The sequence below is a fragment of the Chitinophaga sp. YR573 genome (genome assembly GCF_900110995.1).
In the GTDB taxonomy this organism is placed as follows: Bacteria; Bacteroidota; Bacteroidia; order Chitinophagales; family Chitinophagaceae; genus Chitinophaga.
The window spans coordinates 1,441,785-1,499,455 of record NZ_FOJF01000003.1; the positions used below are offsets into that span (position 1 = coordinate 1,441,785).

General features: G+C 41.7%; 49 protein-coding genes and 2 tRNA genes (2 of these 51 cut by a window edge). 23 read left to right on the plus strand and 28 right to left on the minus strand.

Annotation, left to right across the window (positions count from 1 at the left end; translation table 11 throughout):
- Both BMW86_RS32090 and BMW86_RS32105 read left to right on the plus strand, forming a co-directional pair.
- Positions 1-3,583 carry the 3' portion of a hybrid sensor histidine kinase/response regulator transcription factor gene (locus BMW86_RS32090; protein ID WP_089788042.1) on the plus strand. It extends 494 nt beyond the left edge of the window, so the window shows 3,583 of its 4,077 coding nt (coding positions 495-4,077); the start codon falls outside the window, past its left edge; its stop codon occupies positions 3,581-3,583.
- Positions 3,584-4,315: 732 nt separating this feature from the next.
- Complete coding sequence (locus BMW86_RS32105) at positions 4,316-4,972, plus strand: DUF6266 family protein (RefSeq protein WP_089788049.1); 657 nt, start codon at positions 4,316-4,318, stop codon at positions 4,970-4,972.
- A 30-nt stretch (positions 4,973-5,002) separates the two neighbouring features.
- On the opposite strand, the gene BMW86_RS32110 is transcribed toward BMW86_RS32105, so the two are convergent.
- From BMW86_RS32110 to BMW86_RS32130, 5 genes are all read right to left on the minus strand, one after another.
- Positions 5,003-5,980: a lipase family protein gene (locus BMW86_RS32110; protein WP_089788051.1), complete on the minus strand. Its 978-nt coding sequence runs from the start codon at positions 5,978-5,980 to the stop codon at positions 5,003-5,005.
- Positions 5,981-6,202: 222 nt separating this feature from the next.
- Positions 6,203-7,213: an RNA ligase (ATP) gene (locus BMW86_RS32115; protein WP_089788053.1), complete on the minus strand. Its 1,011-nt coding sequence runs from the start codon at positions 7,211-7,213 to the stop codon at positions 6,203-6,205.
- Positions 7,214-7,518: 305 nt separating this feature from the next.
- Positions 7,519-7,800 (minus strand): hypothetical protein, encoded by a 282-nt coding sequence (locus BMW86_RS32120; RefSeq protein ID WP_089788055.1) that lies wholly within the window; start codon positions 7,798-7,800, stop codon positions 7,519-7,521.
- A gap of 38 nt (positions 7,801-7,838) precedes the next feature.
- Positions 7,839-8,105 carry a SymE family type I addiction module toxin gene (locus BMW86_RS32125; protein ID WP_089788057.1) on the minus strand — a complete coding sequence of 89 codons (267 nt, stop codon included), beginning with the start codon at positions 8,103-8,105 and terminating at the stop codon, positions 7,839-7,841.
- Positions 8,092-8,457, minus strand: a complete 366-nt coding sequence (locus BMW86_RS32130; RefSeq protein ID WP_143056757.1) for a hypothetical protein — start codon at positions 8,455-8,457, stop codon at positions 8,092-8,094. The genes BMW86_RS32125 and BMW86_RS32130 overlap by 14 nt, the downstream gene beginning before the upstream one ends.
- 174 nt (positions 8,458-8,631) lie before the next feature.
- On the opposite strand from BMW86_RS32130, the gene BMW86_RS32135 reads away from it, so the two are divergent.
- Complete coding sequence (locus BMW86_RS32135; protein ID WP_089788328.1) at positions 8,632-9,021, plus strand: helix-turn-helix domain-containing protein; 390 nt, start codon at positions 8,632-8,634, stop codon at positions 9,019-9,021.
- Positions 9,022-9,481: 460 nt separating this feature from the next.
- Here BMW86_RS32135 and BMW86_RS32140 read toward each other — a convergent pair whose 3' ends face one another.
- On the minus strand, positions 9,482-10,600 hold the full coding sequence (locus BMW86_RS32140) for an NUMOD1 domain-containing DNA-binding protein (protein WP_177189464.1): 1,119 nt from the start codon (positions 10,598-10,600) through the stop codon (positions 9,482-9,484).
- Positions 10,601-10,816: 216 nt separating this feature from the next.
- On the opposite strand from BMW86_RS32140, the gene BMW86_RS32145 reads away from it, so the two are divergent.
- A complete protein-coding gene (locus tag BMW86_RS32145; RefSeq protein ID WP_089788064.1) occupies positions 10,817-11,035 on the plus strand; it encodes a hypothetical protein in 219 nt (72 codons plus the stop codon).
- A 31-nt stretch (positions 11,036-11,066) separates the two neighbouring features.
- Here BMW86_RS32145 and BMW86_RS32150 read toward each other — a convergent pair whose 3' ends face one another.
- A complete protein-coding gene (locus BMW86_RS32150; protein ID WP_089788066.1) occupies positions 11,067-11,654 on the minus strand; it encodes a hypothetical protein in 588 nt (195 codons plus the stop codon).
- Positions 11,655-11,954: 300 nt separating this feature from the next.
- Between BMW86_RS32150 and BMW86_RS32155 the strand changes: the two genes are divergently transcribed.
- Complete coding sequence (locus tag BMW86_RS32155; RefSeq protein WP_089788068.1) at positions 11,955-12,749, plus strand: polysaccharide deacetylase family protein; 795 nt, start codon at positions 11,955-11,957, stop codon at positions 12,747-12,749.
- Positions 12,750-12,797: 48 nt separating this feature from the next.
- On the opposite strand, the gene BMW86_RS32160 is transcribed toward BMW86_RS32155, so the two are convergent.
- The 5 genes from BMW86_RS32160 to BMW86_RS32180 all read right to left on the minus strand — a co-directional run bounded on the left by BMW86_RS32160 (position 12,798) and on the right by BMW86_RS32180 (position 18,185).
- On the minus strand, positions 12,798-13,271 hold the full coding sequence (locus tag BMW86_RS32160; protein WP_089788070.1) for a hypothetical protein: 474 nt from the start codon (positions 13,269-13,271) through the stop codon (positions 12,798-12,800).
- Positions 13,272-13,282: 11 nt separating this feature from the next.
- Positions 13,283-13,708 (minus strand): hypothetical protein, encoded by a 426-nt coding sequence (locus BMW86_RS32165; RefSeq protein WP_089788073.1) that lies wholly within the window; start codon positions 13,706-13,708, stop codon positions 13,283-13,285.
- Positions 13,709-14,076: 368 nt separating this feature from the next.
- On the minus strand, positions 14,077-14,622 hold the full coding sequence (locus BMW86_RS32170; RefSeq protein WP_089788330.1) for an alpha/beta hydrolase: 546 nt from the start codon (positions 14,620-14,622) through the stop codon (positions 14,077-14,079).
- Positions 14,623-14,632: 10 nt separating this feature from the next.
- Positions 14,633-17,083, minus strand: coding sequence for a family 43 glycosylhydrolase (locus tag BMW86_RS32175; RefSeq protein ID WP_089788075.1), 2,451 nt, complete (start codon positions 17,081-17,083; stop codon positions 14,633-14,635).
- A 283-nt stretch (positions 17,084-17,366) separates the two neighbouring features.
- Positions 17,367-18,185 carry an AraC family transcriptional regulator gene (locus tag BMW86_RS32180; protein ID WP_089788077.1) on the minus strand — a complete coding sequence of 273 codons (819 nt, stop codon included), beginning with the start codon at positions 18,183-18,185 and terminating at the stop codon, positions 17,367-17,369.
- Between the two features lie 149 nt (positions 18,186-18,334).
- Here BMW86_RS32180 and BMW86_RS32185 point away from each other — a divergent pair, with 149 nt between their 5' ends.
- Positions 18,335-20,386: a GH36-type glycosyl hydrolase domain-containing protein gene (locus BMW86_RS32185; protein ID WP_143056758.1), complete on the plus strand. Its 2,052-nt coding sequence runs from the start codon at positions 18,335-18,337 to the stop codon at positions 20,384-20,386.
- On the opposite strand, the gene BMW86_RS32190 is transcribed toward BMW86_RS32185, so the two are convergent.
- From BMW86_RS32190 to BMW86_RS32220, 7 genes are all read right to left on the minus strand, one after another.
- Positions 20,387-21,724 carry an alpha-L-fucosidase gene (locus BMW86_RS32190; RefSeq protein WP_089788081.1) on the minus strand — a complete coding sequence of 446 codons (1,338 nt, stop codon included), beginning with the start codon at positions 21,722-21,724 and terminating at the stop codon, positions 20,387-20,389.
- A gap of 155 nt (positions 21,725-21,879) precedes the next feature.
- Positions 21,880-22,794 (minus strand): DUF3472 domain-containing protein, encoded by a 915-nt coding sequence (locus BMW86_RS32195; protein ID WP_177189465.1) that lies wholly within the window; start codon positions 22,792-22,794, stop codon positions 21,880-21,882.
- 248 nt (positions 22,795-23,042) lie between these two features.
- Positions 23,043-23,963, minus strand: a complete 921-nt coding sequence (locus BMW86_RS32200) for an alpha/beta fold hydrolase (protein ID WP_089788085.1) — start codon at positions 23,961-23,963, stop codon at positions 23,043-23,045.
- A 62-nt stretch (positions 23,964-24,025) separates the two neighbouring features.
- The gene (locus BMW86_RS32205) at positions 24,026-24,841 is read right to left on the minus strand and encodes an oxidoreductase (RefSeq protein WP_089788087.1); all 816 of its coding nucleotides are present in this window, start codon (positions 24,839-24,841) and stop codon (positions 24,026-24,028) included.
- A 26-nt stretch (positions 24,842-24,867) separates the two neighbouring features.
- The gene (locus tag BMW86_RS32210; RefSeq protein ID WP_089788090.1) at positions 24,868-25,668 is read right to left on the minus strand and encodes a type 1 glutamine amidotransferase domain-containing protein; all 801 of its coding nucleotides are present in this window, start codon (positions 25,666-25,668) and stop codon (positions 24,868-24,870) included.
- Between the two features lie 83 nt (positions 25,669-25,751).
- A complete protein-coding gene (locus BMW86_RS32215; RefSeq protein WP_089788092.1) occupies positions 25,752-26,696 on the minus strand; it encodes a helix-turn-helix domain-containing protein in 945 nt (314 codons plus the stop codon).
- Between the two features lie 69 nt (positions 26,697-26,765).
- A complete protein-coding gene (locus BMW86_RS32220; RefSeq protein WP_089788094.1) occupies positions 26,766-32,204 on the minus strand; it encodes an IPT/TIG domain-containing protein in 5,439 nt (1,812 codons plus the stop codon).
- A 334-nt stretch (positions 32,205-32,538) separates the two neighbouring features.
- Between BMW86_RS32220 and BMW86_RS32225 the strand changes: the two genes are divergently transcribed.
- Entirely contained in the window at positions 32,539-33,255 is a 717-nt protein-coding gene (locus tag BMW86_RS32225) for an ion channel (RefSeq protein WP_177189466.1), read from the plus strand.
- 121 nt (positions 33,256-33,376) lie between these two features.
- Here BMW86_RS32225 and BMW86_RS32230 read toward each other — a convergent pair whose 3' ends face one another.
- Entirely contained in the window at positions 33,377-34,081 is a 705-nt protein-coding gene (locus BMW86_RS32230) for a LytR/AlgR family response regulator transcription factor (RefSeq protein ID WP_089788098.1), read from the minus strand.
- A 32-nt stretch (positions 34,082-34,113) separates the two neighbouring features.
- Complete coding sequence (locus BMW86_RS32235; RefSeq protein WP_089788100.1) at positions 34,114-35,259, minus strand: sensor histidine kinase; 1,146 nt, start codon at positions 35,257-35,259, stop codon at positions 34,114-34,116.
- 301 nt (positions 35,260-35,560) lie between these two features.
- On the opposite strand from BMW86_RS32235, the gene BMW86_RS32240 reads away from it, so the two are divergent.
- The 3 genes from BMW86_RS32240 to BMW86_RS32250 all read left to right on the plus strand — a co-directional run bounded on the left by BMW86_RS32240 (position 35,561) and on the right by BMW86_RS32250 (position 41,408).
- Positions 35,561-37,528, plus strand: a complete 1,968-nt coding sequence (locus BMW86_RS32240; RefSeq protein WP_089788102.1) for a gliding motility-associated C-terminal domain-containing protein — start codon at positions 35,561-35,563, stop codon at positions 37,526-37,528.
- Positions 37,529-37,737: 209 nt separating this feature from the next.
- On the plus strand, positions 37,738-39,555 hold the full coding sequence (locus BMW86_RS32245; RefSeq protein ID WP_177189467.1) for a T9SS type A sorting domain-containing protein: 1,818 nt from the start codon (positions 37,738-37,740) through the stop codon (positions 39,553-39,555).
- Between the two features lie 164 nt (positions 39,556-39,719).
- A complete protein-coding gene (locus BMW86_RS32250; protein WP_089788106.1) occupies positions 39,720-41,408 on the plus strand; it encodes an RluA family pseudouridine synthase in 1,689 nt (562 codons plus the stop codon).
- 257 nt (positions 41,409-41,665) lie between these two features.
- Here BMW86_RS32250 and BMW86_RS32255 read toward each other — a convergent pair.
- Both BMW86_RS32255 and BMW86_RS32260 read right to left on the minus strand, forming a co-directional pair.
- A tRNA-Arg gene (locus BMW86_RS32255) sits at positions 41,666-41,739 on the minus strand.
- Between the two features lie 134 nt (positions 41,740-41,873).
- Positions 41,874-41,947 (minus strand) — tRNA-Arg (locus BMW86_RS32260).
- 103 nt (positions 41,948-42,050) lie between these two features.
- On the opposite strand from BMW86_RS32260, the gene BMW86_RS32265 reads away from it, so the two are divergent.
- The 8 genes from BMW86_RS32265 (at position 42,051) to BMW86_RS32300 (ending at position 48,006) form a co-directional block, all read left to right on the plus strand.
- Complete coding sequence (locus BMW86_RS32265; RefSeq protein WP_089788332.1) at positions 42,051-42,524, plus strand: 23S rRNA (pseudouridine(1915)-N(3))-methyltransferase RlmH; 474 nt, start codon at positions 42,051-42,053, stop codon at positions 42,522-42,524.
- Positions 42,525-42,570: 46 nt separating this feature from the next.
- Entirely contained in the window at positions 42,571-43,182 is a 612-nt protein-coding gene (locus BMW86_RS32270) for a rhomboid family intramembrane serine protease (protein WP_089788107.1), read from the plus strand.
- 64 nt (positions 43,183-43,246) lie between these two features.
- Entirely contained in the window at positions 43,247-44,107 is an 861-nt protein-coding gene (locus tag BMW86_RS32275; RefSeq protein ID WP_089788109.1) for an STAS domain-containing protein, read from the plus strand.
- A gap of 9 nt (positions 44,108-44,116) precedes the next feature.
- The gene (locus tag BMW86_RS32280) at positions 44,117-44,509 is read left to right on the plus strand and encodes an STAS domain-containing protein (protein WP_089788111.1); all 393 of its coding nucleotides are present in this window, start codon (positions 44,117-44,119) and stop codon (positions 44,507-44,509) included.
- Positions 44,493-44,903: an anti-sigma regulatory factor gene (locus BMW86_RS32285; RefSeq protein ID WP_089788113.1), complete on the plus strand. Its 411-nt coding sequence runs from the start codon at positions 44,493-44,495 to the stop codon at positions 44,901-44,903. The genes BMW86_RS32280 and BMW86_RS32285 overlap by 17 nt, the downstream gene beginning before the upstream one ends.
- The gene (locus BMW86_RS32290; protein ID WP_089788115.1) at positions 44,888-45,907 is read left to right on the plus strand and encodes an ATP-binding protein; all 1,020 of its coding nucleotides are present in this window, start codon (positions 44,888-44,890) and stop codon (positions 45,905-45,907) included. The genes BMW86_RS32285 and BMW86_RS32290 overlap by 16 nt, the downstream gene beginning before the upstream one ends.
- A gap of 5 nt (positions 45,908-45,912) precedes the next feature.
- The gene (locus BMW86_RS32295) at positions 45,913-47,535 is read left to right on the plus strand and encodes an ATP-binding protein (RefSeq protein WP_089788117.1); all 1,623 of its coding nucleotides are present in this window, start codon (positions 45,913-45,915) and stop codon (positions 47,533-47,535) included.
- Between the two features lie 18 nt (positions 47,536-47,553).
- Positions 47,554-48,006, plus strand: coding sequence for a response regulator (locus BMW86_RS32300; protein ID WP_089788119.1), 453 nt, complete (start codon positions 47,554-47,556; stop codon positions 48,004-48,006).
- On the opposite strand, the gene tilS is transcribed toward BMW86_RS32300, so the two are convergent.
- Both tilS and BMW86_RS32310 read right to left on the minus strand, forming a co-directional pair.
- Positions 47,999-49,327: a tRNA lysidine(34) synthetase TilS gene (gene tilS / locus BMW86_RS32305; RefSeq protein WP_089788121.1), complete on the minus strand. Its 1,329-nt coding sequence runs from the start codon at positions 49,325-49,327 to the stop codon at positions 47,999-48,001. The two genes, BMW86_RS32300 and tilS, sit on opposite strands and share 8 nt — an antisense overlap.
- 9 nt (positions 49,328-49,336) lie before the next feature.
- Entirely contained in the window at positions 49,337-49,645 is a 309-nt protein-coding gene (locus BMW86_RS32310) for a tetratricopeptide repeat protein (RefSeq protein WP_089788122.1), read from the minus strand.
- A 52-nt stretch (positions 49,646-49,697) separates the two neighbouring features.
- On the opposite strand from BMW86_RS32310, the gene BMW86_RS32315 reads away from it, so the two are divergent.
- From BMW86_RS32315 to ispE, 4 genes are all read left to right on the plus strand, one after another.
- Positions 49,698-50,438 carry an electron transfer flavoprotein subunit beta/FixA family protein gene (locus BMW86_RS32315; RefSeq protein WP_089788124.1) on the plus strand — a complete coding sequence of 247 codons (741 nt, stop codon included), beginning with the start codon at positions 49,698-49,700 and terminating at the stop codon, positions 50,436-50,438.
- 30 nt (positions 50,439-50,468) lie between these two features.
- Positions 50,469-51,437: an electron transfer flavoprotein subunit alpha/FixB family protein gene (locus BMW86_RS32320; RefSeq protein ID WP_089788126.1), complete on the plus strand. Its 969-nt coding sequence runs from the start codon at positions 50,469-50,471 to the stop codon at positions 51,435-51,437.
- A gap of 110 nt (positions 51,438-51,547) precedes the next feature.
- Entirely contained in the window at positions 51,548-52,150 is a 603-nt protein-coding gene (locus BMW86_RS32325; protein ID WP_089788128.1) for a bifunctional nuclease family protein, read from the plus strand.
- A gap of 5 nt (positions 52,151-52,155) precedes the next feature.
- Positions 52,156-52,962 (plus strand): 4-(cytidine 5'-diphospho)-2-C-methyl-D-erythritol kinase, encoded by an 807-nt coding sequence (gene ispE / locus BMW86_RS32330; RefSeq protein WP_089788131.1) that lies wholly within the window; start codon positions 52,156-52,158, stop codon positions 52,960-52,962.
- Positions 52,963-52,964: 2 nt separating this feature from the next.
- Here ispE and BMW86_RS32335 read toward each other — a convergent pair whose 3' ends face one another.
- The 3 genes from BMW86_RS32335 to rpmI form a co-directional block, all read right to left on the minus strand.
- Entirely contained in the window at positions 52,965-55,928 is a 2,964-nt protein-coding gene (locus BMW86_RS32335; RefSeq protein ID WP_255373057.1) for a glycosyl hydrolase, read from the minus strand.
- A 443-nt stretch (positions 55,929-56,371) separates the two neighbouring features.
- Entirely contained in the window at positions 56,372-56,716 is a 345-nt protein-coding gene (gene rplT, locus BMW86_RS32340; protein WP_089788135.1) for a 50S ribosomal protein L20, read from the minus strand.
- 49 nt (positions 56,717-56,765) lie between these two features.
- Positions 56,766-56,963 (minus strand): 50S ribosomal protein L35, encoded by a 198-nt coding sequence (gene rpmI, locus BMW86_RS32345; RefSeq protein ID WP_089788140.1) that lies wholly within the window; start codon positions 56,961-56,963, stop codon positions 56,766-56,768.
- Between the two features lie 444 nt (positions 56,964-57,407).
- On the opposite strand from rpmI, the gene BMW86_RS32350 reads away from it, so the two are divergent.
- On the plus strand, positions 57,408-57,671 hold part of the coding region annotated (locus tag BMW86_RS32350) for a beta strand repeat-containing protein (protein WP_143056759.1) (this coding region is incomplete at its 3' end). Its footprint extends 8,156 nt past the window's final position; 264 of 8,420 annotated nt are visible.

Sequence of the window (57,671 nt, forward strand, 5' to 3'; positions counted from 1 at the left end):
CCAACAGCAGACATTGTATCCTTCGGAAAAAATAACCTCCATTAAAGAAACAAAAGATGGAAAGATATGGCTGGTATATCAAAATGGATTTTTGCAGGAATATGATATAAAAAAGGATAAAGCTGTTTTTTCCAGCACTGCTTTACAGGAACGGTATAAGGGAAATGCTTTTGAGAATTTTTTTATAGACGCAGATGGTGATATCTGGATTTGGTGTTATACCTGTGGCGTTTTTCTTTTTCATCCGCAGGATAATACAATCAGGCAGTTTAATAAAAATTCGTTTCCGTCGAGATTGAATTCAGATGTAGTAAGTCAGATTGTTCAGGATAATAATGGCTTGATCTGGATAGGGACAGACCAGGGAGGGGTAACATTGATCGACAAAAATAAGAATTTCAGTACCAGTTATCTTCTGAACAATCCCGATGAGCCGAAGAGTATCAGCCAAAACAGTATCAATAATATCTATAAAGATGATCAGGGGATTATCTGGCTGGGAACTTACAAGCAGGGAATAAATTATCTGAATAACAACATAGTACAATTTCCGTATTACCATCACCAGGAACTGAATGCAAAGAGTCTTCAATACGATGATATAAACCGTTTTGTTGAAGACAGGTCAGGTAATATCTGGATTGGGACCAATGGCGGAGGACTAATTTATTTTGATAGAAAAAATAATACTTTCACACAATACCTGCACGATCCAAACAATAACAACAGCCTGAGTAATGACGTAATTGTAAGCTTGTGTATCAGCCGGGATGGTATACTTTGGATTGGTACTTACTTAGGAGGCCTCAATAGTTTCGACGGCAAGAAGTTCACTCACTACAGGCATGATGACCATGACACTTCAAGTTTGGCAGATGATAATGTATGGGAAATATTTGAAGACAAGGATCAACATTTATGGATAGGTACTTTGAGCGGTGGATTGGACCGTTTTAACAGAGAAACAAAACAGTTTGACCATTATAAAAACAAGCCGGGGGCTTTACCCTTCTATTCTGTATCTGCTATCTTACAAGACAGAAAGGGCAATTTATGGATTGGAACTGATGCCGGAATCGTTATTTTCGAAAAGGATAAAAGTACTCCTGTTTTTTATCAGCATACAAACGATAAAAACAGTTTGAGCAACAATAGTATAACCTGTCTCTTAGAAGATAGTAAGGGCAGAATCTGGATAGGAAGCCGGGAGGGTTTAAACCTGTTTAATGAGCAAACAAAAAAATTCAAAATATTTACTACCGAAGATGGCCTGCCCGATAATCTGATATTCGATATTCTTGAAGACAATCATCACACTCTTTGGCTTTCTATACCTAATGGATTGTGTAATGTCATTCCAAAACAAAAAGAAGACAGTGCTGGTTTTGTCATTGTTAGTTACGATGAGATGAACAACCTTCAGAAGCGCGAATTCAATGAAAATGCCTCGCTCAAAACAAGGGCCGGCGAATTGATATTCGGTGGACCTTCCGGTTTTAACATCATTGATCCTGATAAAATTCAAAACCCTGTTTATCATCCTAAAATTGTTTTCACCGGTTTGCAGATATTAAACAGAGATGTTGAACCGGGAAAACTGATCAATAACCGGGTTTTATTGCAACAACCTTTATCAAAGCTTAAGGGTATTGACCTGAAATATCAGGAAAACGATTTCTCTATTGAATTTGCGTCACTCGACTTTGTCCACAGCGCCCATGATAAATATGCATACATGCTGGAAGGTTTTAATTCAGAGTGGTTATATACTGATGGCAACCAGAGAAAAGCAACTTATACAAACATTAATCCCGGTCATTATATTTTTAAAGTAAAGGTTTTAAACAGAGATGGTTCCTGGAGTGATGTTAAAAATTTGCGGATCAGGATTGAACCGCCATTCTGGCTATCCCCCATCGCATATATTATTTATGCATTAATTGCTGCGGGATTGTTTTTACTTGCCCGGCGTATTACTTTAGACAGAATTCACATGCGCTTCGAAGTGCAGCAACAACGTAGAGAGGTTGAAAGAACGCATGCAATGGAACAGTTAAAAACAAACTTTTTCACTAATGTAAGTCATGAATTCCGTACGCCGTTGAGCCTCATCATTACACCGTTAGACAGAATTATTAAACAAACAGCTGATGAAGACCAGAAAAAACAGTTAAATCTCGTGCACCGGAATGCCAAACGATTACTGAACCTGGTAAACCAGCTGCTCGATTTCAGAAAGATTGAGGTACAGGGTATAAAATTATGTCCTTCAATAGGCGATATTGTCGCATTTAGCAGGGATATCAGTTATTCATTTGTAGATATTGTAGAAAAGAAAAAGATCCAATTTTCATTCTCGGCTAACATTGAGAACCTGGAAATCTATTTCGACAAGGATAAGGTTGAAAAGATCTTATTCAACCTGCTTTCCAATGCTTTTAAATATACCCATGATAATGGTATGGTGGACGTAAACCTTACATATAGTGATGAGGGCGATGGAACGCTTGCCATAGCAGTAAAAGATACAGGCATTGGAATACCTGCTGATCAACAGGAACAGATCTTCGAACGGTTCTTTCAAACGGATGTACCTGAAAGCATGATGAACCAGGGGTCTGGTATTGGCCTCGCCATCACAAAAGAGTTTGTAAAATTACATAACGGTATCATCACTGTAAAAAGCGAACCGGATAAAGGCGCCTGTTTCACCGTTTTACTTCCAGCTAAAAAGATTTATGAATATTCAGCAGGGACCGCCCTTACCCTGCCCCAAACAGAAATGATATCTGAAGAAAGTGAAAAGAGCGGTAAGAAGAAAACAATAATGATAGTGGAAGACAATGAAGACCTGCGCTTTTATTTAAAGGACAGTCTGAAAGAGGAATATTATATTGAAGAAGCTACGAACGGTAAAGAAGGCTGGGAAAAAATAAAACTGTTAAATCCTGATCTTGTGGTGAGCGACGTTATGATGCCCGTAATGGACGGAGTAGAACTGGTGAGGAAAATTAAAACTGAAACGTTAACGGCCCATATCCCTATCATTTTGCTTACAGCTATGGGAAGTGAAGAAAAACAACTGGAGGGTTTGAAAGCGGGTGCAAATGATTACATTACCAAACCTTTCACTTTTGAGATTCTGGCTTCACGCATCAGAAATTTGCTTGTGCAGCAAAAATTATTGCAGAAAAGGTTCCAAAAGCAAATTGAGGTCAATCCCGGAGAAGTTACCATAACGCCCGTGGATGAAAAGTTCCTGAAACAGGCTTTGGATGCTGTTGAAAAAGAAATCGACAACTCCGATTTTTCGGTGGAAGATCTCAGCCGTGAAATGTGTATGAGCCGTGTTACCTTATACAGGAAGATACTATCGCTTACAGGGAGGTCACCGCATGACTTTATCCGTTCGATCCGTTTGAAAAGAGCGGCTCAGTTATTGGAAAAAAGTGGAATGTCTATTGCCGAAATAGCATATCAGGTAGGATTTAATGATCCCAAGGTTTTCACTAAGTCTTTTAAGGAAGAATTTAAGATTACCCCTTCACAATATGTAACAAATATCAGAAACAAAAATGCCTAAGGACAGCACTTTGTAAAATTACCGGTGACGGTTAAATCCGTTGTACCCCCATCTGCAGGCAATGAAGCCTGAGATGGAGATACGGATAATTGCGGGGTAACAACGGTACTCTCTTTTTTACTACAGGATGCATAAAACAGCACCGCTAATGGAAGTCCTAAAAATGAGAATTCCTCTTTGACTTTTCTTCTTGTGAAATTCATAGGTATGGAAATCGAGTTTTTTTTACGAACCATGCAGTATTTACAACAATTCACCGCTTATTTAATGGCCGTAAAACTATTGCTATACCGTCTTAAATTGGGGGACAAATGTTGCAAATTATGGTGTGGAATGTTACAAGTGAATGATTTTCAGAAGGATTTGTTCAATAATGATGGAGTGTTTGGGGAGTCTATATCTGTGCCACACGTAGAACATACGTTTATCATATATTGAACAGAATAATGTGCTATAAGTATGTTCAAGGTATGACCAAGGTATGATCAACGTCTGTTCTACATACAGACTCCCCGAACACACTCTCACAATTTGAACTAAAAATTCTGTTAAATATTGGGTCTGTGTAGATAAATTACACATATTGGTCTTAATTTCGCAACACGAATTGAAGGAAGGAAAGGACGCTTACCACTTGTTGAAAAACACATCCAATTTGTCTTAATCAGCTACAGTTAACCCTGATTTAACCCATGTAGCATAAGTATTGACAAAATTTAAAAATACATTATCATGGCACGTTTAAAAAATGGCCTCCTGGGCGGCATTACAGGAGCAATAGGCAATATCGAAGGGTATATGTTCAGGGGGCAGCTAATATATCGCACACGCCGCATAAAGAGTACGAAACCCCCTACTGAAAAACAGCTGGCCTGCAGACAGAAAATGAAGATCGTACAAAACTTCTTAGGAGCATTTACAGATTTTATAAAAACGGGATTTGCCTATGCTGCTATAGGAAAAACGTATAGTGCAATCGGTGCAGCAGTTGGCTGGCATATTAAAAATGCGATCACAGGGGAATATCCCAATTTTACAATAGATTATGCAGCGGTAAAAACTGCTGTAGGACCAATAGATATAAAGGGTACCCATGCTACAGCCACAATAGAGGATGATAAACTGACTTTTACGTGGACGCCGCATTATAGCTATCCGCATGCCTATGACCGGGTAATGCTGCTGGCCTATTCACCTGTTTTAAATGAAGCCGTCTATGTCCTTTTTGGTGCACAGAGAGTTAAGGGGACAGATCAACTGATTTTGCCGGTTAATACCTGGGGAAGAGATGTTGCTGTTGAAACCTATCTGGCATTTATTGCTGAAAATGGGATGAGCTGTTCGGATAGTATTTATACAGGAAATTTTATATTGAAGAAGAAGGATTAGTCATTAAACTGACTAATCCTTCTCCTTTTTTCAGATTATACTGCTTTGTTTGGCCAACTGGCTTCCCAGTGTTACACCTAAATAGCTGGCGTAATTACTCAATGCATGCTGAGCGCCTGCCTGGTCAAACCAGTCTTCCAGGGTATTGCTCTGATAGTTTTCATCCAGCGCATTCGGGAATACCGTATAGTTGAGGGCCTGTTGCTGGTAACCGTAACAATAGAATATACCGGCCAGCAGGATAAAGGCCTCACGTAAACTGATGGTGACCCCCTCATAGCTTATGGTGATCTGTGAGGCAGCAGGAGCAGGATCAAATAAGAAAGCAGTCAGCAGAACGGAAAAAGAAGCCGGGAATTTTGGTACAATATCGTTAGCATTCTCATAATGCCATGCATTGGATATCTTGTTATCCAGATCTGTAGCAAAATCACTATTACCCGCTGCGGGAGCTGCGAATGTAAACAAAGAGGTATTGTCTGATGTATATCCCTCTTGTGTTATACTTGTAACAAAATAGGATGTATATACATTGGCAATATTGCCTCCAAGACTATGCCCGGTGATGATTATTTGTTTCCCGGGAATAACAGCATTGTTTTTCAGATAGTCGAAGATGAGCTGTCCGGAACCTAACTGGTCCTGCATGTTTAAAACATTCTTGAAAGAGGTATAAGCACCCTGGCTGATCAGAGCATTGTCACTGCCTGAATAAGGCCAACTGACCTGCGTTATTACGTCAAGGTCTTCCAGTATCCAGTTAGCAAACGCATCCCAGTTGTCAAAAATATCAAAAGGTGGTAAGGAGCCTCTGACAGCTAGTGCATAATATTCCGCTGACGGATCTGTAGCGATAAAAGCATAATTACCATCTGATGTCTGAATACCGTCCCAGACTATACTCCAACCAGGCAAAAGTGTATCAATATCCTGTTGGGGATTGCTGCTATAAGTCACAGCTGAAAGCATTACGGCAGTTTGTGCAAGACCGGATTGATTTGAGGTCATTTGTATTGGGTTTTAAAAGTGAAAAATACTGAGGGCGTAGTTCACAAATACTTAATTGTTATTTTGAGTTTTTAGGGTTTTATCGTAACTAAATTACTAATTTTCCGGCTTATTTTATTCCTACAATAGCAATATAACAATGGGTTTAAGTTGGTAGCCTGGCAAGTGAAAACAGGGTATAACATAAAATCCTGTTAGACTTTCATCTGACAGGATTTTATATTATTCTCCATACTTTAACAGAAACTCAGGATTAATCGCTTTAAAAGTAATCCTGCCATGTATGAAATAATCGTTGGACATTTCAATCTTTTCAACCATGGGACGAATGATAATGCCTTCTGCCCATACTTCAGGACATACTGTACTTTTGATGGTCGCCATTGCCACAAGCGCATCTATATCATTCACCAGTTCATAACTGGTTGAAATAACAGGAACAGATGGCAATTCCAGCCTGGCAAGCAATGCTGTAAATTGTTCAAACTGCAGATATTCAGATCTGTCAATATCAAAAGCATTGAAAAAGCGTATATGCTGCCCCTTTAGCTTTAGTTTGTTACTTTGAATACCCTCTCCTACTAATTCTCCCTGAAGGGCATAGTTCCCTCCCAGTGACCGCAGTTTATTTTCAATATCTAATTGTCTGGCTACCTTCCACAAACTGTTATCTTCATTTTCAAGTAATTCGAGATTACGACTACAAACACCAAACTCTCCGTTATTGATAAAATAAGTGGTACTGCTACCATCCAGTTTCTCAGTGATATAGCATCTTTCTCCCTGGTATTTATCTAATACGGTTTGTAATACCTGTACTCTTGTTTCATCTGTTTTTGGAATAAAAGAAGGGAATTTACCTTTTGCTATGCCGCTCAAATTAGCAGGAAGAGCCGGTTCGTACTTGATAATTCCCATTATCTCAGTACAGTCAGTATCTTCTTCTGCATTAAACCCATCCGGCAAAAAAGACAAAGGCAGCGCAATCCCCTGGGATACTTGTCCACGGAGTCTTACTGTTCTAATCCTCATCCCCCTCGGTCTTAAGAACTCAAATGCTGGTTTGTCGGGCATCAGGCTATCGATCTCACAATAAATGCATAGATCACCCTTTTTAAATTCTCCTTTCTTTACTACAAGCTGCCATCCCAGTACCTGGGCTTTTTCAATGGCATCTGCACCTTCAATACTTTCCAGGTGTTTGATTCTTTGGATACTTGCTAACTTTCTCATTTTAAATCGTATTAGGCAAAAAAAAGCCCCGCAATCTCTTGCGGGGCAAATGTTATATTGAATCAGTTATAAACCTATTCCATCGCATAACACAGCCCGCAAAAGAGATAACCTCCTGCCTGCATAAACCTGTTTTTGGATGTGGTATGTAACTGAGTATGCTTCATATCTTCTTTTCGAAATTTATTTTAACAGTGCGAAGTTGAGAGTTTTTCCTGTAATGACAAAATTATAGATGATATTTTTTCTATATTATCATTGGATATAGCATTTGGGAAGGAAAATACTGCCCTGATTTTTATCTCTTACCACTCGCCAAACCAGCCATTATCAACTTTATAAGATACCTGTTTATCCCGCTTTTCCTTCTTTATTTTATCCATATCAACATATTCAGTAGCTGAAGGGCTACGAACAGGCGTTACGGGCATAGGCTTATCAACTACCGGGCGTGATTTAAGCCACCACTTTTCAAATCTTATATGGTTTAGGTCAAAATGATCCTGATACATCGCATCTTTGTATGGAACAAGGTAAGGCGGCAGTACAAGATTGCTTTTCATGAGTTTCTTTATATGTTTTTTCATTCTACCTTATAGTTTTGACTATGGAATCACAGAAATTGTTATTTACGCTTAGTAATCACAAGTTGGTTCCTACGTACTTTTATCTCACATGTATCACCATCTTTAAATCCTGCTTCTTGTATATAGATTCCGGCAAATGAAATCCATGGTACTTGTTTATTACTCCACTTTCTGTATGCCGTTTTAGTTTGAATTTTGGTCTTTCTTGTTTTATATGTCATAATACTTACAGATTTAGCCAAATTAAAGAAGCAACGAGAAATAGAAATTCCGGCGGCTGTTAGCATATTTTTAGCCCTGACCATTTATTTCGTTTATATATTCACGTTTCAAGTAATCGATGAAGGTTTGCAAACAATCAATAGTTATTATTATTACCTTCCTTCTTTCATTAAATTTCAGTTCACTATAAATAATATCAAAACGGTCAGAAGAGCATTGCATTTTCCTGTAGAATCTTACAAGTGTCCAATTAAATTTATCCTGGAATATTTTCCGAATATAAACTGGTAACTGTTTTATTCGCTTATAAATGTCCAGTAATGGATTTGATGAATAGGGAACCTCCGGGAATAATTGGTCAATCCTTAATTTTTCATAATCCATGAACATCGGCACATAGATTTCGTTGTCCGTAATTTCATTTTCAGTGATCATATGTATAGGTTTTTGGTTAACACAATTAATTTGATAATCAAAGTAAGCAAACATCATTTTTGTATTCTACATTTTATGTATGTATTTTACAAGCCTTGGTTTGTTTAATACATGAAATTTTGGGTATTTTACCGTTGTTTTTTCTATATATTTGTTATCATTATAACTACCACTATGAATAAGATACATGAAGGGAAAAATATACGACGCATCCGAGAAACCCTTGATATGAAGCAAGATCTCTTAGCTGACAAACTAGGTAAAGACTGGAATCAACAGAAAATTTCCTTATTGGAAGCGAAAGAAGTTATTGACCCAAAGGTATTAGTTGAGGTTAGCAAAGCACTTGGCGTTTCTCCGGAAGCTATTAAGAATTTTAGTGAAGAAGCTGCTGTCAACTATATCAATTCTTTTAATGATAATAGTGTTAATTATGCTCCTGTAGGTTGTACAAATAACTTTTGCACGTTTAACACTGCTGACAAACTCGTAGAAGTCCTTCAACAAGAAATAAATAAAAAAGACGCGTTGATTGAGAAGTTGTTGGAGAAGATTGGAAAATAAACTATGAGATGCTATTATAGGATTATTCCTCAGTAAGATGTTGTGCATAACAAAGAAGCCCTGGCTAACTGCCAGGGCTTTTTTGTTATGGAATAATAAATTTACATGCTTTGTTTAGTTAACAATGGTTATTTACAATTTTAGTCACCTTTTTAAATATACCTTAAATTGATTTAGGCACAAATTAATTAAGGCTGAATTTTACTATAACCCTCCACCGATTACTTTATCCAGATCTATACAATCGAAATGATTGGACCATTCAGGTAATGATGCTTACTACCCTTTCCATATCTATAACAAGCTCCCTTGTTTGGCGGCTTGTTATATAAATTTAAAATCCATGTGCATGAAAAAGTTAATTTCATAAAAGGTAACATACAGTTTTAACTTTTTAAAGGGTCCTCACTGGTTGTGCTTATATCCATTTCTCTATATTTTAAGAGAGAACATAGCTCTGTTATTTTGCAAAACGCCATCTATATCCTTTATAGATACGGTTGCCTTTACAGGCTAAAGAAATATAGGCAGCAGTTACCTGTACAATGGAAGCAGTTTCTTGAAGGCTATTAAAGGATCGAATGAATTTACCTTCTGGTGTATATTGTTCAACTTTTTTAGATTTCCAGATGGAGGCTGATTCGCTTCCCCATTTATAACCGGATAAATCAATTTGTTCTTCTCCATATCCTTTTTTCCAAAAACAGCCACCAGCGGTCTTATAAATACCCTTTAGCATCAACTTGATACCTTTGGCACTTGTACCAGTAGCTATTTGTGCATCCACCATCGACGGATACTGTCCCAGTTTTTTTCCAGAAAGGTCATACTGTGTTACCTTTACCCCTATCTTGTCTGTAAGGTTCTTATGGTATGTTTCTGTCAGCTTTTCTTCAACTTCAATTTTACTGGCTGCACCATACCGCCAATAAAACCCTCCGTATATATACCCATGACCACGAGCTATGCGACTAATACCGCTATTATCAATACCTGTAGACCGACTAGCGTCCATGATACTCGAATAAGTTTTAATGAGTATTCCCCTTTGATCATATTGGGATACTTCTTTGCAGCTGACCGCCATGCGTGCCCGGATTGCATTACTCCTATCACAAAAAAGCCATTGACTTATTGCACGCCCTTTATCAAAAGCAATGCGGGTTTTCTCAACGGCTTTTATCATTTTTAAATTACCTGGCCGAATATCCAGACCATTACCATTTTTGGTCGTAATCTCAACCAAAGAATCATCCAATGCAAACTCTTTCACGAAGCAGCAGTAAACCAATCGCTTTATTGAAAAAGAGTATGATCTATTACTAATTCGCAGACAGCCTGTAAGTTGATAGATATAATCCCCTATAAATTTATTAAGCAGCTTCCCTGGTTTGGTAGCCAATATCTTTTCAGGAATAGTTTGTATAAAGCCATTAGAATGAATCTGCTCTCTTTCCATTCTCTTTATCCTTCCAAAACTGGAAATGAGAAAATATCCGTCCAGCCCGGGGATATCTTCCCATTTTTCTCCTTTTATATCTTTTAATGAACGATTTTGATATGGATACGTTTTAGACATATGTAGATGATTAATATCTTGCCCGACCTTCAAATAGCAAAGGCAGCTTTTGACGTTCATCTTTATACAATAGATCAGTTCCTGCATAAAGTAAGTCAGGATTGGAAGTTAAAAATAACTTCCGACTAATATCTTAATGTAATGTTAACGTAATGAACAATTTAGTATGTGGTGATGAAGAGGAGGTGGACAACCACCAGTTGAATATCGATGTGCATGAACATCCTGTTAAGCATGATGAGTACGGACATATCAAACAACGAGCATCAGAAAAAAGCGGTACGTTCTGTCGGGTTCTACAGGAGGGATGCTACCATCGTAACAGTACTTTGGAAGCAGCTTAGTGAAATCATAGATATGATGATAAAGGAGTCCATGAAATTAGAGATTAAACAAGCAAATGTGATAACCTCACAAGTAGAAGTAAACACATAATCTTCCCGTATTTTAGCTCGGAATAGGCTTGTCACATTACGGCGTAGGTGTCCCTTTTACGACTGATTGAGTCCTTTTCATCACTGCCAGGAGCATCATAAAACCTATCCATAGCATTGCAGGCAGGATTTCCTTCATTACCAAAAAAGTGAACGAACGTACTCTTATATACTTCATTTAAAGAGCCTCCGTGTATTTCCTCAAAAAATTCTATTGTATTCGAAATGTTACGTCTAACTATACATGCACAATCAAATAATTTGTCCTCAGGCACTTTCCATTTAGTCTTAAAATGGAAATAAAGATCCTCTTGTAGTTCCACTTCGAATTCATGGATAATCTTTTTTTCGTCAACCTGACGTTGAATAGAAAAATAGAGAAAATCACCTTTGTTATAAACTTTCTTATACTTACCAAGGTCTGAATCCTTTTTCACTTGCGCCTCCTTCTTTTTACTATCTAGTTCTTCAACAAAAGGAGTCCCGGCAGGGAGAGGTGAAATAAAATCCGAGGTAGTAGCGACGATACAGAATACAGCACCATCCTTCAATTCTATTCGTGATTTGGTTTCCCGATCATAGAAATGTCCATTTTTAAACACTAAATTTTTCGATTCCATAGGGTATATTATTTGGGTTATTGGGAGTCTTTAAGCTATATGAATATAGTGTTTTTCTCATAATTGGATAAATAAACACATATGAAATGGAGAAGATCGTATTGTAATAATATCCGGGTGCTTATTTATCTGTTAATCAATACAGTACCAGATTATAGTAGTGTCTCACACTTTTTTCGTGAATTATAAAAAGTTATTTATATTATAACCTAATCTACCGGAATGATCTTATAAAATCGCCATCTATAATAGCATACATTCTCTATTTAAAGAGTTATATTTATTCTATTTTTTATAATTATGAGAATAATATGTAGCCTGATGGCATTCCTGGCAACTTTGTCAGGCCACGCACAGAATCCCAATGTATGGAATCACAAACAATGTGCTGTGGTATTAACCTATGACGATGCAATTGATGCAGATCTTGATAACGCTATACCAGTATTGGACTCATTGGGGTTAAAAGCGACCTTTTACCTGATCGGCTCCTCTCCTGTTGTTGCAAACCGGATGGAGTTATGGCGGAAAGCAGCCCTTCACGGTCATGAGCTGGGAAATCATACTTTATGTCACCCCTGCGATGGCAGTCTTCCGGGACGCAGCTTTGTACAAGCTGATTATGACCTTAGCAAGTATACCGTTAACAGAGCTGTCGCTGAAATCAGGATGAACAATACACTTCTGCAAGCAATTGACGGCAAAACAAAACGAACATTTGCCTATCCTTGCGGAGATCTCACTATAAAAGATTCTTTTTTCTATGCAGGGTTACGCAATGATTTTGTTGCTGCCAGAGGCGTTCGGTCTGCCCTGGACTCTATTGAAAAAGTCAACCTGGACAATATTGACTGCTTTGGCATGAATGGCCAGACGGCGGAGCAAATGATCGCCCTTGTACAGAAAGCCATGAGTACCCATACACTGCTCGTCTTTCTTTTCCATGGTGTAGGTGGAGGGCATAGCCTCAATGTTGGACTGAGAGAACATAGTCTTTTACTCCATTTCCTGAAAGAGCATGAACGGGAGATCTGGATTGCCCCTATGGTAGATGTGGCAGAATATATCCGCACCAGCAGGGCGAAAAAGGTTTAAATTAAAAACGCCCCGGTAATGGGGCGTTCTATCTGAAGAAATCCTATATCAATGAATTTGAGGTGGTGGCAGAGCTGGAGGTGTGTTGCTATGTTTTTCACGCCATTTTGCATTTTCCACTAATTCTTTTCTGCCAAAGAATTTAACCTTACTGATCTTTGATGAAGAAGGATTATCAAAGATAATATCGGCCTGATAATATTCATCATATCGCTCTCCCTCTATCCAATACCTCGCCCTGAACAGATTACCATTACCATGCTCCACTTGTATAATACTCAATTCTGTTTTCCCAACAATCTTTGCGATCTCCTTTTCAGCACGCGCGATCTGTGCCTGTTGTTTTACGGAAGGAGATATCAGTAAATTTTCTGCATCTTTTACCGCGTGATGTTCAAGGTATGACATGAATGCCGCCGCTATCTTTTTTTGTTCCGGATTTACCCGAAACTGAGCAGAAGTTGTTAGACCGAATAACAGGCTGACTACAAGTAATGGGAGTGTTAATTTTTTGTTGTTCATATTCAATATTATTATTCGAGATCAAGATATTTTATAACCCATGACAGACTATCCGGAAATGCTATATGAAACCGTTTAAAGTTCGCGGGAGCTATCAACATTGTATTATTACCTGTGTCTCCAATCTGGTAAGCAACCGGGAAATGGTGACCGGTAAAGTCTGCACCTATCTGGCCATTAATATTGGGATAGGCATCACTACTAGTATACAATTTTCCATTTATCTCAAACGTATAATCAATACCATTAGCAGACCTTGAGTTAGTACTAAAGTGCTTGACAATACCATCTGCGATTGAGAAGTTACTTATAAGCCTGCCCCTTTTATTACAGTCTTTAACAGTTATTACATAGGCAAAGACTATAAGTACAGGTAATATAAATACTGGTTTGTTTATCCGTCTTAAAATCTTACTTAGTTGGTTGATTAAGTGCATTACTTGTTATTGTACTTAAAAGGTTAAATTGAAAAGGAATAAGGCCCTTCTCCAAATTGCAGCGTTAATCCTCTTGGCTTACTTATACCTGACTCGATTAGAGATTGAAGCGCTTCCAAGCACATCGCCAACAGCTTCCATATATTGATTTGGCCGCAAAATATTCATGTAGAGCATTCATTAAGTATCTGTGGTCGGATACTTTTAATTATAAATTGTTAGGAAACAGAATAGCTACGTTACGAAATATCCGGAGGTTATAATGGTATAGGTAATAAATCGAAGATATCATATTTTGCTTTATATATCTAATAACCATCATGGAAATTTTTATCTATCAGATACGTATTTATGACCACGTGATGAATTTATAGGTCTTTGATGTCCTTTGCTACTACACTAAGATTATTATCTAGTTGGTGTCCGCCGCTTTCAATTTCGCGGAAGGTTGCCCATGGAAGTTTATCCCTGTAAGATGCAAGATGATCAAACGGTATTTCTTCATCGTCACGGCAATGGTAAAAGAAGATATGATTATTTGGAGGAAGGTTTTTTGCGAAATCTTTTTGAAGTTTTAATCCCTGTGCCCATTCCTCTTTACCAGTCCAAAATGGAGTAGATATCAGAAAAATCCCGGCTGCCTTTTTCGAAATCATATTTTCAGAGAGGTATTTCAGCAGAAGTGACGCACCTAATGAATGTGCGACCAAAATAACATCGTCTCTGAGTTTACCAATTTCTTCTCCAATTTGCTTCAGCCAACCAAAGTCCGGAGCAGCAGCATCCGTTTGCATTTGAGGGTAGATTATCTGATAATCCTTTCCCAATGCTTTTTGCAGAGATGCTACCAGGTTTACGTCTGCCTTGTAACCATCGTCGCCCCCACCCTGTATAAAAAGCACTTGTTTTCTCATATGCATCAATTTATTTAGCTAATGACTCATAAGAAATCCCCCAGTGCTTCGCTAGTTTTACTGCTTCTTGTTTTGTTAAATGAATGACCGCACCATGTTTAGGCGATGTAAAATTGATAGTCTTCATAACGCCTTCATTGAAATGCCCCAGATTGGTAAAATTTATGAAATCACTGGTTTCACTAAACCCGAAATTATGCGGATTGATTCCGTAAATATCATACATCAACACCCATTTCTGTTCTCCAATCCGTTTCCATACATTGGGAGCTTCACAAGATTTTTCTTCAGGGTCGTACCAGCGGGCATCAAACTCAAAATCTTCATTAATTCTATTTGAAACCGCTTGTTTGATTCCAGCCTCTCCATCATGCGATACATAAAACATATGGTATTTTCCGTCCACCCTGGTAATGTCAGCATCAATTGCCGAAACCTTTTCATTAGGGTATTCAAATAAAAGCCGGGGTAGGGTTTCAAACTTGTTGAACTCATCGTTGACATACACGTAGTACAATTTGTTGGCCTCATTCCTGAAACGCATGGTGAAGTACATCATCAGCTTCTTCCTGTTCTCATCAAAAATAATTTCAGGTGCCCAGGCACAGCCTATTTCTCCCAATCCTGCCGAAAGTGTGTCCAACCGGATAATAGATCGTTTCCAGTTAATCAGATCCCACGATTTCATCAATATCAGTGAACGATTATTACCCCAGCCGTAAAGCTTTCCATCCCGCTCCCATTGTGTGTTACGATATCCGGCTTCCTGTGCATAAATGTGCAGGTCGGTCATTGCTAAATAGAAAGCGCCATCCGGGCCACGATAAATATGAGGATCACGAATACCTTTCTGCAAGGCAATGGTATCGCCAGCGATGACAGGTTTACCATTATTCAATGCTGTGAAATGGTATCCATCCGGACTTAATGCCATATGTAAACTATGTGTTTCATCACGGTGAAAAACCATCAGGTAGGCACTCATATCCTTTTCCTGCGGAACAGCGTTCCTGTAACGGAACTGTTTAAACCCTGCGCTACCGTTACCGGCAGAAAGCAGGCCGATTCGTAGTGCAAAGAAACCTCCGAATTTATTATGGTTCAAACCGGAAACATCCAGGTCTTCAATCAATGTTGACCATACCTTTCCATCCGGACTTACTTCTATATCTACACTGTTGCCATGGTTGTGGATTTTTGCAATAAAATGTTTCCCCAGTTTATTGGGCACAGTTATCTTCTCACCAGCATTTTTATAAATTGTAAATGTCTTCCCGTCAGATACTACTCCCGCATATGCTTTCTCACTATAATACAGGATCAGGCCTGCGGTATTTCCTTTTTCTACGGTGATCTCTACCTGTAATTCATAATTCTTGTCTGTTGCAGTCGTCAACAACAGACGCCCATCAGCAGGTGTTGCTCCTTTCGCTTGAATAAAGAGGTTTTGTTGTTTAAAAGAAAGCGCCTGAGGGGAATATTCTTTCCAGAAAGTCCACTGAAGCCCTAATTCAGGCCCTGTAAAATCATCGGAAAGCTCAAGACCGTGTTTTACTGCTGTTGCCTGCGCTATCGGTGTTGCAGTACTTTTGGTATGAAACCAGCCATCCTGGGTCCATTCAATAGGTTCTATCAGGGTTTGCCGGCCCAGGGTATGATAAGCATTGGCATAGGCATGATAAACAATCCACCAGTTGCCGTTCACATCATCGATGAGGGTACCATGTCCCTTTGACCACCAGTTATCGCTGGCGCTATAAGTGTGTACGATAGGATTATAAGGAGAATTCTCCCAGGGGCCCATTATACTCTTAGATCTGGCACTAACTACCATATGACTGGTAGCAGGTCCTGCGGTTCCACCCTGTGCCGATGTCATATAATAATACCCGTTTCTATAGTTTAATTTGGGAGATTCCAGGCACATGCATTCCGTTATCCAACTCTTCGGATAAACCCAGCCATCGTAGACTTTTGTTTTCTCTCCCACAGTGCTTAATCCATCTTCATTTAACCGGATCACTTCCCCCTCATTGAGAAACAGGAACCGGTTTCCCTGATCATCAACAATATGTCCGGGATCAATACCACTGACCTTCAGGTCTACCGGCTTACTCCATGGACCTTTGATATTCTCTGACCAAACTACCCAATTTGTTCCCGCAGCCGGATAATAGATATAATACCTGTTCTTGTACTTGAGTAAGTCCGGCGCATAGCCTGAGCCTTTATATTCCGGAACGGCCCGGCAAACAGGCTCCCAGTTCATCAGATCCTGTGAATGCCAGATCAGAAATCCGGGAGCATAATAGAAGGGAGAATGTGTCATGTAATAATCCTTTCCATCTCTTAAAATCGAAGGATCGGCGTAGTCTCCAGGCATAATTACTTTCGGGAAGTCCTGTGCATGCGATAGCTTCACTGACAGCATTAAAGCTAAAATGATAATACTCCTGTACATCTTTATAGAATTATTGTAAATTATGTTTCAGATAAATCCAGCATGTTAACTGAATTTCTCTTCTCTCCTGCCGGTTAGATGTTGTTTAAGGGAATATTGAAGTGCATATAATTAGTGATCATAGCACGTGGAACCCAATTGATAGTAAACAATGTTAAGCTAATCTATTTACCTCTACTCTTCTTCAAAGATAAATAACAATTCTTAAAGTGTCAATATAACATTTATTTCTAGTGAAAAAGCTCTTAATCTTAAATTTCATAGTTTATTGAGGAAGAAGCACTCAGTAGTTATTTATGTGCAAATAATGTTTCCTGAAATTTAATGGGCTCTGGTGATAACGCATTTTAAACTGAAAGTTGAAGTTAGAAAGATTATTGAATCCGCACACTAAACTTATTTCCAGAATGCTTTTTTGCGTTTCAATCAGGAGCTTTGTTGCATGACTAAGCCTTATTTCATTTAAAAAACTTGTAAATGATTGCCGGGTCCGTTGACTAAAGTATCTCGAAAAAGAATTATTCGCCATGTTTGCAATTCCCGCAACTCTGTCAATCGTGATTTGTTCCTGAAAGTTCTGATAAACAAAATTAAGTACCTTTTTCATCCTTTCAGATTCGACGCCGTTTCTGCCAGATATGACATTATTGGTAATAATGCCTAAATTCTTTGACTCTGCTAAGCTGTTCAGAATTTCCAGGAGTTTGAGCCATTTGGGCAAACCGTTTAATTCAAGGATTTCAAAAAGCATCTTACTCACCGATTTATTTATAGCACCAGTGATTGCAATACCTTTCGACGATTTAATCAGAAGTTGGTTGAGGTTTTGGCTTTCTGGTAAGGATAAAAATCCCTCGCCGAAAGTTTTTTGGTCAAAATGCACAACTATTGACTTTGCCCTTAAATCGGTATTGGTCAAATAGAACTCCGGATAATTACGATAAAGATGCGGCAAGTTAGGCCCTAATAGCACGAGATCGCCGGGGCCAAACTCGCTAACACGGTCTCCTATAATTCTTTTCCCCTTGCTTTCCAATACCAGAACCAGTTCATATACAGGATGGAAATGCCATGGAGTAGGAAAATAATTGTAGTCGAACAATCTTGTAACTCAATGCTGTGCTCCCAAATGGTCAGAAAGTTAAGCTGCCGAAAGATCCCTGGTTCCTGATTGGGAATTACAGGTTAACCCTGTTCGCTCACGTAAGCGGTGAATATGAACTAATAACCGGTCAAAGGGCATGGGGCCGCATGAACCAGGGAAACACGCCAAATTCAGGCTTAAATTCGTCGTCAATCGATTTGTTCAATGACGGGGGAAAGATGCTGGGGCATTATCAACTGACCGGATTGAATTCTTTGGCTGCCGATCCGCATTCCTGTACCAGGGAATTCGGCTGTGGTTATACTAAATATACTTACCGTACTAATAATTTCATTTGTGAAAGAACCTTAGCCTGTAAACCATCAACCAATCCTTATGACGGCTTCCCCGCTTTTCTTCTGACCGTAAAGTTGCGTAATACAACCGGTAAAATGTTAAAGGTATCCTACAATGAGTCGGTGGTAGCTCATTATGAAATGATGGAGCAACAACGTAAAAGTGTGCAGAACAAAATCGTTAAGTATCAAAATACAGTATCCTTAAATAAACAACAAAACATCATTAAAGCTGATATCAAAGGAATTGCATCAGATCCTTTGTTATTTCCTGATAAAACCTCCGCTAGTATAGCTGATGGTTATCCTCCATCACTTTTCTTAAAAGCATTATCTTCAAATACCCGGTTAAAAAATGAAAGCGGAAATGACAGGGACGAGTTATCCGCCACAACAATTATAAAGTTAAAGGCACATGAGGAAATATCCATTAGATATATTATTGGGTACTCTTTTGGTACCGGCTTTGATTCGATGGAAGTTATATGTGATGGAATTCAGTCGGCAATCGATGAAACAAATAATCAAAATGACTTCAACGCCGATTGGCTCAAAGTATTACCTCGTTTTCCAAAAGAATCTGATACGCTGTTAAGAAACGAGATGATCTGGCATGCTTATAACCTGGAAGCGATGACAAAATATAACGATTATTATAAGGAGACTGAAATACCCCAGGGTACCGTTTATGATTATGACTGGGGAATACATGCCAGTGCAAGGGACCATATGCAGCATGCGTTAGCATCGGTCTATTATAATCCGGGGCTTACCAGGTCAGTATTACGTTATATGATAAAAAAGACGACACCGTGGGGAGAGATCAGGTTAATCGAGGCGGGCTATGGAATGGCCAATGCAGGTAGCTATTTTACAAGTGATCAGCAGCTTTATTTTTTTCAGCTTCTTTCAGAATATTTAAGAGTAACAGGTGACTACCGTTTTTTGGAAGAACAAGTTGATAATTATCCGTTGTCAGCTGGGTATAAAACATCTGTTTTACAAGCCACAGAGAACTGTTTCAAGTTCCTGAGGGACGAGATCGGTATTGGGAGGCACGGACTTGTCCGCTTAATGAATTCTGATTGGAATGATGCGATATACTATATTGTCAGGGCCCCATACAATCGTACTTTATACAATGGCGAATCTCACATGAACTCCGCAATGGCTATCGTTGAGCTGGATAATTTAATTGACCAGCTAAAAAGCCTCGCTTCAAAAAGTGATTTTACAACTATGCAAGCGCAACTGGACCGTTTAACAGCATCTATGGGGGCATATCGTGATAACTTAAATACCGCGTTCTTCAGAGATTTAGGGGACCGTAATTTTTCGAGAAGAATGTATTTCAATGGGCGTTCATATGGAGATGAAAACCTTTTTCTTGAGCCGCAAACACATATGATGCGAATGAAAGAATTGCCTGAATCAAAAAAACTTGCATTGCTTAAAGAATTGAAAGAACGTGTCTATAACGGGGAGAAATTAGGTGCCAGGGAGCAGCAGGCACCGGAGTTTGAGGATGAAGAATTTGATAGAGGATCCAGGGAAAATGGCGGATTCTGGTATGCGCTTAATGGGCCGCTGATTATAGGAATTTCTATGTTTGACAAACCTGAAGCATGGCGGCTATTGAAAAAGATGTCTTTTGGTAATTACTCCCACTACTTTCCCAATTACTGGTCCTCGTACTGGTCTGCATCAGATAATGTCGAATCATCATTAATACCAATGGAGGGACTTCCGGATCAGACTGGTGACTATAGTGATATTCCGGTTTATTGCGCACATCCTCATGCATGGCTGTTATATTGTTATTATAAATTAACAGAAGATTATGTTAATGTTTCGCGCCGATAATCAATAAAGCGCTACACTTTTGATATAGACCTTTCCCTTTGTCTTGGTAACAAGTAATCTGAATTTAGAAGACGCCACAGGCAAAAATTCCTGTAACCTTTTATGTCCTACAGACTCACCCGTGGCTATTTCTTTCCAGGTGCCATCTATCCATGCCTGCAGACTGTAAGCCAGTATTTGTTCACCATGTGCCAGATCTTCCATTAGCATCAGTGTATTTGCTGTCCGGGAAGCAGGAGTTGCAAGTATTACGGAAGATCCGTAAACATTATTTTTAATAGCAAGAGGATTGGAGAAGTGTTCCTTAATCCTCTTGCCCAAACTATCAAATACCAATGAATCTGCTCTTGGGATCAATCCCCCCGTATCTACGACCATTCCTATCAGCATATTTGTATTTCTGCCAATACTTTTATAATATTTATCAATTAGTTCATTCACAGAAAAGAGATCTTTATCTTCACCTGCTCGCCATAACCAACCTCCGTTCCATGCATAATTCCTGCGTATTGGAAAATCTGATTCTCCCGGGCACCAATATTGTCCATCAGGATCTCCATGCAGGTTATCTATTTTTACAATTCCATCAGAAGCAGTCTTTTCATTAGCAGTACTCCATTGTGGATAAGCAGCAATCCCATCTTCATTACCAATCCACCGGACTGTATTGCCGGCCTTTAAAGGTCCCTGGAACAGAATAGCATGTGGTTGCTTTTCCCTGATCATTTTCAGCACCGTAGGCTCCAACCCATCCTGCAAACCTCCATCAAACCAGATCTCGAACATAGGACCATAATTACTCCATAGCTCCGCGAGCTGTGCAATTACAGCTCTTTTAAAAACCTCATGAGCGCTATCGTTCACAAAAGGTTTTCGCCCTGCCTCGTAATAGGTATTTGTATTGGTATTGTAATACAGCCCCGGCTTTAGACCATACTTCTTACAGGAAGCAATAAAATCTTTCAGGATATCACCCTTTCCATTATGCCATTTCGTATGACCTATATTATAAGGATTAACAGCAGAAGGCCACAGACAAAACCCTGTGCCATGCTTTACTGTCAATACTGCATATTTTGCACCAGCGGCTTTGGCTGTCCTTACCCACTGATCAGTATTCAATCTGGAGGGAGTAAAAACATCCGGCGAAGGAAGCGTTTCCTTTCTGGCATAATCAAATGTTTCCGGTGCAAAGATATTGATATCAAGATGTATAATCACTCCCATCTCTGCTTCACTCCAGTTAATCTGATCTTTGTTAGGAACTAACCGTTGAGAAAAAGATGGTAAGATTGCTGCTGCTAATAACAATGAAATGAGGAATATTCTATTAACCATAGCAATTAAAGTAGAACAAACTTATAAGGAAACAAAACTTTGGTCAAAATGATTGAAGGGATGGGTAAAATAATAGGTGAAAACAAAAAGTTGTCTCCATCAGGTATCCGAATAAAAAGAAACCGCCTCAAATTAGTTTTGAGGCGGTTAAATGGTTAGTTATTCGGTAGTGAGTTAAAGTTTATATCTGGAGGAGTACCTGTACTATTACGCTGCACGAGGCTTCCCTTCGGCAGGTTATTCATTTCCTTGAAGCCGCCACTGAACATATAGATCCATTGACCGGAAACCCCGCCTCCATAGTCGTAGCGCGCATGCCCCGCAGGATCTGCTGAAGTAGAGAAGTATGCTGATTTTATTTCCGTCCAAACACCGGTGCTTGAACAAACCCACTGGTTGCCGTAGCGGGCCTTGAAAAAATCATTACCGTTTGAACCATAATTCTCAATAAAAGAATACAGGCCACCCAGCAGATGCCCACCGTTTTTAGGCTTATCCCATCCTGCAACGAGGTTCCATTTATTAGTCTCCGGTGTAAATATGTAAGCAGTATAGATCGTATGATCACCAGCCGCTTCTGCATGTACCAGCAATTTATAAGTAGTTTCTGTTCTCCAGTTAAACATCAGGGAGCTTTGTCCACCTGAGCCCTCACCACCAAAATCCTTGGTAATCACTTCTGCTTCTTTCTTTACCAGTTTAACAGTATAGTCGGGAGGGATCTGGGTAGGATCATCTGTACTATAATTGCTCCAGATGGAGAAAAGCACTTTTCTTTCTGTAGGGGAATTTACCTGTATACCCAGGTAGCCCCCGTTAAAGCCATTCGTCACATAGTAAGAGTAAAGAGGGTCTGCACCCTCGGGTACAGAGATCTCTGTATAGAACCAGGCTACATCGTTACCGTAATTGTTAAAGAACAGGTGTGTGGCTGGTGCTCCCCTGTTCTGGCTGGCATTATATTTTAGATTAACGGCAGCAGGTCCGGAGAATACATCGGGAAGATAGACACCGTTCCTGGTCACTGCCGCTATTTCAAGGCAATTTTTAAAGTAAGAGCATATAGGCACATCAAATGAGTTGCAATTATAAAATAGATAAGGCTGATTCATTTTACTGAACCAGCCTTATACCAATAATTTGTGACCCCAGTTGGAATGTTTTCAAACCAGTTCCGAAGAAATCTAAGCTACTAAATTATTTATATCCAATATTTTAAAAGGTAATAGAATGATCAGGCGTCATATCGTTTTTATTTATCCACTTTACTCATTTCTCTGAGCATTTCTATCAGATTATTACAATTATTGTTTTCCGGTTATTTTTTCTCTTTTATCCAGGCTTCACACGCAGCATTGAACGCTGCAGGCTGTTCGATCCAGGGGAAGTGACCTGCATTAGTAATTATTGCAATGTTGGCATGCGGAATATGTTGATAAATGCGTACCGATTGCGAAATAGCATCACACACTACGTCGTCGTCCCCAACGAGTATTAATACGGGTGCGGTGATGTTATGCAGTTCAGGCAATAAATTTTCAGAGAACAATTCAGCCTTATTGGTGTAAGCCCACACCTGATCATTGAGGGTTACATTGGACGGAAATAATTTTGCTTTCGCAGGATCATGGAAATAGAATTCCGCAGTTTCAGACAGATCTTCCCCCAATGTTCTTGAAGAAGTGTCTAGTCCGAGCACCATATTCGCTTTCTTCCAGGTAAAATAAGACTCTCCGGCCCGCTTCTCCATTTGTTTATGGGCTTCTGCCATATACATACTATCGGCCGCTGCCAGGGCGTCTATCGCAATGATCCCATTAAGGTTGGCGCTGTAATGTATTCCATATCTTAATACCTGGAAGCCGCCACCTGAATGACCGGCAATCCAAACCTTTTTTTGTCCCAGGTAAACCCGCAGTGCATCCATGTCGTCAGTAAAATATTTCCCGGTGTACTGCCGGTAATCATCAGGGCCACTGCTTTTCCCTGTATGACGTGTATCATAACACACGACTGTAAAATGTTTTTTAAGCACATTGATCGTTCTGTAGGCCTCTACAGATACTCCCCAGCCAGGAGAAGGTATCATGCATACAGGACCACTTCCCTCAACATAATAATGCAATTTCAAACCGTTCACCTGGGCAAAATGTTCTCCGGCAGACAGTTTACTTTGTGCCTGAACAGATAGTGTAAAAAATAAAAAAACGGGTAAACAGTAAACCAATTTAATTTTCATATTTAAAAGATTTTTATAACACCTTTACAGATAATGGTACAGAAGAAAAGTCTGAATTGAATTTACATTTGACTGGTAACAATCTTATCAAACAGCCTGTCTCCAAGAAAAATCCTCATCCAAACAAGCGGTTTGGCTAATTTCCCGAACCGGTAACGCGTTTTAGGCTTCTTACTGTTCACAATCCTGCTCACAGTGTTTGATACTACTGATGGTTTCGAAGAATTATTTGTTTCATACGACTTCCTGGTACCTTCTGCAATCTTGTTCATCATATCTATGTAAGGGCTCTGCTTTGAAATTTTATCAAGGCTGCTCAGGACAGTGCTGCCAAATTCGGTAGCAATCAAACCAGGTTCAAGCACCACCACATTAATATTGAAAGGTTTCAGCTCAAGACGTAAGCAATCACTGAATCCTTCCAGCGCATGCTTACTTGCATGGTACCAGGCTCCTAATGGAAAATACATTTTACCGCCCATGGAGGATGTATTAATGATAGTACCTGATTTTGCTTTACGCATGTACGGAACAACTTTTTGTGTGATGGAAGCGAGGCCAAAAAGGTTTACATCAAATTGCTTTATGGCATCTTCTAAGGGAATATCCTCAACAGAGCCATAGATGCCGTAACCAGCATTGTTCCACAGCACATCTATCTTTCCTTCTTTTTGAATAATGACATCCACTACCCGCTGGATATCCGCTTCTTTGGTAACATCCATGTGCATAGGTATTCCACCTGATTGTTTAAGGTCCTGCATCTGCTCAATTCTGCGGGCAACAGTGTAAACGGTATGGCCTTCTTTAATGAGTTTTTTGGCGGTTTCTTTACCCATTCCGGAGCTTGCTCCTGTTATTAAGATTACTTTTTTCATTTTTTGTATTGGCTTAAGTAAAAATGTTATTGTTGATCTTTTTTCAATGCGAGGTATTTTTCAATTTTTGCCAGCAGTTGTTTACCCAGTTCTGCTGCACTAGTCGGATCCTGTGCAGTAATCAGTTCCCGATCTTCTATTACCAGCGTCTTGCCCAGTATAACATTCTCCACTACCCCACCCCTGCGTTCCAGGATAAGAACAGGATAGTCGGGCAAATGACCGCCTGAGTTGAAGAACGGCACATCTTCAACCAGTTTTTCTGCGAGCATAGATACACAGGTCATCCGGTATTTGTCATAAACCCAGTGCCCGTTAATGTCCGGAGCAGCTGCTAATGCTGCACCGCCATGGCAGATGGTTGCTGTTGGTTTGTTATTCTGGTGAAAATGCAGCAACAAATTTCCTGTCTCTTTATTATATTCATTCCCTTTCATCCAGTTCACGTGCAATACATCGGTCATAGGTGCATGACCACCAGGAATAAATAATACATCGTAAGAATGTAACAGGATATCGTTCTGCAGGAGATCAGACAGTTTCATCGGTTTGTTCATACCCAGGTGGTTCAGTGTCTCCAGAAAAGCTTTGGAAGCATTCAGTCTTCTGGTTGAAAACTGCCAGTACATTAAATTGAAAGAGGCTTTGTCAATGGTACATGTATTACCGTCGGGGCTTACAAAATCAATGTGGTAACCTGCCTTATAAAGAGGCATTAGCGGTTCTACCAATTCACCGAGAAATACGCCTGCTTCATGTGAAGTGCCTTCGCGGTGCGGCACTTGTGTGGCAGATGAGATATATACTAAAATTTTTACTTTGTTCATATCTTTTGTGTTTATTGACAACACAAAGATGCAATGAACTTACAGCGGGGACGTTGCGAGGATTCTAGCTCTTATTGCAAAAATCAAAGCTGGTTTGATTTCCTGTATTGGAGAGGCGTTACTTTCTCCATTTTTTTGAAGAAATTGGCAAAATGGGCGGGGTCTTTAAATGACAGGCGGTAGGCGATCTCTTTCATTGAAAAATCAGTTTGAACAAGTAATACCCTGGCGGCGCCTAAAAGCGCACTATGGATATGTTCCTGTGCGGTTTTACCGGTTTGCTTCTTCAATATGGTGCTTAGATGGTTGGGGTGTACGTTTAGTTTTTCGGCAAACCAGGCTACAGAATAATCGTGTTCGTCGTCGGTGGGTGATAATATGTCCCGCTTAACCAAAGTAAAAAAGTTGTTGGTTATTTTATCATTTGAATAGTTGATCGTTTGTGCCAGCTGGTTATCTATACGAACATACTTATTGTACATTTCATTTATATGCAGTAAAAGAATCTTCACGTAACTGGCAATAATATTAAACTGTTCAGGGCTTGGGTTATTGTATATCTGACCTATATTTTCAAATACATTTACTAATGTAGGCATATCATTATCTTCCAATTCAAATGGAATAGCTTTGTCTAATTGAAAAAAAGGGAAATCAAAGATAAGATTGCCCAGAGATGAATGTTCTGCAATAAAATCTTCTGAAAAAACGATAATGAACTTCCGTTTAACCTTTGGATCAAAACTCCAGCTTACCACCTGGTAAGGTGTTTTAATATAAATAGCAGGTTTCTGTGGCTGGACTTTCCAAAAGCCGGCATTCAACGTACCGTTACATTCTATGATCAGCGATATGGCATACATTCTGTGCCGTAAAGGTTTGCTGTAAATGCCGAAAAACTCTTCGTTGCCTTCAACCTTCATAAACAGGAAATCCTTATGGGGAAGTGTTGGCAAGCCAAAGTAGCTACAAAAATCATTGAAGTTATTGATCTCTGGAAGTGCCTCCTCTTTAGATTGATCTTTCATTTGCGGTTTTGCTTATTATTGAAATGCCCTCCATTTTTGGAGGGCATTTCAATGTGGTGACATTAATTATTATTGCACAAGAAGCGATTGCCGCAGCTTATTGCTGCCGTTAGTCCAGATTACTTCATAAACTCCCAGAGCCAGCCCTTTTACACTCACTTCTGTTCTCTCTGTATTGGTGGGTACCTCAATCACTTTCATTGTCCTTCCCATTCTGTCAATTAAAGTAATATGTGACGCCATCGTGCTCGCCGGGTGTTTTACATAAAATTTATCATGCGCCGGGTTAGGATATACTGTCAGTTGTTCTCCAGGCAGATAGATGAACCCGTTGCTGGATATGCTCCCTTCAGCGGTGGTCACCGTAAGTGTGCCGGAAGCTCCTGGTCCCACCACAGCAATGATGGTATCTGCTGACACTACTGTAAATGATAATGCTGCAACTCCGCCAAATAGCACTTGCGTGGTGCCCGTAAAATTTGTACCCGTAATAGTTACGGCTGTACCCGTAGCTGCCTTAGCAGGAGTAAATGCAGCAATTACAGGAGTAGGTGGAAGGTAGATGAAGCCAGCTGCAGAGTCAGTACCGCCTGCGGTAGTAACGCTTACATATCCCGTAGTTCCGGTGTTTACTACCGCGCTAATGCTGGTAGTAGACAGCAAAGTATATGATTGTGCTGCTGTACCGCCAAACGTAACCTTGCTCACCCCCTCAAAATTGCGGCCTGTTATGGTAACGGTAGCGCCTGTGGCAGCTTTAGCAGGCGTAAAATCAGTGATCTCCGGGGCGGGCGGTATGTAAATAAAACCAGCTGCGGAGTCTGTGCCGCCTTTGCCGGTAACGCTTACATATCCTGTAGCACCGTTATCTACTATAGCCATAATGCTGGTAGGAGATAACAAAGTATATGATCTAGCTGCTGTGCCTCCGAACGTTACCTGCCTTATGTCGGCAAAATTATTGCCTGTTATGGTAACGGTGGCGCCAGCAGCAGCTTGGGTGGGCGTAAAAGAACTGACAATTGCCGGCTCTGCATACTCAAAAAACTCCATGATGCCAATGCCGCCCGGGCCTTCCACCTCTGTTGCACCGGAAGCGCCATTGCCAACAACGGTAGTGATCAATTGGTCTGATACTACTGTAAATGATTGTGCGGGAACTCCTCCATAGCGCACGGCCGTAGCGTTACTGAAGTTTCTGCCATAGAGGCTAATAAGCGTTCCCCTGGTACCTCCTCCGGGAGCGCGGCCTGTTATAACCGGCGCAGGTATAAATGTAAAACCGGCTAGCGTGGCTGTACCTCCGGGCGTAATAACGCTTACTTCGCCGGATGCCGCCGTTTTAATGGTAGCGGTGATGCGGGAGTCTGAATGAACCGTGAATGAGTCCACGGGGATGCCACCAAAGGTAACCGCTGTGGCGCCGGTGAAATGCGTACCCATGATAGTGACCTCGTTGCCCGCTATAGCGGTATCAGGAGTGAAACCGGTAATAACAGGACGCTGGTAGTAAGTAAACCCGGCCATCCTTACGGTGTCTTTCGCCGTCATGATCACCACATCACCTGATGCTCCTGTGCCTACTATAGCCGCTATAGATGACATGACATATCCCTCAATGGAAGCAACCGGTACGCCGCCTATTGTAATGCCCGTGATATTCCGGAAGCCATCGCCCGTAATGGTAATAGTGGTGCCGGCCCCGCCATCTACAGGCGAAAAAGAAGTAATGCTTAATGGCGGAATAAATGTAAAGCGATCCTTGCTGCCAGTTCCTTTTGCAGAAGTAGCTGTTATACTGCCTGATGTCCCGTTGCCCACTACAGCAGTAATGCTGGTGTCTGCGTTAATAGTGAAGGAGGCAGCAGCTGTGCCGCCAAATTGTATTCCGGTAACACCGGCCAGGTTTGCACCGTTTATAACAATAGTATCTCCCTGGGCGGCTTCGGCAGGTGAGAAATACCGGATATAAGGTACATCCGCCTGGTTATGCATCACGGCAATCAAATTACGATCTATATGGTCGGAAAGAATATCTGTTTTACCATCTGCGTCCATATCTGCCAGAGTGATCTTATACAGGGACGAGTTGCTACCAAAGGCAACCGGTGAAGCTGTGGTAATGGTACCGCCGCTGCTGGTATTTTCATATACCGATATCGTGGCATCGTTACTTGTTACAATATCCGGCTTGCCATCCAGGTTTATATCGGCTACATTCATATCCGGCAAAAAGGCTAATGGTAATGAACGTTCTGCAACATAGGAAAATGAAACCGTGCCGGGCTGACCAGTGTTTTTATAAATACCCAGCGTAGTGGCCGACGATGCCACCAGGTCAAGTCTGTTATCGTTGTCCAGATCGGCTATTACCACTTTTGAATTGCCGGGTACATCCCTGAGATCAACCTGCGTGCGGAATGAAATATTGCCGGCAGTGCTGGTGTTTTTAAATACCGCAATATTGCTTTCACAGCCCGCCACAACATCAGCCAATCCATCATTATCAATATCTCCTATTGCGATACGGCTGGCAGCAGATCCGGTAGCAATGCTTATCGGACTGGCAAAGGAAATGGTACCCGGTATGCTGGTATTTCTTAGTATGGATATACTACCAGGAAGGTAGTATTCGGCCACTACTATATCCGGTCTGCCATCTCCGTCAATATCACCTATTGCTGCATCCTGGAGGTCGCCGAACGGGCTGAAGGTCAATGTGGTATTAAATGAACAGCTGGCAGGGGTACCAGTGTTGCGATAAACAAATAACGTGCTGTTATTTGAAGGGCGAACAATATCGGTCAGCCCATCGCCGTCCAGATCACCCAAAGCCAGTCTGGTATTAACGGTTACCGCTACACTACTATACTCGCCGGTGCTGCCGATAGTAATGGCAGGGCTTACACTTGCATTATATAGAATATTAAGACGGTCCGAACTGCTGGTAAGCAAATCGGGTTTGCCATCACCATTCATATCTTTAGCCAACAGATTGGTTGGACTGGTGGGGTTACCAACATTGCTGTATCCGGAAAAGGTATTTTCTGTAACAGGGTAACCTACGGTAGTATCAGCTATGATAAATGGTTTACGGGAGAATGCGGTCAGGTGGTTGCCGGTATGCAGCACGCTGATAGGCTCAAACGTTGCTCCGGACGGTACTTTAACCGTTAATTGTGTAGCAGATGCGGTTAATACCGTTGCCCGGGTGGCACCAAAATAAACGATGTTGCCGGCCGGGGTAGTATTAAAATTATTACCTGTTAAAGTAACGGTAATACCGGCTTTCCCTTTTTCAGGGCTAAAAGCGGTAATAACCGGCGAAGGAGCATAATTAAACGTAAACCCGTCAATCGTATCTGTACCCGCGGGTGTGGTTATTGTTACCGCACCGCTGGAGCCACCGCCCACATATGCAGTAACTGTTGTAGGAGATACCACCGTAAAAGAAGCAGCCGGAGTTTCTCCAATGTTTACTGCAGTGGCGCCGGTTAGATCAGTACCGGTAATGGTGATCATCGTTCCCGTGCCCCCACTGCCAGGCGAAAAAGCCGTGATGGTGGGAGGTGGTACAAATGTAAAACCGTGAGCGGTATCACTGCCATATGATGTCGTAACAACAACATCGCCGGAAGCGCCATCGCCTACTATGGCCTGGATGAGGGTGTCTTCGAATCTATAGAGTGTGGCAGGGACGCCGCCAAAGCTCACCGCACTGGGTGAGTTGTATCCCAGGTTCCTGCCGCGTATTGTTACCTTAGTACCTGCTATACCAGTGGTAGGGCTAAAACTCTCAATAATGGGAGGAGGCTGCCAGGTGAAACCGTTGATAAGAGTGGATTTTCCATTCGCAGCAGTTACTACCACATCGCCGGTTGCCCCCGCACCTATTACGGCAGTGATCACATTGGCCGAATTAACGGTAAAAGAAGCTGCGGGCACCCCGCCGAAACTTACACCCGTTATCCCGCTAAACCTGTAACCGTAAATAGTAATGGTGGCGCCACTGGTGCCCGCGCCGGGACTAAGTCCGCTGATATTTGGCTCGCCTACATGGTTCCTGAATATTTGTAAATAATCATTGATAAATGAGGGCACTACCAAATCGATCTTCCCGTCCCCATCCAGATCCCCCATGGCCACATTATACGGGTTTGTGCTGGAGATATTGTAAGAAGTGGGGAATGCGATGGTATTAGTGCTGCTGCCATTAAATTGTACGTAGGCGGAAGCATTCACCGGCGTAATAATATCCGCCTTCCCATCTCCGTCAAGATCACCTACCGCGCTTTTAAAGGCATGATAGCCATCTTTAAAACCCGGAGGGTTGGCCACCATACTAATGCTTCCGGAAGTGCTGGTGTTTCTGAACAGTGATACCAATTCGGTATTATCACTATTATTTGACACAACCAAGTCTATTTTGCCATCGTTATCAAAATCACCTGCCGTAACAGCTTTTGGTCCGGCGGCGGTAGTAAATGCAACACCATTCGCAAAGCTGATATTGCCGGTCGTGGTGCTGTTCCTGAAAACAGACAGTGAATTGGATAATTCATTGACTACCGCAATATCTACCTTGTTATCGCCGTCGATATCATTAACTATCAGGCTGCCAGGCATTAAACCGGTGGTAATATCCGCTTTTGCCTCAAAGGAAATATTGCCGGTAGTTCCTTTGTTTTTAAATATGGAGATTGAATTGGACAAATAATTTGCTACTGCCAGATCGGGTTTACCATCAGCATTAAAATCGCCCACTGCTACACTATAAGGATTATCACCGGTACTAAAACTGACTTTACCTGCAAATGAAATGGTGCCGGGCGTGCTGGTGTTCCTTAATATACTTACGGTTTTATCCGTAATGCTGGTTGCTATGAGATCCTGCAGGCCATCGCCGTCAATATCTGCCGCAGCCAGGCTGTAAGTAAGGGAGCCACTGGCATAATCTGTTTTAGGTGCAAATGAAATGGAATACAATGTGCTCGTGTTCCTTAGTACAGAAACAGTGGCTGTTGTTCCGGCAATGCTATAGTTGTTGGGAGTAGCCAGATCTGGCTTACCATCCCCGTCAAAGTCTGCTATGACCACCCCATTGGGATGCAGGCCAGTGGTAAAATTGCCCGCTGGCTCTACATAGCTGTAATCCTGATCGGAAGAAGCGCCGGTAAAAGTGGTGGTAAATAAAGCCGGTGACCAGGCGGTAAGGTGTCCTGTGGTTACGCTGACAGGCTGATAACTGGCCCCGGCAGGTACTTTAACAGAGAGCAACGTAGGGGAAGAAGCTGTTACTGTGGCTTTTACTGCTCCAAAGTATACAATGTTACCGGAAGCCGCGGGGTCAAAATTGGTACCTGAAATCGTCACCGTTTCTCCCACTCTGGCCGATAAGGGAGAAAAAGAATGGATAACTGGTTGAGCTGAAATGTGTAAGGAAAAAAGTATAGGCAATAAGAAATAGATATACCTTTTTACACTTAGAGTATAGGTAAAAACAGACATAGGTTATTGGGTGAACTTTTGCCATCACCCGGCAGATCAAAAATAGGAATTAAATTCTTTTTTTGATATAAAATGTGTATATGTTTTACTATGTGGTTTTGGGGAAGAAAGACTATCCACCCCGCTTAGCCGTTCACGTTAATCATCTCAATAAAGTATTGAATTGGGAGTAAGCAAAGGCGGCTGCGGGTTAATGATCCTCATGCCGGTAATTAACTATACACGATTACTAAGGGGATTAAAATAATCGTTTTGTCGGTACATTTTTAGCGTTGATCTTGTTTTAACAAAACAAAACCTGCATATCTGCTGAAATTCAGCCAAAATGAATTCGATGCAAATAATTATGACTATGCAGGAAACGAAACTATTTCAGAAGATATTATGTTATGCCCGCAAGAAGTGTTACGAATTGCTGCTCATCAGTTTTATGGTCTTCATATTTGGTAATACTTTTTCGGAACATCTGCATGTGGGGGCAATATTCAATATTTATCAGAATATGATCGCGGGATTTGTTGTTTTTTATTACAATAAGCGTTTGCGTATATTTATCCTCGTTGTGATAACCTGTACCGTTTTCCTCGATATGTGTCAACGCGAACTGGGTATCACCGATATCAAGAGCTGGCTGGGCATCCTGTACCTGTTATTCTTTTTCATAGTGGCAACAGATGTTTTTAAAGAGGTGTTGTATGCAAAGCGTGTATCAAGAAGCCTGCTATCGGCCGCTTTGTGTGGGTTTGTGCTACTTTGTCTTATAGGCACTTTTGTTTTTTATCAGATCCAGATCAAAGAACCTAATGCGTTTTCCAATACAGGCACAGGCTATGCAGTGATGAATAACCTTAACTACTTCAGTTTTACGACGCTGCTTACGATAGGGTATGGAGATATTTTACCTTTATCATTATTGGCGAAAAGAGCTGTGATGCTGATTGGTCTTGCGGGCCATTTCTACACGGTATTTGTTACCAGTATCATTATCGGTAAATATCTTTCAGCGAACAATAAGAAGTTGAGCCATTCTTATCAGCATGAGGATCATTAACCCGCAACTGCCTTTGCGGTCATATCATTACTCCCAATTCTTTTGCAGGCAGCGACATACCCGTTCATCTGCAATCTTTCGGGAAAGGAAAATCGGTGGTTGAGTAACATATCGTTAATTATCATCTGCCTGTTAAATAGGATATATTTCCCTTATATCCATCACTGACAGGAAGTTCAATACGATTCCCAGTTAGCATAATGGAATCTTTTTTAATCACCTCAATTGCTGCAATATTAACAATGTATGAACGATGAATACGGATAAATTTTGCAGCAGGCAATAATTCTTCCATCGATTTCATTGTCACTTTTGTAAGCATGGTACGATTTTGTTGCAGCTGTATTTTGATATAGTCTTTTGCCCCTTCTATATATAACACTTCCGACAATACGATTTTTACAATATTATATTCTACATTAACAAAAATAAAATCCGCTTCTCTATGAATATTAATGGGATTGTGATAGCTTGAAAATAGCAAAGCTTTATTGGTCGCCTGCAGAAAGCGTTCACTGGTAACAGGTTTAACCAGGTAATCAATCGCATCTGCATTAAAAGCATCTAAGGCGAAATTCTCGTAAGCAGTAATAAAAATAATCAGTGGTTTTGGCAACAATGATCTGACGAATTGTAAACCACTTAATCCCGGCATCTGGATATCTATAAAAAGTAAATCTATTTTTTCCCTCCTCAATACAACTGCAGCTTCCAGTGCATTTTTACAAGTTGCTATCAGCTCCAGATACGGTATCTGACTGATGTTATCTGCCAGCAGATCCAATGCAAACTTTTCATCGTCGACTGCGATACAGCGTAGTTTCATTTGATTACATTTTTGTAAAAGGGACAAACAACTTATTCCAGCACCACACGCAGAGAAATGGTGAAAATACCTGCTTCTCTTTTTATCAAAAGCTCATGGGCCTCCGGATAAAGGAGCTGCAATCTCTTTTGTACATTGACAAGCCCTATCCCGGAAGCATTGTCCTTTTGAGCCTCTTCTGTCTCTGTATATTTATTGCTTACCTTAAAATAAAGAATGCTGTTCTTTCCCACCAATTCAATATTGATAAAACTGCCATTATCTACAAAACTCCCCGCATGTTTATATGCGTTTTCGATAAAAGGAATTAATAACATGGGAGCAATCCGAATATCTTCCTGTTCATTTAGAAAATATGAGTTGATCATTAAATCCTGATTTCTCAATTGTTGCAGACCGATATAATCTTCCAGATATTTTATTTCTTTATCCAGTAATACTTTTTCTTCATTCGTGTCATAAAGCATGTAACGCAACAAGGATGACATCTTTATCAGCGAAGGTTCCAGTAGCGTAGAGCTCTTACGTGCAAGATAGGTTATGTTATTTAATACGTTAAACAAAAAGTGGGGGCTAATCTGGGATTTCAGAAACTGTAACTCTGCACTTAGTGCATTCATTTCCCCTTCTTTCAGTAATCTTTCTTTTTTATCATCATCCCTGATATACCTGTATGCAATACTACCTGCAAGGACCATTATGAATGGAAACAGCGTAACTGAATAAGGTAAAGATGGAAATGGCCCTGCTGGAAATTCGGGAGCGCCTGGCATTATTCCTGAAGGCGGAACTGGCATATTCATTGGTGGACTATGGCCACGACAACCCTGAGGCATCATGTCCGCAGCAACGGGTGCCTGCATAAAACGGAAATAAGTATTCATCCCTATGACAAAACCAACCAGCAAAAAGGCAGATACAACAACAAATAAGATGATTTTTTTTCGCTTAAATAACCGTGGAATTAACACACTGCTATACAGATAAAATATACCTGCCAACGAAACAATGGTAATTATAAAATGAAGATACAAACGCCAGTCTTGTCTTAGTGGCCTGATCTCCCGACTATTGTTTCCACTATAAAAAAGAAAAAATGAAATAGAAAGTATACTTGCCCATGCAGCAACATGTAAAACTGTTTTTTTTAATACCGGATTTGTTCTCAGTCTGCTCATTACTGCAATAATATCATCTAAGTTAAGACACTGACCGGTAAAAAGATAAATAACCTGATTTTGTAGATGAACGCATATAAATGTGGGGGACACTACCAGCAATTGCTTCTGACAAGTTGATTGAAATGATTCATTAATCGACAAATGTTCCCGATTGATCTACGTTTATATAAAACAATAATAAACAACAATAAGTTTGAATTCAGAAAATCAACTGTTTTTAAAATGGATTATCAGGATAGAGTAATAAATACCCTTCGCTAATCCGAAAATTTCAAATCAGATAATAACTAATTCCTGGATGTCTCTAGAAATCATCACTGGCTTACTAAGAAATAAAATATCTTTCTATTTGTTTATCCTGTTTGGTACAATAATATCGTCGGGCAACGCTGATGCACAATTGTGCACCGGCAGCCTGGGCGATCCGATTGTAAACATAAATTTCGGGACTGGTACAGGAAGAGGTACTTCACTGGGTTCATCTGTGACCGCTTACAGCTATTCCAGCTCAGGAGAACTGGGTGAGGGTTACTATACTATTGCTAATAGCACCTCGGGGTTAAAAGGATCTGCCTGGCATGTTACCACTGATCATACGGGTAATGCCAATGGTTATATGATGGTCATAAACTGCGCTACACTTGCCTCTGAAGGTGTGTTTTATACCAAAACTGTTTCTGGGCTATGTCCCGGTACCTATGAATTTTCGGCCTGGCTGATGAACATTATGAACCCCTCCGGAGGAACGGATCAATATCACCCTAACATCACTTTCAGAATAAGCACTATCTCTGGAACTGTGCTGGGCTCTTACAAGACAGGAGAAATCGCCCAGACATCTTCTCCCTCATGGAAGCAATATGGGTTTTATTTTACAACCGGAACAAACACCAGCGTAGTCATCACCATCCTGAATTCAGCACCCAGCGCCACACCTGGCAACGATGTTGCGCTGGATGATATTACCTTCAGCCCATGTGGCCCTATTGTGACTGCTTCTATTTCAGGCGGAGGTACTACCATAGATCTTTGTGAAGGTGTTTCTTCCTCCTTAACGCTTATCAGTACAACGTCTGCTGGCTATGACAACCCTTCTTATCAATGGCAGCTCAGTTCAGATACAGGATCAACATGGACAGATATCAGTGGTGCCAATGCCCAGACTTATATCCTGCAGGTTTCAACAACAGGCACTTACCTCTATCGGTTGTCGGTGGCTAATGGAAGTAATATCTCTTCCACAAATTGTCGCATTGCGTCCAATGATATTACTGTAACAGTCCATGAAACACCCACGGCAATTGCATCCAGTAATAGCCCCTCCTGTTATAATGATACACTAAAGCTTTATGCTAAAGCAAGTGATAGCAATAGCACTTTTTCATGGACAGGGCCAGACAGCTTTACCAGTACGGTCCAAAATCCTGTCATTAATGCCATCACAGCATCGGATAATGGATGGTATTACGTGACTATCACAACCGCCGCGGGCTGTGTAAATACCGATTCTGTAGCCGTTGAAACCAGCAATTCGCCAACAGTTGATGCCGGCGCAGATCAATATGTTTGTGAGGGAGAGACTGTTACATTGAATGGAAGCGGTACAGGGAACAGTTTTTCCTGGTCGCCTGGTGCGAGCCTCTCTGATTCAACGATTGCATCACCTGTTGCCTCCGTGACAGGCACCACTACTTACATTTTGTCTGTTCGCAATGCACAGTGCAGTAGTACAGATACCGTAACCGTTTTCACACTCCCCAAGCCCACCGCTGATGCCGGAACCGATAAATATATACTAGAAGGTGGTTCCACAATCCTTGATGGCCAGGCAGGTGGTACAGAGGTCTCCTATTACTGGACGCCTGAGTATAGTATTTCATCTTCGACAATACTCAACCCCACCGTATCCCCTGCCGCAGACACTACCTATACCCTGCATGTCAGTTCCCCTAATGGCTGTGGCACTGCTGCGGATGAGGTAAAGGTGACAGTTTATAAAAACATTAAGATTCCTAATGCATTTTCACCAAATGGTGATGGCATCAATGATACATGGAGCATTAAACAGATAAGTTCCTATACAGATGCAGATGTCTCAATATTTAACAGATACGGGCAATTGGTTTTCCATAGCAAAGGTTATACAAACGAATGGGATGGCAGATATAATGGCAGCCAGTTGCCCGTTGGAACTTATTATTATGTCATCGATCTAAAAACGTTACTGCCATTACATTTTACAGGATGGGTGGCTTTATTGCGCTAAGGTTTCAGCAGTCGCACCAGCAAAACTGAAAGAGCTACTGATAAAGACTGCCCGTGAAAATGGCTCGGCCCCAGCTTTTTAATTGGTATTCTAAAATGCTCTATTCACGGGCTACTGCATGTCCGTTACAGCCCTGTCTGCTTATCTTTTCACTGATATTCTGTTACCCCTTTTACAATAACCCTTTTGTTAACTTAAAACTTTCCCACATGAACAAACATTTATACCTGGCTATTATTGCCTGGCTTATTGGTTTGAGCACTACCCAGGCACAAAATGCGGATCAGCTGTACTACAACACCTTCGCATTGCAATTCCACTACAAAGCAACAAGTTTCGTCGTAGACACGCCATTAGTAGCTTCTGCCCCACAAGCCTTTCTGTTATGGAGCGCCAACGTGTACCAGGATTCCACGAAAAGTTCTTTATCGCTCGATCAGTTTGATGCCAACGGCAACTTCATCTCCGAGCATGTGGTACCACAACCCAACAAGTTGTTACCTTCCCTACTGCCAAAGAAAATCTTTCGCATGAAAAGCGGTAAAGGTTACTATCTCTTAGGTTACGCGATCCAGTCCATTAACCTGATCAATGGCATCCCCGTGTACTCCACACCAGTACTCATCCGCCTGGATCAGCTGCTGAACCCTATCTGGGTACAGAAGCTGCACTTCTCTGCGGTTAGCACTGCCAACGCCAACGCGCTCATTGAGTACAATGATCTTATCGAAGCTACTAACGGGGACGTGATCATTGCAGGCCGCTACAGCCCCGCGCCAGCAGGTCAGCAGATCAACATACTGGTAACCCGCCTCACCAACGCCGGCGCCATCGTATGGAACTACCAGTACTCCACCAACTTCACCTGTAACGCTAACGCGCTGGCCCTGACAGAAGCCACCGATAACAACATCATCCTGACTGGCTATGTAGAGCTTTGTACTAGCGGCTTTGGTGGCCCACGCCAGGTACTCTTCCTTCGTCTCCAGCCTACCGGTATCCCAGTTACTGGTTTCGCTTATCTCGGTGCCACCACTGAATCTGCCGGCACCAAGATCGTGAAACGTACCAACATTGCCGGTAATGATGCCTTCTTCATTTCCGGCTTCACCGATGTTACAGCTGTTACAGGCGCAGCTAACAGACAGGTACTGATACTGGACGTAAGAGAAAGCGGCGCCATCGTAGGCTCCTTCCATGTTGGCGATGCCGGCACAGAAGAATCCAACGACCTCGTTATCCGCGACCTGGGCAACGAAAACTACTTCCTATATCTCACCGGCTTCACCACCAGCTACTACACTGCCGTAAGCAAAGAAGTATTCTACCTGCAACTGCGCTACCTGCCTGGTTCCCTGGGTCTCGTGGAGTTCAGCACCTTCCCGCAGACGGCCAGCTACACCGAAAGGTATGGCCTTGAAATAAAAGCTGCCGGCAAAGACAAGTTCGCGATACTGGCCAACGCCAACTACATCACCAGCAGTACCAGCAGCACCAGTACATTTACCAACGTGCTTCTCCGCGATCTCAGCACCACCAACCAGCAGTGTATCAAATTGCACCAGCCGCCGGTAAGCGTCATCAACTTCAGTCCTAAACAACTCACGGCATCTCCGATAGCACTATCTTTCAAACCTTACGCAGAGAAATATATCGTGTTCCAGAAAGTATTTCCAAAACTGCTCTGTGGTCAGTTCATCGTCAACGCATACGATGCGCTCAACAGCGGCGTGATAGAACAACGGGTAGCTGCGCCAACTATAACACTCAGGCCGGTAACCAAACTGGAAACCGTGAGCATCTATCCTAACCCGGCCAACAACTACGTCTTTATCGAATACAGCAAACCTATCACCTCCAAAGTGTTGGTGAAAGTGTTTGGTACCGATATGCGCTTGCTGAAAACTATTGAAATCAATGACAACAACAGGAAAACGTTGTCACTCGACGGCCTCCCATCCGGCTTGTATTTTATACAGGTGGGCGATAATAATAAAAACGAAACCTTTAAAATAATGAAAAACTAAGGAGTACCTGATCATATAAAAAGAGGGTGTCATTTCATTTTGACACCCTCTTTTTATGTTACAAAATCTTAGCGGTGTTATAAGAAGAAGTTGCATCTGTTGGGTAAAAGTGGTCAGGGGGGAATAAAAAGTGATAACTTTGCACCCGAAATAAAGCAAAACACTTGGGAGACAATAGTGGAAGTAAGGTGTCTTATTTTTTGGAGGAATCGATAAAGCAGATAACATTACCTGAACGGTTTACCTTTCCATTTTATTACGAACCACATCCTTTAACAAGAATAGCAGCCGCTGAGCTGCAACATTATCTGGAAACTCAAACTGACCTTGAGCACAATTTCGGACTGGATGCCAACCAGGACGGAACCGCCATCGGGAAAATGTTTGGCGTTTTGGTAGTACGTTGTACCGAAGGAAAACTGGGCTATCTGTCAGCTTTCTCGGGCAAACTGGCAGGCTCAAATGATCATCCGGAATTTGTGCCGCCGGTCTTCGATATGCTGGCTGAAAACAGCTTTTTTCTCAAAGAGGTGGAAATCATCAACAGTATTAATATCCAGGTTAATGAATTAGCCTCGGATGAAAGCTATCAGCGCTTAAGTCAGGACATTGAAAAGCTTTTTGACGAATCCCGGCAGGAAATTATCGCTTTCAGGAAACAATTGAAGGACAATAAAGACAGCCGGAAGAAGCTTCGTGAACGGTTGAAGAGCAGCCTGGATCAGCAGGAGTATATTATTGCAGAAGCACAACTTGTTAAACAGAGTTTGTATGATAAGCATCAGCTAAAAACGCTTACAGATAAGTGGGAACGGCTTCTGGAAGAAATGCGAGCAAGATTGGCTCAATTTGAGGCTAATATCGAAGCCTTAAAAAATGATCGTAAAGAAAGATCAGCCGCTTTGCAGCAACAGCTTTTCGATCAGTATGTATTTTTGAACAAAGACGGCAAAAGCAAGAGTTTACACGAAATTTTTAGTGTGACTCCTTTTGGAAAACCACCTTCAGCCGCAGGTGAATGTGCCATTCCCAAACTATTGCAATTTGCATTTGTGAATGGCTACGAACCTATTGCCATGGGTGAATTTTGGTGGGGTGCTGCACCCAAATCTGAGATCAGAAAGCATAAGCATTTTTATCCGGCATGTACGGGTAAATGCAAGCCTATTCTGGAACATATGCTTGAAGGAATGCCTGTAGACGAAAATCCGCTTTTAAACGCCCCGAAAAAGGACAGCAGGTTAGAAATAATTTATGAAGATGAGAGTCTTGTTGTAGTCAATAAACCATCCGGATTACGTTCTGTTCCGGGCGTGAATGTCCGGGATTCAGTCTATGCCAGTTTAAAAGATATATTGGGGGATACAGAGCCGCTTATTGTTCACCGGTTGGATATGGATACTTCAGGATTGATGGTGGTAGCCAAAACGAAGGAGGCACACAAGCATATTCAGCGGCAATTTTTGAAACGTACAGTCAGCAAACGTTATACAGCCCTCCTATCTAAAGTGATTGATCAGTCAGAAGGGGAAATCGATCTTCCGCTAAGCGCTGATTTATTTAACCGGCCAAGACAGTTGGTTTGTTTTACATCCGGGAAGAAAAGTGTCACGAAGTGGAAAGTAGTTAAGAGATACGAATCGATGACCAGGGTTGATTTCTGGCCGCTTACCGGAAGAACTCACCAGTTGCGGATGCATTCGGCTCATGAACTGGGACTTAATGCTCCAATTGTTGGTGACGATCTGTATGGGACTGCATCTGAAAGGATGTACCTTCATGCCGCTCATATCGAGTTTATACATCCCGAAAAGAAGGAGAAGGTCAGATTTGAGGCGGAGGTAGGGTTTTAGATGGGACAGATAATATCCCTAACCATTGCAACTTCGCCAGAGCTCTTTCCTCTTTTCGATGAAAAGCTTATGGTTAGATTCCAGATCCTTTGAATTGATCATTAACTAGTGATACTCGGTTCGATATTTCTTATAAGGTCTACCTATTAGCATTCGAACCAAAACGAAGTTGAGTCTGATTACTTTATAAGATCGTGAAATAAACTTTATAAAAAAAGAAGCCTTCAAATCTAACGACCTGAAGGCTTCTTTTTTTGTGACCCCGTCTGGATTCAAACCAGAAACCTTCTGATCCGTAGTCAGATGCTCTATTCAGTTGAGCTACGGAGCCATTCCCATAAATTGGGATTGCAAATGTAGAATAAATCTTTTTAATAATCAAAATCTGTCATGTCGATTTTGCTGCCGGAGAAAGTTATATAATTTAAAAAGGGCCTCAAACTTTGCAGTTTAAGACCCTTTTAGTGACCTCGTCTGGATTCAAACCAGAAACCTTTTGATTCGTAGTCAAATGCTCTATTCAGTTGAGCTACGAAGCCATTCCCTTGATTGGGATTGCAAAAGTATGAAAAAAATCATAATCTCCAAATATTTTTAAAAAGACCGGCAAATAAAATCCCTATTTTCGCAAAAACACCACCCGTGAAAATTCAACTGTGGAGCATCGGGAAAGAGAATGATCCTTACATAAAAGACGGCATTGCCATCTTTCAGAAACGTCTGCAACATTATGTAGACTTTGACCTGAAATTAATCCCTACTGTTAAACAGGCCGCCAGCCTGTCCATCCCGGAACTTAAAAAACAGGAAGCTAAACTGATCCTGGATATGCTGCAACCTCAGGATTACCTGGTAGCGCTGGATGAATACGGAAAAATGCTGACTACCATTCAGCTGTCGGAGTTTATCCAACAAAGGGCCAATGCAGGCGTAAGACAGGTCATTATATTGATAGGCGGTGCCTTTGGTATTGATAGCAGCCTGTTGGAAAGAGCCCAGCTTAAATTATCCCTCTCTCCCCTCACCTTCCCCCATCAACTGGTAAGGCTGATCATGACAGAGCAGTTATACCGGGCTTATACAGTACTCAACAGGGAAAAATATCATCATCAGTGAAATGAATTATATTTACAATACTAAATAACAGACTGGAATGGAATACATGACTTTAAGCCTAGCAATCATCATTATTACATGCCTTATATCCATCACTACCTTCAACAGGCCGGATAAGATGGATGAACTGAGCATGTGGCCTTACATGGTAAAAGAAAAGAAACAGTTTTACCGCTTTTTTACTTCGGGACTGGTACATGCCGATTATATGCATCTCGGCTTCAACATGCTCACCCTCTATTTCTTCGGCCGTTATATCGAATCTGCTTTTCTGCAATTATTCGATTCTAAATTATACTACCTCGGGTTTTATCTGCTGGCATTAGTCGTATCCGATATCCCGACTTACGTTAAATATAAGAATGATTACGGTTATCGTACTATCGGCGCTTCCGGAGCAGTATCCGCTGTAGTATTTGCTTTTATCTTATTCAACCCCTGGCAGCGTATTGGCGTTTTCTTTATACCAATGCCTGCTATCGTATACGGATTTATCTACTTAGGTTATACTATATATATGTCCAGACGCGGACAAGGTTCCGGTATCAATCACGATGCACATCTATGGGGCGCCTTGTTTGGTATTACCTTCCCTCTCATTTTTGAACCAAGAATAGGACCTTACTTCATTGATCAGCTGTTGCATCATTACAGATAAACGCGGATTGCTTTTTGCGTAGGTATAATTTTCAAATATACTTTCACACGCAAAATGCGCCACCATGAAGCTTGATACAGCTAAAATCTTACAGAAGAAGAAAAAGCAAATCCTTGAACTGTGGATGAAGACCCAATTAGTGGATTTTTCTCTACGGGAAGACCTTATGTCCAATGATGAATTATCTGGTCAGTCAGAAGAATTAGTAGATGCTTTATTACAAACTTTAAATACTGCGTCCCTGGATGATGCCCAGGCAGATGCTTTTGAACCTGTACGTGATGTACTGGACGGTATTTCTTTGTCAAGAGCCAAACAAGGATACTCTCCCCGTGAAACCGGGATGTTTGTATTCAGTCTGAAAGATGCCTTATTAGGAGTATTGCAACAGGAATTGAAAAACGAACCTGTGCAATTGTATGAAGAAAGCATGAAAATCAGCAGACTGATAGACAACTTCGGCATTGCTACATTTGAAACTTTTATCAAAGGCAGAGAAGAAGTAATTCTGCGTCAGACAGATGAAATAACAGAGATCTCGACTCCTGTTATCCGCGTTTGGGACGGTATTCTGGCTATGCCTATCATTGGTACACTGGATAGTTCCCGCACACAGGTCGTAATGGAAAACCTCCTGCAACAGATCGTTGACACTTCCAGCACTATTGCTATCCTCGATATCTCCGGTGTTCCTGCTGTAGATTCACTGGTTGCCCAGCACCTGATAAAAACAGTCAGCGCTACCCGCCTGATGGGTGCTGAATGTATTATCAGTGGGATTCGGCCTGAGATTGCACAAACAGTAGTACACCTGGGGATAGACCTTTCTGGCATTATTACGAAATCCAGTCTGGCAAGTGCGTTAAAGCACGCTTACGGACTGCTGCAACTGGAAGTTAGAAAGTCTATCGCTAATAAAAGTTAACCCAAACCGATGGACAAGATACCTATTTTAAAAATTGGTCATTTTCTGATGGTGGCCATCCAGGTGGACCTCTACGACAGACTGGCCCTTAACCTGGAAGCCGACCTCATACAGGCAGTTAGTAAATACAATGCAAAAGGCGTATTAATTGATATATCATCTGTATCTATTGTAGACTCTTTCATGGGAAGAATTCTGGGAAACATTGCCAATATGAGCAAGATCCTGGATGCAGAAACCGTGATAGTAGGCATGCAACCAGCTGTAGCTATTACATTAATTGAACTGGGGCTGCCGCTGAAAGGAATTCAGAGTGCGCTGAACGTTGAAAAAGGAATGGAATTATTACAACAGAAATTACCTGCAGAAGCCCCCCTGGAAGACGATGATAGTACTTTCTAGCGATAAGATACCCATATCTAAGGAGCTGGACATGGTTGTTTTCAGAAACAGATTAAAGGAGCTTGCCGTTAAAATCGGAATGGGACTCGTTAATCAGACAAAACTGATCACCGCCGCCAGTGAGCTTTCCCGAAATATGCTGCGGTATGCAAACGGAGGTACTGTTCTAATGGAAATAATAAAAGGCCCCACTCAGAATGGTTTACGCATAACATTTTCGGATAAGGGACCAGGTATTGCAGACATTACGCAAGCCATGAGAGATGGTTTCTCAACCGGTAAAAGTCTGGGATTGGGCCTGCCGGGTGCCAAGAGACTGGTGAGCGATTTTGAAATTAAAAGTACTGTGGGAAAAGGCACCACGATTATAATCACCAAATGGAAGAATGGATAAGCGGAAGGCATGTTAGTTACTCTTTAGAAGACCGTAGTTACCTGTCTGTGTTGAAACGGGATGTACATCGCCTTGCCCTGCAAACAGGACTTGGCGAAAAGAGAATCGGTGAAATCGATATCGTGGTAGCTGAACTTGGCTCTAATATTCTTAAACATGGCGGCGGTGGCGAAGTGCTGGTTATGCTCACAGAACAACCTGTACCAGCCATTGAAATCATTGGCATCGACAACGGCCTGGGTATTTCAGACCTGGGCCGGATGATGCAGGATGGTATCTCTACGACTAAAACACTCGGACAGGGACTGGGAGCCATGAAACGGTTATCAGATTTCCTCCAGGTATATTCTGTAAAGGGTTGGGGAACCATCATATTGTCCCGGTTTTATCTCAAACCAGCTCCTGCTTTATCCCCTAAACAGGTAGCAGAAATCAGGACCATACTAGTTCCCAAACCAGGGGAAAAAGTATGTGGTGATGGCTTTTATATCGGAGTAGACAGAACCGGTATCCGTGTGTTGCTCGGGGATGGTCTGGGACATGGCCTGGAGGCCCATAAAGCCATTCAGGAAGCCATCAGCTCATTCAGATTCTGTATGCTAAAGGAACTACCTGAGGTAATCAGGCAGATTCACCTCGATGCTAAAAAGACAAGAGGTCTGGTAGGCACTCTGGCAACGTTCAATTTTAAAGAAAAGAAATGGCGGCTTTGTGGAGTAGGGAATATTCATACACGTACCTGGAATGCCATGCAAGCTAAAACATACCTGCCCTATAATGGGATAATCGGGCATAATCTGCCCCGTACTATTAATGAACAGGTAGGTGAAGAAGGTGCGGACCAATTATTGTTACTGTGTTCTGATGGGATCAAAACCCGCTGGGATATGAGTAAATACCCGGGCATTTTCAGGTACGATATGTCTATTCTGGCCAGTGCCATTTATAAAGACCATGCCCGTAAAACAGATGATATGTCAGTTGTAATAGTAAAAGTTAAATAAGTGTAATGCAGGAAATAACACACATCTCCCTGGATACTGATATGGACCTGGTACTGGTTCATAAACGCACCATGAAACTGGGTGAACTTGCAGGGCTTTCTCTTGCATTACAAACTACTTTTGCAACAGCGGTTTCTGAAGTAGCCCGCAACGTTATTGAGTATGGTCACGACGCCAGCCTGATGTTAGGCATCATGGCAGACCTGAAAGAACCGGATAAATTCCTGGTAGCTACAATAAAAGATCATAATAATAACCTTACAGACCGTATCAATGGAGGTCTTGTCTACGCCAGAAAACTAGTAGACAAATTCTCTATGATAAGTACAGAAGCTGGTGTTGAGATCATTCTCCATTTTAAAATACCGGGATCACAAAAAATTATTTCCAGCAGGATAGAACAATGGATCATCAGCTTCAATTTAGAACCACCAGTTTCTCCTTATGATGAGATAAAACGTAAGAATAAACAATTACAGGAACTGGCAGAGAAATTAAAAGAAAGTGAAACGCAGTATAAGGAACTGACGAACTCTCTGCCCATGATCATTTTCTCCATGCGTGAAGACGGAGAGTTGTTATATGCAAACAGCTGGCTGGAAGAATTTACAGGGGAAACACTATTACAACTAAACGTAAATAAATGGGCCAACGTGATGACACCGGAAGATCTTGCTGCAAGGTGGGAACAATGGTATCACCATGTAGCAGAGAATAAACCTCTCACACAGGAAATACGTTTAAAGAATGTATTGACAAATGAATATACCTGGCATCAGTTATCTGCTTTCCCTCTCTCCGATGAGAATGGAAAAACCCTGTACTGGACAGGGTTTATTGTAGATATCCACGCCCGTAAAGTGATGGAGCAAACCCTGAAAGATAACAGGGAATTACAGGAGATAAAGGTGCAGATGGAAGAAAAAGTGAGGGAATTAAAACGCAGTAACCTGGAGCTGGAACAGTTTGCGTATGCGGCTTCACATGATCTGCAGGAGCCATTGAGAAAGATCGTTTTTTACAGTGATTATCTCTATAAAAATTACTCTGCACTGATTGATGAACGCGGACAGCTGTATTTCAATAATATGATGGGCGCCAGTCAGCGTATGATACAACTGATCCATGATCTGCTTAACTTTTCCAGGATATACCGCGATAATCTTTACCTGGAAAAAACAGACCTGAATGTGATTGCGGCAGAAGCAGTGAACGATCTGGAAATAGGTATTAATGCGAAACAGGCTGTGATAGAAATCGCACATCTTCCCGTGATGTTCATCTATCCTATCCAGATACGCCAGTTGTTTCAGAACCTCTTATCCAATGCAATAAAGTTCTCAGATGAAGAGCGTATACCACATATTAAAATATATGCACTGAACGGTGGGAAAGAGATACAATTGATTTTTGAAGATAACGGGGTAGGCTTTCAAGAAAAACACCTGGATAAGATGTTCAGTCTTTTCCAGCGTTTACATTCCAGGGAGAAATATGAAGGCACGGGTATCGGGCTGGCCATGTGTAAAAAAATAGCAGATCTCCATAACGGAACAATTACTGCTACAAGCGAACCAGGAACCGGAGCCAGATTTATAGTAACACTTCCAAAAGAAGTAGTCGTATAATTATAATATTTATCAGATATGGAAAAGGTAGTGAAGATATTATTGGCTGATGATGATCTGGAAGATCGTTATATCATGCAGGATGCATTTAGCGCTATCAACTTAGCACATGTTCCCTTTTTAGTGGAAGATGGTGAAAAAGTGCTGGAATACCTGGCCCAAATGCATAGTGATGAGGGAATATTACCTTCGCTGGTAGTACTGGACCTGAATATGCCCCGCTTAAGCGGTACACAAACTTTAAGAGAATTAAAGAACATTGAACATTATAAAGATATCCCGGTGATTATCTTTTCATCATCTCTGAATGTAATAGAAATGCATGAATGCAGACAACTGGGCGCCCTTTCATACATGGTAAAACCATTTACTTATGAAGAATACCTGTTATCCGCACAGCACTTCTATGATTTCTGTTTATCAAAGCATTCATTCCCTGAATTTAACAGCCTGATAAATAATTTTAAATAGCGCTCCATTCCAGCAGTAACATATCCTTTGTAGACTCAGTAATCCTAAAACGGTCATCGATACGCATTCCTACTACCCACACTATCCGTTTGCCGGATTCAAGTACCCACATCTTTTCCTTCTGTAATAAAGATAGTTTCTGATCTATAAAGAACCTGCTCACCTTTTTCTTTTTACGCATTCCCAACGGATAGAAATAGTCTCCCTGTTTCCACCTTCTCAGTAACAAGGGATACTGCACAGCATGTCTATCCAGACAGGCAATATTGGCGGCTGTTGGAATAACCGTTTTACCTGCTTCTTTTATTTTAAGATGTCCGTCTGTAGTAACAATATGCGTGCGTTCCTTTTCAATGACGATAAGGGGCGCTTCCTGTTCTGCCAGCGTAGTAATGAGCAACCATTGTCTGTCGCGTATAATACGGTGGGTGGCTGTTTCTACCAGCCTTCCGGAAGTACTGTGTAACAGTTCCAGTACCTGTGGCAACTGTGCAGAGCTACATCCGAAATCGCGGAATATTTCCCAGGCAATGGTATGCAATGGTACTGTCTTTTGCAGACGCAGCACTGCTATCATCCAGGTATTCCCCTTTTGTGACAAGAGCCTTTTTTTATGACGGATCACCGACTGGCTATACAGTTCTTCCGCTTCACGGAAACGTTCTATACCTGCAGCTATATTATTAACCACCCCGGGATAGGCTTCCTGTATAACAGGAATGACCTGGTGCCGGAAGAAATTACGTGTGTATTTGATCGTTATATTGGAGCTGTCCTCTACATAGGAGATGTTATTCTCCGTTGCGTAAGTCAGCAATTCCTTTTTCTGTGTAAACAGCAACGGCCGCACCAGTGTAGTCTGCCTGGGCAGGATGCCATGTAAACCTGAAATGCCGGTACCCTTGCAGATATTCATCAATACCGTTTCCACGTTATCCTGCATATGGTGTGCAGTAGCCGTATAAGCACATCCGGAGGCCTTGCGGGTAGTTTCCAGCCATTCGTAGCGTAATTCACGGGCTGCTACCTGTATGGACACACGTTTCTCTGTTGCGTAAGCGGCTGTATCAAAGCGGACACTGAAAAAGGGCACATCCAGTGTGGCTGCCAGCGTAGTCACGAATGCTTCATCCCGTACAGATTCATCCCCCCGCAACTGGAAATTACAGTGGGCAATGGCAAAGGGTAAGCCAGTCTGTTTAAAGAGGTGGGCCATTACCACGGAATCCACACCGCCACTGGTGGCCAGTAATATCTTTTGATCATGGGAGAACAAATTCTCTTTCTGTATGTATGAGGTAAATCCTGTCAGTAAATCCATTGTTGCTGATTAAATAAGGTCATCGAGGGCCGTCTGTAATTCATTATAAGCATGTTTCTCACCAGCTGCTTTTGCCATTTCCATGCCTTTTTCATAGACACTGATGGCTTGTGCAGTATCCCCTGCCCTTTCCAGCAGTTTGCCCAGCTGATAATAAGAGCCTACATATCCTGGTTCATGTGCCAGCAGCTCTTCAAATAACTGACGAGCGTCATGATCATTGTTCAATTTAATGTATTCCAGCGCCAGTGCATGCTTCAGAAAGCTGTCCTCAGGGCTGTCTTTAAGAATTTCCTTTATCCTGGCTATCCTATCCATTATTTAAATATATTTGCCCATTCCCGTTTTAAATAACTAAACAGTTTAGGCCATGAAGATTTTAGTATGTATCAGTAAAACTCCGGACACAACTGCAAAAATAGCTTTCACAGACAACAACACGAAATTCAATGAGGCGGGTGTACAGTTCATCATTAACCCCTACGATGAATGGTATGCCCTGGTAAGGGCACTGGAGCTTAAAGAAACCCTTGGAGCCACGGTACATCTTATTACAGCAGGAGGTGCGGATACTGAACCCATTATCCGTAAAGCGCTTGCATTGGGTGGAGATGAGGCCTTCCGTATCAATACGGATAGCCAGGACAGCTACTTTATCGCAGCACAGATAGCCGCTCACGCTCAGCAACAAAGCTACGACCTGGTACTCACCGGTAAAGAAACCATCGACTATAACGGATCTGCCATTGGCGGTATGGTAGCAGAGCTGCTGGACCAGCCATTTATATCGATTGCAGCAAAGCTGGAACTGAATGGTACAGAAGCAACCGTCAACCGCGAAATAGAAGGTGGTGAAGAAATATTGAAGGTAACACTGCCGCTGGTGGTATCCTGCCAGAAAGGAATGGCAGAAGCCCGCATTCCCAATATGCGCGGTATCATGGCAGCACGTACTAAAACATTGACAGTAGTGGAACCTGTAGCCGCAGATACACTGACCGCCATTGCCAGCTTTGAATTACCAGCACCTAAAGCAGGTGTGAAAATGATCAGTGCTGATAATGTGGAAGAACTGGTAAAGTTACTACACGAAGAGGCGAAGGTGTTTTAAATTTCTAAGAACTTAAATATTACACTAAACATGTCAGTTTTAATATTTGCAGATCAGGCACAGGGTAAAATTAAGAAAGTAGCTTTTGAAGCGATACAATATGGTGCAAAAGTAGCCGCTCAAACCGGTACTACTGCCACTGCACTGGTACTTGGAGAGGTAGATGCCGCAGAATTGTCTGCACTGGGCAATTATGGTGTCACTAAAGTATTATATGCAGCCGATAGCCGCCTGAATGAAGTGGAAAGTGGGGTATATACAAAGATTATAGCCGCTGCAGCAGAGCAGGAAGGCGCAGATGTTATCGTATTCCCGCATAATTTCGACGGCAGGGCCGTTGCTCCCCGTGTAGCTGCCCGTTTAAAGGCCGGACTGGTATCCGGTGCTATTTCACTACCGGATACTGCTAATGGCTTTGTGGTGAAGAAGAGTGTGTTCTCCGGTAAAGCATTCGCTAATATCAACATCACTGCGGCGAAAAAGGTAATCGCCGTAATGCCTAATACATTCCCGCTGGAGAAAACGGATGCCGCTGCAAGCGTTACACCTTTCTCTCCTGCTATTAATGATGCGGATTTCAAAGTAAAGGTGAGCAGTGTGCAGACCGTTAGCGGAGAAATTCCGTTGACAGAGGCAGAGATTGTGGTGAGTGGCGGCCGCGGCCTTAAGGGTCCGGAAAACTGGGGCCTGGTAGAGGACCTGGCCAAAGTGCTGGGTGCTGCTACAGCCTGTTCCCGCCCTGTGGCAGACTCCGGATGGCGTCCGCATCATGAGCACGTAGGGCAGACTGGCCTGACGGTACGTCCAAACTTATACATCGCTATTGGTATTTCAGGCGCAATACAGCATCTTGCGGGTGTAAACGGCAGTAAGGTGATTGTTGTTATCAATAAAGATCCGGAAGCCCCATTCTTTAAAGCAGCAGATTATGGTATTGTGGGAGACGCTTTTGAAGTAGTTCCCAAACTGACTGCTGCCATAAAGCAACTCAAAAGCTAAAGGCAAAAGCCTGCTGCTTTTGGTTTAAAGCATTAAGCTATTTTTAGATAAGGAATATTTTTTCTAACTTCACGTTCTTACAAAATATTCAGCGACAACGCAGGACAGATATGAGAAAAATAGAACTGGAAATAGTTGCTCTATCGCACAGCATTACGCAAACGCATTCTTACGCCGTGGTCTTAGGAGAGGTGAATGGATTACGGCGTTTGCCAATTGTTATTGGCGGATTTGAAGCGCAGGCTATTGCTGTAGCATTGGAGAAAATGCAACCCAGCCGCCCACTTACACACGACCTGATGAAGAACTTCATGAACGCGTTCACCATTGAACTGCATGAAGTAGTCATCAGTAATCTGCAGGAGGGAATTTTTTATTCTAAATTGATTTGCTACAGTAACGAAGAAACTATAGAGATAGACTCGCGTACTTCCGATGCCCTGGCATTGGCAGTACGCTTTGGCTGTCCCATCTTCACATATGAAAATATACTGAACAGTGCCGGCATCCTGCTGGATGACCCTGCCGGTAAAAAAACAGGTGTGAAACCACTAACTCCTACCATTTCCGAGCATGAAAAAGGAGCTGAAGATGATTTGAAAGTACTGAACGTAGATGAATTGACCCAACTGCTGCAGGAAGTCCTGGAACAGGAAGATTATATTCGTGCTATTGCTATCCGCGATGAAATCAACAGCCGGAAAAGCAGGTAACTCCCATGATCGTTTTTCCCAATTGTAAAATAAACCTGGGCCTGCACGTCACACGCAAACGCCCTGATGGATTTCATGACCTGGAAACCGTGTTTTACCCTTTACCACTAACAGATGCTCTGGAAGTGATTACACCGGGTACACTCACATTTACAGGTAGTGGAATTCCTGTGCCTGGGAATACTGAAGACAACCTTTGCCTGAAAGCCTGGCATTTATTAAAACAGGACTTCCCTCTTTTACCGGAAGTCAATATCCACCTGCATAAACATATTCCCATAGGAGCAGGACTGGGTGGTGGTTCTGCTGATGCCGCCTTTATCCTGCAACTGTTGAATAATCGTTTTGAACTCTCCTTAACAGAAGAGCAACTGATAACCTACGCAGCTAAACTGGGGAGCGACTGTGCTTTCTTTATTCCTAATAAACCCTGTTATGCTACTGGTCGTGGAGAAATCCTGGAACCTATTCCTCTGAATTTGGACAACTGGTCATTTGTATTGGTATATCCGGGGATTCATGTAAATACAGGATGGGCATTCGGTCGTATCACACCAAAAGTACCTGCACAATCATTACGCGATAGTATACTGGCGCCTGTTGAAAGCTGGAAAACCCTTATCAGTAACGATTTTGAAGCACCTGTTTTCAGTGCGCATCCGGAATTGGCACAAATTAAGGATGAGTTATATGCCTATGGTGCCGTATATGCTACTATGAGCGGCAGCGGATCCGCGATGGTGGGTATTTTTCCTAAAAACAAAATAGCCGGTATTACATTCAACACCGGCTACAAAGTATTTATTCTCTGAGTTTAAAAATCCTCCTGTAAAATAGTCACCGGTCCTGTTAACCCCGATTTCAACAACTTTGAATGTTTGTTATAAAATTTATAAGTAGAGAATGTATATCTGCTGCTGGGCCTTGGTAATCCTTTAAGCAGCCAGTCTGGCCACTGATCTTCATTCTTAATGCCATCATCCGGCAACTTCTCATCACCAATAAGCCTGTTGGGCCACAGGTTAATCACTTCTATTTCCAGTTGATTATTTGTTTTTAATACGGCATCAGTGATATCCACTTTCCAGGGCGCTGTCCACAAAATCCCTACATCTTTTCCATTCAATTTTACCCTGGCCATATTATAGATCTCTCCAAGATCAAGATAAATCTTTGAAGAACTATTGATTTCCGGAAGATCAAAAGTCTTATTATATACAGCGGTGCCCGAATAATATTTAATACCATCCTCTGGTCTTAGTGTCCAGTCTTTCAATTCATCAAAATGGACTTGTCCCGGGCCTCCCCATTTAGGATCAAAAGACACCTGCCAGGGACCGGTTAGTGTGTTGATAACAGTGTTAGTTGAAAAGTTTTTGTGAGTAGATGCAGGCAGACTGTCTTTTGCAAATACGATAAAATAACTTTGATACGCGTCAAATTTCAATGGCAAAGAAGTAAGTTGTCCTGCGACTGTATATTCCGGTAATTTAGTGATACTGCCTGTAACAGCGTCCCATAGCTGAGCATAGCCACTCGTTGTTCTGAATGATGCAGTTGTTTGCACCTGTTGATCTGTACGGTTTGATACAAAATAAATATCCTCATCAGCGGTTATACGGTGCGTATATCTGAGTTGTCCGTTTGCTTTAAAATCCTGCTCAATACCCATATCACGGAGTATCTGAGCCGTAAGATCGTATTCAGGATAAAGATCGTTGATCTGTTTACTCAATTCTCCTCCCCATATTATTTTCCCCTTACCAAAGATATGCGTAGTCTGTTGTAACGGCTCCTGCAAGCTATCCCAAAACGTTTTCGCCATGTTACTGATCTGCGTATCACAGGCTGGATAACCGGATAATCCCGGGGATTTCAGCGGAGGGCTTCCTACCACAATAGCTCCGTCATGTACCAGTGAAGATATTTTTTTCAGCAATGCAGGAGTCATTGTTTTTACAGCAGGCAATACCAGTAAGCGATAGCTGGCTCCATGCGGAAATACGATTTTCCCGTCTTTTACACTGGCTGTATACAGCTGACCCGGAGAGCAGCCATCAAAATTATACCCCTTCCTATCTGGTATCACCACATCTCCGTCCATAGCTGATGAAGGCGGACGGAACACATGTGGAGAACCTTCAGGTGTCAGATATAACACATCAGCCACGGTCCTGCCCTGTTGTAAAATATACTGACATCTTGAAATGTAGTCGTGATAACCATTTACCAGTGGCCACCAGGTTTGATTCCTGTCCCAATGTACACCATAGGGCCCCATTGTAGCTCCCGGCCTCAATGAATCTGCCAGGAACTGGTTCTGAAAAGTGTGATAAACAAAACGGTTGATACCCGTTGCAAAGGCCCAGTCGCCCTGGTTTTTCATAGCACCCGGATATTGTTTCCAACCCTCATTATCCTGTGCTGTAAATGCTTCCGCAGGGATCAGGGCTTTTCCGTTTATATGCCCTATGGACGTCGCTTCAATACAACTGAAAGAGGAATTAAATCCCAGTCCCTTACTCCAGAATTCTGCCATAGGTAAATCCGCTACGGAACCCAGTTCCAGATCGGCAGTAGGGTTCATATCATAAGGCTCTATGGATAATTGCAAACCATTACGTTTGCCATATGCTTTTACATGTTCAGCATGATTTTCCAGTACTAACTCCTGTGCAGTCTGGCGCAGGTCCCACAAAAAACGCTCACTTATTTCTACGCTGCCTACAACGTTTCCTGCATATACAGGGTAATACGGCAGCGGGTCATAACCTCTCCTTTTTTTAAATTCTTCCCGGAAATGGGGCGTCCAGTTCTGTGCCCCCATTTCCCAGCTATCGATATGTAATCTCTTTAAACCACCGGCATCTGATGGATCAGGCTTGCCTGTTTTATGAAGCAGCCTGCCTACATAATTATCCAGGTGGGCATTGAGTGCAATGGTATCAAATTTATCAGCTTCAAAGCCCAAACCGGGTACTGGTGCGGGGCGGGTGATGGCGCCATTGTTACGCCTGCCTAAGCGCATGATGGTCCAGCTACCATTGGGGGCTAGCCAATACAATTTACCATTTCGTTGTAGTTTTCCACTGAGATCTATGATTTTATGCTGATCAATTATTGCTTCCTGCGGCAATTCATCATAAACAGCTACAGTCGGTAAAAACTGTTTTACTCCTTTTACAGACGAGTAAGGAGCGCGATAAAATAATGCCTTTTCATCGATATCTGTTATTTTAGATGATGGGACAGATGGCGTAGGATAGGCCAGCACGGCTACATCCTCATAAAAATCCTTCCACTGTTTTTTTAACTCAGGCGTAAAAGCTCCTTCGCCGAAGTAGGGCTGTTTTGGTGGAGGCACTGGTAATGTAATGGCCTTTTTTCTGGCACCATTGATGGTAACGGTACTGCTCACCAGCTGTTGCATAGACTGTGCTGGCGTTACCCATGGACCACCGCTGCCAGTCCAGCCCGGGCCGATACCTAATGTAATCTCAATGCCTAAACGTTTTGCTTCTTTAACAGCATGTGCAAAAAGGTTCTGCCATTCATCGCTTAGAAAATCAACTGGTCCACGGGGAATACCAACGTTTACTTCTAAGAAAATAAGATTGCCTATGCCCGCTTTTTTCATGGCTTCCAGATCAGCGGTAATAGATGCAGCGGACATATTACCATCCATGAAATACCAGTACACGCCTGGCTTTGCAGTATCCGGTGGATGAAGAAAACCTTTTTTTAATGTATTAATCTGGGCATAACCAGTGTTAATCAAACAGGAAAAATATATAAGACAAAATATCAGGTTTCTATACATTACGCAATGGTAATTTATGGATGATGCAAACGAAGCTCAACAAATTAATCATTTACCGGCATTCTATAGTTGCCATGATATTCTTTTGTATTTTAAATGTGCTGGTAATAAAAAACAGACTGTTCAAAAGTATTTGTAGACACTAAAAAGGCTCCGCTAGGAGCCCCGTGTTTGTAGCAACAATCTATCCTCTCCATAATTGACTCCGTTAGGAGTCCCCTATTACAGCAATTAATAGGGGACTCCTAACGGAGTCAAGTTTTGTTTATAATACGTTTTGCTACAAACACGGGGCTCCTAGCGGAGCCTTTTATATTTTGTTCATATATATGCAGACAACAAAAAAAGTCCGCAAATTGAATTTGCAGACTTTTAAGCGATATATTTTTATCTTCCCGTAATTACTTAACGGAAGCGATAAGAGTCTTGAAAGTTTCAGGCTCATTCATAGCCAGATCTGCCAATACCTTCCTGTTCAGGTCGATATTCTTGTCAGACAGCTTGTGAATAAACTGAGAATAGGTCAAACCTTCGGCTCTGGCAGCAGCATTAATACGTGCAATCCACAGCTGGCGGTAATTTCTTTTCTTCAATTTACGGCCTACATAGCTATAGGTAAGACCTTTTTCTAAAACGTTTTTGGCAACGGTATAAACATTTTTCCTTTTACCGTAGAAGCCTTTGGCCTGCTTTAATATTTTCTTCCTGCGGGCTCTGGAAGCTACTGCATTGACTGAACGAGGCATATAGTGCTTTTTTACTCAGGTTAATAATTAATTGTCCAACACCACATCTCTATCTGAGAGCAAGCATTCTTTTTACCAGGTCCAGGTTAGCAGAACTAACCAGGCTGCTACCTCTCAGGTGGCGCTTTCTTTTGGTACTCTTCTTAGTCAACAAGTGACTTTTGAAAGCATTATACCGCTTAATCTGTCCGCTCCCGGTAACCTTAAAGGTCTTCTTCGCCCGGGAATGAGTCTTTACTTTGGGCATCTTACATCAAATTTGGACTGCAAAGGTAGATAAATATTTGAAACAATATACGTGCAATATAAATTATTTATTAACGCCTTTACTGTGTGGATAACTTTTAAATATTTTTTTTGATCTTTTTTTGAACAGTTTAAGTCACTGACTATCAAATTATCCCTCCCCCCCTACCTCATGTTATCCTTCCATTAATCACCTTAAGATATATACACATTTTTTATATTTACTATATTAGTCATAATTTTAATCTTAAGAATAACCTTTTTTTTAGCCATATCAATAAAAAATGACCGAGCCTATGAAACCGTTTTACACGTCTCAAAATGCCGCCCCAATCAGGGTCTGGAAGGATTTTTCGCTGGTTAACCACTACAAATCATGCAGTGAGAATACCATTTAATTCTCAGAAACCTGATACTTTATTAACATATATTGATTGTTTGCAGCATGAAAAAGATCCTCCAATTATTACTCATCTGTATGTTCTGTGCACTTGGCATGGTGCAGGCTCAGACGACGCATATAAACATACCGGATACGGTTTGTATGTCGACGACCAGCAGTACTTCAGATCAGGCAAAGTTCACCAGTATTAACTCGTACCTCGACGGAAGTGGTATTTCAAGTATATCTCTGGCTACATGGACAATTACCACCCCTGGTGGAACGGATGCAGATTATAATATATTATACTCTGCCAATACGTCTACT

Coding starts and splice junctions, on each gene's coding strand:
- BMW86_RS32325 (WP_089788128.1), top strand. CDS start 51,548: ATGAGAAAAATAGAACTGGAAATAGTTGCTCTATCGCACAGCATTACG.
- BMW86_RS32120 (WP_089788055.1), bottom strand. CDS start 7,800: ATGAAAAAACATATAAAGAAACTCATGAAAAGCAATCTTGTACTGCCG.
- BMW86_RS32170 (WP_089788330.1), bottom strand. CDS start 14,622: ATGAGAAAACAAGTGCTTTTTATACAGGGTGGGGGCGACGATGGTTAC.
- BMW86_RS32135 (WP_089788328.1), top strand. CDS start 8,632: ATGAATAAGATACATGAAGGGAAAAATATACGACGCATCCGAGAAACC.
- BMW86_RS32140 (WP_177189464.1), bottom strand. CDS start 10,600: ATGTCTAAAACGTATCCATATCAAAATCGTTCATTAAAAGATATAAAA.
- BMW86_RS32240 (WP_089788102.1), top strand. CDS start 35,561: ATGTCTCTAGAAATCATCACTGGCTTACTAAGAAATAAAATATCTTTC.
- BMW86_RS32285 (WP_089788113.1), top strand. CDS start 44,493: ATGATAGTACTTTCTAGCGATAAGATACCCATATCTAAGGAGCTGGAC.
- BMW86_RS32310 (WP_089788122.1), bottom strand. CDS start 49,645: ATGGATAGGATAGCCAGGATAAAGGAAATTCTTAAAGACAGCCCTGAG.
- BMW86_RS32150 (WP_089788066.1), bottom strand. CDS start 11,654: ATGGAATCGAAAAATTTAGTGTTTAAAAATGGACATTTCTATGATCGG.
- BMW86_RS32220 (WP_089788094.1), bottom strand. CDS start 32,204: ATGTCTGTTTTTACCTATACTCTAAGTGTAAAAAGGTATATCTATTTC.
- BMW86_RS32210 (WP_089788090.1), bottom strand. CDS start 25,668: ATGAACAAAGTAAAAATTTTAGTATATATCTCATCTGCCACACAAGTG.
- BMW86_RS32245 (WP_177189467.1), top strand. CDS start 37,738: ATGAACAAACATTTATACCTGGCTATTATTGCCTGGCTTATTGGTTTG.
- BMW86_RS32215 (WP_089788092.1), bottom strand. CDS start 26,696: ATGAAAGATCAATCTAAAGAGGAGGCACTTCCAGAGATCAATAACTTC.
- BMW86_RS32205 (WP_089788087.1), bottom strand. CDS start 24,841: ATGAAAAAAGTAATCTTAATAACAGGAGCAAGCTCCGGAATGGGTAAA.
- BMW86_RS32145 (WP_089788064.1), top strand. CDS start 10,817: ATGAACATCCTGTTAAGCATGATGAGTACGGACATATCAAACAACGAG.
- BMW86_RS32165 (WP_089788073.1), bottom strand. CDS start 13,708: ATGCACTTAATCAACCAACTAAGTAAGATTTTAAGACGGATAAACAAA.
- BMW86_RS32110 (WP_089788051.1), bottom strand. CDS start 5,980: ATGACCTCAAATCAATCCGGTCTTGCACAAACTGCCGTAATGCTTTCA.
- BMW86_RS32290 (WP_089788115.1), top strand. CDS start 44,888: ATGGAAGAATGGATAAGCGGAAGGCATGTTAGTTACTCTTTAGAAGAC.
- rpmI (WP_089788140.1), bottom strand. CDS start 56,963: ATGCCCAAAGTAAAGACTCATTCCCGGGCGAAGAAGACCTTTAAGGTT.
- BMW86_RS32225 (WP_177189466.1), top strand. CDS start 32,539: ATGCAAATAATTATGACTATGCAGGAAACGAAACTATTTCAGAAGATA.
- BMW86_RS32300 (WP_089788119.1), top strand. CDS start 47,554: ATGGAAAAGGTAGTGAAGATATTATTGGCTGATGATGATCTGGAAGAT.
- BMW86_RS32115 (WP_089788053.1), bottom strand. CDS start 7,213: ATGAGAAAGTTAGCAAGTATCCAAAGAATCAAACACCTGGAAAGTATT.
- BMW86_RS32190 (WP_089788081.1), bottom strand. CDS start 21,724: ATGGTTAATAGAATATTCCTCATTTCATTGTTATTAGCAGCAGCAATC.
- BMW86_RS32275 (WP_089788109.1), top strand. CDS start 43,247: ATGAAGCTTGATACAGCTAAAATCTTACAGAAGAAGAAAAAGCAAATC.
- BMW86_RS32315 (WP_089788124.1), top strand. CDS start 49,698: ATGAAGATTTTAGTATGTATCAGTAAAACTCCGGACACAACTGCAAAA.
- ispE (WP_089788131.1), top strand. CDS start 52,156: ATGATCGTTTTTCCCAATTGTAAAATAAACCTGGGCCTGCACGTCACA.
- BMW86_RS32155 (WP_089788068.1), top strand. CDS start 11,955: ATGAGAATAATATGTAGCCTGATGGCATTCCTGGCAACTTTGTCAGGC.
- BMW86_RS32175 (WP_089788075.1), bottom strand. CDS start 17,083: ATGTACAGGAGTATTATCATTTTAGCTTTAATGCTGTCAGTGAAGCTA.
- BMW86_RS32320 (WP_089788126.1), top strand. CDS start 50,469: ATGTCAGTTTTAATATTTGCAGATCAGGCACAGGGTAAAATTAAGAAA.
- BMW86_RS32280 (WP_089788111.1), top strand. CDS start 44,117: ATGGACAAGATACCTATTTTAAAAATTGGTCATTTTCTGATGGTGGCC.
- BMW86_RS32185 (WP_143056758.1), top strand. CDS start 18,335: ATGAACCAGGGAAACACGCCAAATTCAGGCTTAAATTCGTCGTCAATC.
- BMW86_RS32230 (WP_089788098.1), bottom strand. CDS start 34,081: ATGAAACTACGCTGTATCGCAGTCGACGATGAAAAGTTTGCATTGGAT.
- BMW86_RS32270 (WP_089788107.1), top strand. CDS start 42,571: ATGACTTTAAGCCTAGCAATCATCATTATTACATGCCTTATATCCATC.
- BMW86_RS32125 (WP_089788057.1), bottom strand. CDS start 8,105: ATGGTCAGGGCTAAAAATATGCTAACAGCCGCCGGAATTTCTATTTCT.
- BMW86_RS32200 (WP_089788085.1), bottom strand. CDS start 23,963: ATGAAAATTAAATTGGTTTACTGTTTACCCGTTTTTTTATTTTTTACA.
- BMW86_RS32130 (WP_143056757.1), bottom strand. CDS start 8,457: ATGATCACTGAAAATGAAATTACGGACAACGAAATCTATGTGCCGATG.
- tilS (WP_089788121.1), bottom strand. CDS start 49,327: ATGGATTTACTGACAGGATTTACCTCATACATACAGAAAGAGAATTTG.
- BMW86_RS32235 (WP_089788100.1), bottom strand. CDS start 35,259: ATGAGCAGACTGAGAACAAATCCGGTATTAAAAAAAACAGTTTTACAT.
- BMW86_RS32105 (WP_089788049.1), top strand. CDS start 4,316: ATGGCACGTTTAAAAAATGGCCTCCTGGGCGGCATTACAGGAGCAATA.
- BMW86_RS32160 (WP_089788070.1), bottom strand. CDS start 13,271: ATGAACAACAAAAAATTAACACTCCCATTACTTGTAGTCAGCCTGTTA.
- BMW86_RS32295 (WP_089788117.1), top strand. CDS start 45,913: ATGCAGGAAATAACACACATCTCCCTGGATACTGATATGGACCTGGTA.
- rplT (WP_089788135.1), bottom strand. CDS start 56,716: ATGCCTCGTTCAGTCAATGCAGTAGCTTCCAGAGCCCGCAGGAAGAAA.